We start from the raw sequence: 57,671 nt of genomic DNA, 5'->3' as shown, positions 1-57,671 counted from the left end.
CTGGCCTCAGTGACACTAGAGCTAGGGGGTAAATCGCCAACCATCGTTGATGAAACTGCCAGCATCAAAGATGCCGCTCAAAAAATTGCCTGGGGGAAGTGGCAAAATGCAGGACAGGTGTGCATCGCTCCGGACTACCTGTATGTACATGAAGATGTCAAGGAAAAACTTATTGAGGAATTAGTGATTCAATCTGAAAAACTATACGGCAACAAAAATACATATGGCGCGATCATCAGCCGCCATCATCATAATCGCATCAACGATCTGATGGCTGATGCAATAGATAAAGGTGCAAACATTGAGTTTGGAGGAAAGTCTGATCGCGAGCATTTGAGATTCACCCCTACACTGCTTTCAAACGTTTCAGCGAATTGTCGAATAATGGAAGAAGAGATTTTTGGACCCATCCTCCCTTTGGTTTCATTCAGGGAAATAGATGAGGTTATTTCATTTGTCAACCAAAAACCAAAACCACTGGCGCTTTATCTTTTTTCGAATAAGAAATCAATTATTCAACAAGTGAAGAAAGAAACGAGCGCCGGAATGATGGCTATAAATGATGTGGTGCTTCAGTTTGCTCACCCGAACCTTCCGATCGGAGGAGTGAACAATAGTGGAATCGGTAAAGCACACGGACATGCCGGGTTCATTGCATTTTCTAATGAAAAAGCCATCGTGAAGCAACGTAAAGGCTGGACGATGGCCAAAACTGTATATCCACCCTATTCGAAATTCAAAAAGTTTATGATTGACTTAATGGTTAAGTATTTTTGAGGCTGTTAAAACAGAGCATAAACCGGATGCTATTACCCGAATCCTAACCCATGAAAAAGCTATTTTTTATTCCTTTTATCGTTGTTATTGCGTGTGGTTCGCCTTCAAACGAAAAAACAGCAAATCGCCCTTCAGAATGGCACGGCGAGTGGCTCGCAGAATGGGAAACTCCCCCTGAATCATATCCCGGTATTGAAGACATGGAGTTCTACATGAATGGTAGCTTCAGATTTACCGCAGATAGTCTCACAGTAACTGCAAATGGATACCCTGATTGTATTTTTAATGTGGATACCTTATCGCATACTCAGTCATGGTATGTTTCCAGTGACTCGTTGTTTCTTGTAAATGAACCGGGCTCACCTGGTATGACCTATCGTGTTGCTTCCAAATCAGAAGACCGTATCAAGCTTCAATTGATGGATGATATATTCGTAACGCTCACAAAGTGATAGAATATTCATCTTTCCGTTAAAAATGCGTTACGTTTTATTAGAAGGAGTGCATTCTGCGTAAATTGGTGGTAAATAAAAAAGTGTCATGAAGAAGCTTCTTATCATCATAGGTATCATATTCATCATTCTAATTTCGGCAGTGATTGTATTGCCCATGATCTTCAAGGATGATATTCGCGAGGCGATGGACAGCACAATGGATGAAAGCCTCAATGCTACAGTATATTATGACATTGATGGGTTTAGTCTTTCACTTATTAAAAATTTTCCTGATATCACCGTTAGCATGAGTGATTTTGGAGTTGTAGGACAAGGCGTTTTTTCACAAGACACACTTACTTCAGTCAAAAATTTTCAGGTGACCGTTGACCTGATGTCCGTTATTACCGGAGGACAAATTGTGGTAGAAGAAATTTCACTGGATGAGCCTAAAATACTGATACTGGTCTTGCCTGATGGCTCTGCAAATTATGACATAGCTAAAGCTTCAGAAGAAGTTGTGGTTGAAGAAGAAACCGACACAGCTGATAGTGACGTAAGCGTTGGCATAGAAAAATGGCAAATTAATAACGCCAAGGTCGTTTACAGGGATCAGTCGATGAACTTTTACACTTCATTAGTTGGATTGAATCATGAAGGGTCCGGTGACTTTACTTTGGATGTTTTTGATCTCCAAACCAAAACAACTGTGGACAAAGCATCCCTTGGGTTTGAGGGTGTCGAGTATGTCAGCGACAAGCAGCTGGACCTGGATGTAACCCTCAATATGGATTTGAGTCAAATGAAGTTTACATTCAAAGACAACAGGATCGCCGTGAACCAGTTTGCGATGCAAGCGGATGGCTATCTGAGTATGCCCAATGAAGATATCGTTATGGACATCACATTTGGTGGGAAAGATATTAGCGTAAAAAGTATTTTATCATTGATCCCAGGAGTTTATCTGGAATATCTGAACGGAGTAAATGCAGAAGGTGAAGTGGGCTTTGATGGGTTTGTAAGAGGCACCTTCAATGAGACTTCCATGCCACAGGTTGCTGCAAATCTCTCTGTCGAAAACGGTAAAATAAGCTATGCAGATTTCAACATCCCGATTGAAAATCTAAATATTCAATCCAGTTTTGACTACCCATCAGCTGATCTAAGTGAGACCAGCTTTAACATTGACAATTTCTCGATGCTGGTTGACGGTGAAGCTGTTTCCTCTTACCTGAAATTCAAAAACCTTGAAAATTATCAGTGGGATTTTGGCTTTGAAGGGAATGCTGATTTAGAAAAAATTACGAAGATTGTTCCTCTTGAGGGTATAACACTTCTCGGTAGAATCAATGCGAAACTAAAGACCACAGGCCAAATGGCTGATGTGGAAGCTGAGCGATACGACAAGCTACCAACTTCCGGTAGTATGACCATAGATAATTTCCTATTCAAGAGCGATGAGTATCTCCCTCAGGGATTTGAAATTTCAAGGGCCAATCTCACCTTCGACCCAGCTGAAATAAACTTGAGTGAGTTTTCAGCTAAGTCAGGAAATTCGGATTTCAGCCTCAATGGTAAAGTCAGTAATTACCTCGGCTTTGCACTTTCGGAAAATGAAATACTATCCGGAAGATTAGACTTCAAATCATCATTAATTGACCTCAATGAGCTAATGCCGGAAAGTACTGAAGAAGTTGAGGAAGACACAACAGAAATGTCTTTAGAGGTCATCAGGATTCCGGAAAACATTGACTTCACCCTAGCCTCCTCAATTGACAAAATCGCATACTCAAACATGCCTATTACCAATTTTAAAGGTCAGGTTCTAATTAAGGATGGAGCTATTATTCTTGACCAAAACAGCTTCAACATGTTGGATGGAACATTTGAACTTACAGGATCATATGTTACCAAAGACGTTGAAAAACCTACCTACGATTTGGGATTCAAGGTGAAAGACCTGTCAATCGCGAGTGCCTTTGAAACATTCGAGACGGTGCAATCTTACGTGCCGATTGCGAAGCAAGTTGCCGGTAATTTTTCCACTGAATTTAGCGTCAATGGTATTTTGGGAGAAGACATGATGCCTATTATGGATTCGCTTTACCTAAATGGGCTCGTCAATGTGGTTCAGGCAACATTGGAAAAAGGGACATTCATGCAAAAGCTATCTTCTGTATCAGCTTTAAAAGCAGGTGCTTCGTCTCAACCTAATAAGAGCATCACTCTTAAGGATGTGCTGATTAAAACGGAAATAAAAAACGGCAGAATGTACATTGAGCCATTCAACCTGAACGTACAAGGGCAAAAAGCTGTATTGGGTGGAAATAATGGTCTTGATGGTACACTGGATTACTCGATGATACTAGAAGAAGTACCTACAGGACAAATTGGTTCTGCATTGAATAGTGCTATCAGTTCTCTGACAGGTGGTGAAAAATTAGTTGCGGATAAGATTAACGTAAACCTCGGTATTGGCGGAACATACGAAGATGTGAAGGTGAGGCTTTTAGGTACGAGTAATGCTTCTGACGCTTCGGATGCTTCGATTAAACAAAAGCTTTCTTCTCAAATAGATGCGCAAAAACAGAAACTGGAAGACGATTTAGCAGGAAAAAAGGAAGAACTAGAAGCAAAGAAAGAAGAACAACGGAAAAAAATAATTGCACAGGCTGAGGCTAAGGCCGAAGAAATCAGAGCACAAGGAAAAGCAAGTGCAGAAAAAGTAAGAAAAGAGGGGTATGAAGCTGCTGACAAACTAATTGCTGATGCTGGATCCAATCCCATAAAAAAGAAATTGGCCCAGGAAGCTGCAAAGAAACTCAGAGCTGAAACAGATAAAAAAGCAGAACAAATAGAGTCAGAAGCTAATACCAGAGCGGATAAATTAGTAGCAGAGGCAAAAGAGAAAGCCGCCAAGTTATAGGTTCAATCAATTGATATTTTTTACAGCCGTTGAAGCACTTGCATTCTATGTGCATCCATTTTTAGGAAACTAAAAAGCAAGATGGTAAAAGCCCATAGAGAAGAGCCTCCATAGCTAAAGAAAGGAAGGGGAATCCCAATTACCGGAAACAACCCAATGGTCATAGCTATGTTCACAGTGAAATGAAAAAATATTATACCCACAACGCCATAGCCAAATACTCTGGAAAACGTTGATTTTTGACGCTCTGCCAAAACCACTAACCTTAATAATAGTGCGGTAAACAATCCTAGCATGATGATGCTACCCAAATAACCATGTTCCTCACCAATGGTACAAAAAATGAAATCAGTCGTCTGCTCCGGCACAAAGTCAAACTTTGTTTGTGTTCCCTCCAGAAACCCCTTTCCTATCAATCCGCCGGAACCAATAGCAATTTTAGATTGAGTCACATTCCAACCAGCCCCAAGAGGGTCAATATTTGGATTAACCAATGACAAAACCCGTTTTTGCTGATGTGGTTTCAGTACATCGGTAAGAATAAAATCAACGCTTCGAACCGCAAACGTCACTATTATGCTTGAAACAATGATGTAAACGAGTTTTTTGGGATTTCTTGCGTTTAAGCCTAAAGCCAATAATGTTACAATCGCTATGCCGACAAGCAACACCGTCTGACTAATAAGAAGTGTAAGAAGGAAAACCAGCAGAATGGAGACAGCTATAATTAATAACAGAGGAGACATCCCTTCACGAAACATAGGTACTACCAGAGAGGTAAAAACCAGGGCAGTGCCTGTATCTCCCTGCAGAATGGTCATTGCCATAGGTAGCAAAATAATCAGAAAACAAACCCCCAGAGTATTAAGGTCAGTGAGCTTCCTGGTTGAATGGCTGAGATACTTTGCTAATGCTAATGCTGCAGCAAACTTGGCAAACTCTGAAGGTTGTAAACCAAATCCACCAATTCCTAACCATGATTTCGATCCAGCCACTTCCTTTCCTCCAATGAGAATGAATAGCAACATCGCCATGATTATCCCATAGATAACGTATGCGAACGAGTCAAAAAATTTATAATCGAAAAAGAAAATAGTGAATGCAATCACCACAGATGTCAATATCCAGATAAATTGCCTTCCCGCGCTTGTTCCAAAATCAAAGATGCTCTGATCTATTTCAGGATCATATTCAGCTGCATAGATATTCAGCCAGCCTGCGATTACAAGCGCCCCGAATAGTAGGACTGACGCCCAGTCAGTTTTCTGCGAGAGTGGGTCTTGGCGCATTTTCAGGTAAATATCTTTCTTCTAACACATAAGTCTCAAGCCATGGTCGGGAAATTTTCCCCAAAACATATTTCTCAGCTAATAAACTAGCTACAGATACGGCCGCTCTGCCTCCTTGTCCGGCATTTTCTACGTAAGCTGCTATGGAAATCTTCGGATTATCTAAAGGCGCAAATCCCATGAAGCCAGAATGATCCTCTCCATGAGGATTCTGAACTGTACTTGTTTTTCCAGCAAGTTTCAAGGTGTCCAAATAACCCCTGATACCAGATCCCCCTTTCACCACTTGTTCCATTCCAAATAAAACAGGCTCAAACAATTCAGGGTTAAAAGGAAGGACCTCCTTCTTAATGTTTGGATTGGGCCACCCTTCAATTTTATCAACCACATGAGGTGTTATAAAATACCCTTTGTTTGCCAGAATAGCGCCTAGATTGGCCATTTGCAAAGGGGTAACCAGTAGCTCGCCTTGTCCAATACTTAGTGAAGCAATATTGGAGTACTTCCATCTTTTGGCTCCATATACACGATCATAATACTCAAGACTTGGTACATTTCCTGTAATTTCATTGGGTAAATCCACACCGAGTTTTCTTCCCAGTCCAAATTGTTTCACATAATCCCTCCATTTTTCGAGCCCTATCCTGGCATCAAGAAACTGGCTTTCCTCAGCACCTTGTTCCACCATTCTTCTCATGATTAAGTAGAAGTAGTTATTAGAGGATTTAGTAATTGCCTTGACCATATCGTAAGGCCCGGGAGGAGCCAGATCACCAATATTACTGTGATCGACTCGTATGATCTCGTTGGCGCTTACCACTTCTTCGTGCATGGCAATTATTCCTTGTATGGTTTTAAACATTGAGCCAGGAGGATATCTGGCCTGAAGCGGACGATTAAAAAGTGGTTTGTCCTTATTGTTGTTTAGGTCAGGAAAGTTTTTGCTTAGATTTTTTCCACTTAGTAGCTGAGGGTCATAAGATGGAGCCGAAACAAGTGCAAGAATCCGACCGGTCTTAGGCTCAATCGCAACCACACTGCCTACCTTCCCCTCCATTAATTTTTCAGCATATTGCTGAAGCTCCAGATCTATGGTGAGATGGATATTTTCACCTGATTTCGGTAACGTATCATATTCACCATCACGATAGTCACCTTTAATCACACCCTGCACATTCACTACTTTATAGGATGAACCACGCCTTCCGCGAAGATATTCTTCATAAGATTTTTCAATCCCACCAATCCCGATATAATCACCAGATCGGTAATAGTTGGTAGTATCTCTATTTAGCTCTCTGCTACTTACTTCCCCTACATACCCAACTACATTAGCTAAAGACTCGGTATTGTACGAACGGATGGTACGAGGCAGCACATAAAACCCAGGGTAATTGATGAGCTGGTCCTGAAGTTTAGCAAAAAGGTCTTCTGATATTTGCTCAATAAGCTTTGAAGCCAGGATGGAGGAGTAGTTCTTCGCTTTATTTAGTTTTTCCTTCAACTGCTCTTTTTCAATTTCAAGCAAATCGCAAAAAGCAGTGGTATCACCAATTTCTGCCTCCTTAGGAACGATCATTAGGTCATAAACAGGGGAATTGTAGATGACCAGACTGTCGTTGCTATCATATACCAGTCCACGAAAAGGATATTGCACGATTTTCTGTACAACATTATTTTCTGCCGCTACCTTATAATCCTCCTCCAGAATTTGAATGTAGAAAAGCCTTGCTGCGAAAATGATCGCGGTGAAAAGTATAAACCCCCTAATTAGTAAGCTCCTCCCTCTCATGCTCTCCTTTTATTGGGTGCAATAGCTAAGTTGATCACAAAAATGATCACACCACTAAAGATAGTACTGAAAAAGACTTTACTCAAGACCATCCAGAACAAATGGAAACCCCCGTTTTCAATAAAGAATATTAATAGGTGATGAATAAAGATCAATGGAAGTGTAAAGTAAATGAAGCCGGTTTTTTTGAGTGTTTCGGTATTTAAGTTTGTGAGTTCCTGAAAGTCATCGTTAACAATGTTGAGCCAGAAGTTCCTGATGAACATGATAAAGACAGATGCTGATGCATGTATGCCCGGGGTGTTTGTGAAAACATCCACAAGAAGACCGGAGAAAAAGCCTATGACCATCAAGTACGAACGGTTCCAGGTACGGGGTAGAAGGAGCAGAAACCCCACATAAAAAAAGCCAAAAGATTTATCAAATAGTGTGATTCGATGTACGAGAGGTAACTGCACCAGCAAAAGCAGGATAAGGTTTAGAATTTGCTCTTTAATGCTGACACGATTCATAGTGCTTCCAGGGAGTCTTTTTCGTTTTTCATTACGTCTTTGATCACAAACACATGATACAAGCTGGTGAAGTCAGTGGCAAGTTTCACCTTGGCTTCATAAAATGTCATATGCTCTTCCAGGTGTAGTTCATCAACCACTCCTACGAGGATATTTTCAGGGAAAACAGAATTAAATCCCGAAGTGACTATGGAGTCTCCCACCTTCATTTTGATATGCCTTGGAATATACTTTAGCGCCGCTCTATCAAATGTTTCCTGATCCCATTGAACCGTACATTTGGTGTCCGTTCGTTTTACCTTTGCCGATAACAAAACCTTTGGATGAAGAAGTGAGTAAATGGTCGCAAAGTTGTCAGAAACAGACTTGACCTGACCCACTACACCAAATGATGAAATCACTCCCATTCCTACCTCAACGCTATCCATCACTCCAGCTGAAATAGTAACAAAGTTTTCTGCTCGCTCGAAGGTGTTGTTAATTACGCGAGCACCAATCACTCTGTATTGATCTACTGTATCAAGAAAATTCAATTTTTCAGAGCGCAACATTCTAAGCTCCTGTTGCAACTGTTCATTCTCAAGCATCAACTGCTCATTTATTTCAGATAGCTGAAAATAATCGTTGATGTCATTCGTAGTTTGAGTAATTGAAGCAGCAGCTTCATTGCTTGAGTTTAGAAACGAAGCATTGTATCGATTATTGAAATTGATAAGTAGCCATGCACTTAGGATTTCCAAGCCTAGAAAAACGGCTATTTCTCGTTGTTGATAAAGGAAATCTAAAAGCCTTTGCATTCACTCTTAGGTCATCAATACCGCTTTATACTGATTAATGTTTTTTAGAGCAGCCCCTGTTCCTCTCACCACCGCTCTCAATGGGTCTTCCGCGATGTGAATCGGAAGCTTTGTTTTCATGGCAAGACGCTTATCTAATCCTCTAAGCATAGCTCCTCCACCGGTCAGATAGATTCCATTATCATAAATATCCGCAGAAAGTTCTGGAGGTGATATCTCAAGTGCTTTTAGAACCGCCTCTTCAATTTTAGAAACTGATTTGTCTATCGCGAAAGCAATTTCAGAATAAGAAATCTTTATCACTTTTGGTATTCCGGTCATCAAGTCTCGCCCTCTGATCTCAAAATCCTCCGGAGCATCATCATCCAGCTCCGTGAGTGCTGACCCAACTTCAATTTTTACTTTTTCTGCTGTCCGCTCTCCAATCAGCAGATTGTGCTGTCGGCGCATGTAGTCCAGTATGTCTTTATTAAAGGAATCTCCGGCAACCCGAATAGATTGATCGCAAACAATGCCACTCAATGCAATTACGGCAATCTCCGTGGTGCCTCCTCCAATATCTACAACCATACTTCCTACCGGTTGATCTATGTCAATCCCTATACCAATCGCAGCAGCAATCGGCTCATGGATCATGTAGACTTCCTTCGCTCCTGCATGCTCCGCAGAGTCACGTACCGCTCTTTTTTCTACTTCGGTGATACCGGATGGAATACAGATGATCATTCTATGCGAGGCTGGCAGAAAGCTCTTCTTCCCTCTATCCATCATTTTGATCATCCCTCTAATCATGTGTTCGGCAGCATGGAAATCTGCAATTACACCATCTTTCAGTGGACGAATCGTCTTGATGTTTTCGTGCGTTTTTTCGTGCATCTGCATAGCTTCCCTACCGATGGCCAGCACTTTGTTTGTGTTTTTATCAATTGCAATGATGGAAGGCTCATCCACCACTACTTTATCCTTGCTGATAATTAGTGTGTTGGCTGTTCCTAAATCAATAGCTATGTCGCTCTGGAAAAAATCAAAAAGACCCATGAATGCTCACTCAGAATTTGTGCACGAATTTAGGTTCGTTTTTGCATAAATGCTAAAGCATCTGACATTACTGATAAAAGTTTCATTTTTAGCCACTTGTCTGCTGCTGCCTCATCTTGATGTTGCGCATTTTTGCACGCACCTCATTTATGGTTTCCTTGGATAACTCCATATAGATTCGAAAGCTGTCATTGGCAACCAGTTTTTCCTCTATCAACATCTGAAAAGCCTTATTCTGAGCAAATTGTATTCGTTTTACTTTTTCAATCCCTTCTGGAATTTGTTTAATGGTAGAAATTTTGTTCTTAATCTTAATCAGGTCTTCATAAAATTCATCGATCTTATCCTTCTTCTTTTGGGCTTGCCATTTGGTGAGTGAAACAAGTCCACTCCATATTGCGATGATGATCGAAAGAAGTACACCACCTAGCTCAGCGTATCTCTCGATGAAACTTGGCTCATCTCGATCCAGAAATATTCGTGCTCCCTCATGAAGTGGGATATTCAGTATTGATTGATCAAAATCCTCTCTCATACCGTTGAATAGTAATGGATCAATGGCGGTGAAGACTTGCCTGTTTCGAAGCATTGTTTTTGTAAAATCATTAACTGCTATTTCTCCCATTCCTGACCTTACCATCATCACTAAGTCCAAAGACAATGTGACCACCGGTTTGTCAGTAAAAGACCAGTATGACTTTTCAGGAATAACAAACGGGGATAACCTTGGATATTTAAGTGAGATTCCATCTACAGCAGAAGCATTCCCAACATTTTCAATGTCATCAAAAGAAAAGAGCTTAAATCCTTTATAGGCTTGAAGTTCATTTTTTCTAAATAGGTTAGTCAACTCTACCACCACATCAGCAGCGGCCATATCAAATGTTACCTGTATGCGATTAAGATCTAATCCATAGAAGTCGAATAAGTCCATTAAAAGATTGTAGGTAGGGGACTCTTCTCTTCCTATATATATTGGCTTGTCGTAGACCAGGTTTTCGAACGAGCTTCCGTCCACCTCCTCTTTGTAAAATATGTGCAACACTTCTGAATACACAGAAAATGCCGAATTGACGCCCTCCCGATAATTCACATAGTTTTCAACCAATGCAATATCGACTTTATCCTGCTCCAATGAATCTAAATTCGCATCTGTACCTACTCCTTCAATTAATTCAATTTCAACATTGAACTCGCTCTCCAATAAATTTTTCATCTTTTCAGCAATCTCTCTATTTGGGCCTTCATTGTTGTAGATATATGAAAAGTCATGGGTGGTCACATTGCATGAAACAACACTTAGCATGAATAGTAGGAGAGCAATTAAATTCTTCATAGCACCATATTACGCTTACTTTAAAAATAGTGCTAATTTTTAATGTCTTCTTATTGACACATTGCATTTTACACTGAAATGCCTCCCAGTCATTTTTTTGCATTATTTTAGGAGTACTTTTGCTGCCTGTACCGGGGGATGATTATTTTTTGAATGAAAGCAAGCCCGCGTTTGATACAATTTTAGCATCTGGCATACAAGGGAGGTAATGGCCGGAGGTTGCAAAAAAATAAACAGGATATGAAAAATATTTCCTTTAAGGATAGACTCAATTACCGATTTGACAGTTTTGTTTCGCAAGGAACTATGTCAATGATCAAGGGTTTGGGAGTGATCACTCTTGTTATCATCTTGATTTTTGGTGGATCCTTACTGGCATTGGGGCTTCACCCCGATCACGACACCAATTTCACTATTTTCGAATCCGTCTGGGTAAACCTAACCCACGCGCTTGATCCCGGAGTGCTTGGAAACCATGACGAGAATTGGCCCTTTAGGCTCTTTATGTTAATCACTACGGTCTTGGGTCTGGTTATTATCTCCACATTGATTGGTTTGGTATCAAATGGTATCCTTACAAAACTGGAAGTGCTAAGAAAAGGTCGTTCATTCGTAATTGAAAGTGATCATGTGCTTATCCTTGGTTGGTCTTCAAAAATATTTACCATCATCCCGGAGATTGTAGAGGCCAATGAAAATCAGAAACGCGGGGTTATTGTTATCCTGGCTGACATGGATAAGGTTCTGATGGAGGATGAGATAAAAGATAAGGTTGGCAACACAGGAAACACCCAGGTAATCTGCCGAACTGGTAATCCGATTGATGTACACGATTTGAAAATCGCCAATCCTTTTGAAACGAAATCAATCATTATCCTGGACAAGGAGAATGAAAACTCGGATAGCCAAATTATTAAGACTATTGTTGCAATAGTCACGGACCCAAAACGTGAAAAGCTCAGAGGAATTCCTGAAAAACGACCGTATCACATCACGGCTGAAATGGAAGATAAGCGAAACTTTGACGTTGCTAAAATGGTAGGGAAGGGTGAAGTAGAGCTTATCCTTTCGGATGAAATTATCTCCAAAATCATGGTTCAAACTAGTAGACAGTCTGGTTTGAGTGTGGTTTATCAGGATTTGATGGACTTTGACGGAGATGAAATTTATTTTGAGGAAGCTCCTTCGCTTATTGGAAAGACGTTCCGTGATGTACTCTTTGCTTTCGAAGATTCTGCGATAATGGGTATCCAATTTTCAGATGGAAGTGTGGCTATAAACCCACCAATGGAGACCATTTTCAAAGAAGGTGATAAAGTCATAGGAATCACCGAAGATGATGATACACTTATTGCAAATTCAACTCCGGTTGACCCACATGAAAGCAAAATCGTATACACCGAGCCTGAACCTCAAGATCCTGAAAAGCTATTGATTGTAGGGTGGAATAATAGAGCCAGGTACATTATTGGTGAATTAGATAACTACGTGCCACCTGGTTCTGAGGTACATGTGGTTTCAAAATTTGCAGATGCAGCGGAAACAGTTGAAAAACTGCAAGGTTCCACGCAAAATATCAGTATTGATTTTGAGGTGATAGACACTACGGGTAGAGAGACACTGGAGTCGATGGGCTTGGAAAATTACGATTACATTATTCTCCTATGCTACCAAAATTACTTCCCGATTCAGGAAGCGGATGCGCAGACCCTCATTACCCTATTACACCTTAGAAATTTCACTGAAATAAAGGGCAGTAAATACAAGATTGTGAGTGAGATGCTGGATATCAGAAACAGACAGCTGGCTGATATTACAAGCGCTGATGACTTTATTGTAAGTGATAAGCTGATCAGTTTATTGATGAGTCAGGTTTCTGAAAACAAAGATCTGATGCGTGTTTTTGAGGATCTTTTCGATGCTGATGGATCAGAGATTTATATCAAGCCGGCTAGAGAGTACGTACAGACCGGGATTTCGATGAACTTCTATACCGTGCTTGAATCTGCTGCACGAAAGAATGAAGTAGCGATTGGGTATCGAAATATTTCGAAAGCAAAGCTAGCGGATGAGCAATATGGAGTTGTGCTCAACCCTAAAAAATCCGATGAGTTTGTCCTGGAAGAAAACGATATGGTAATCGTTTTATCTGAGGACTAGGCGTTTTTCAACGCCTCTCTAATTTCTTTCATGGCCCTTCTTCTGTAAAGCCTCGAATTGTGATTCGTAGGCTTAATGTTATTGATGTAATCCAAAACATCATATTTCTGATGGCCATTTAAGGTTTGTACTGAGGAGATAATCTCATTTTCCAATCTTAAATAATTCATAATACATGTGGTTTATATCTAGACTAATTTACGTAGCTATTGTTAGTCAGGTTTTAGGCTAATATTGTATTTCGATTAAATTCAAATGTCTAATTATTAACCTTTCGTAATATTCCGTGATTTTACGGAGGTGTAAAAGATAAAAAACACCTAAATTCCACTCATTAAAAGAACTATTTCACATGTCTAATCACACAAAAGAAATTGCGCAGTTTGTTGAGAAAATTGCAAGCAAAAACCCTCACGAGACAGAGTTTTTACAAGCTGTAGAAGAGGTGGCTGAGACCATTATCCCTTTTATCGCTGATAAACCTAAATACAAAGATTCCAACCTGCTAGAAACTATGTGTGAGCCGGAGAGGGTCTTTATGTTTCGGGTTCCATGGTTAAATGACAAAGGGGAGGTACAGGTGAACAGGGGCTACCGCATTCAAATGAATTCGGCCATTGGTCCATACAAGGGTGGCTTGCGATTTCACCCTTCCGTGAATTTGAGTATCCTTAAATTTTTGGCCTTTGAGCAAACGTTCAAAAACAGCCTGACAACCCTGCCAATGGGTGGTGGAAAAGGAGGCTCTGATTTTAATCCGAAAGGAAAAAGTGACAATGAAGTGATGAAATTCTGTCAAAGCTTTATGACAGAGTTGAGTAAATATATCGGGCAATTCACCGATGTTCCGGCTGGGGATATTGGAGTGGGTGGTAGAGAGATTGGCTACATGTTTGGTCAATACAAAAGAGTTCAGGGAGAATTTACCGGCGTACTTACAGGCAAGGGCCTTCAATATGGGGGTTCGCTAATTCGTCCTGAAGCCACTGGATATGGATGCGTGTACTTCTCAAAAGAGGTTTTAAATCACATAAATGATGGGCTTGATGGTAAATCCGCAATCGTTTCCGGTTCCGGAAATGTAGCACAGTTTACTGTCGAGAAGCTTATCCAAAATGGAGCAAAGGTTCTTTCCATGTCAGATTCTGGAGGAACAGTCTATGATAAAGATGGTATAACCCAGGAAAAGCTGGAGTTCATCAAAGAGCTTAAGAATGTGAAGCGTGGTAGAATCAAAGAATATGCTGATAAGTACAAGGCAGAATTCCATGAAGGCAAAACGCCGTGGGATATCAAATGTGATATTGCATACCCGTGCGCTACCCAAAACGAACTGCAAGTTGAAGATGCTAAAACACTTCAGAAAAATGGGTGTATAGGGGTGTTTGAAGGTGCAAACATGCCATGTACAGCTGATGCTATTGAGGTATTCAAAGAGCATAAAATGATGTTTACTCCTGGCAAAGCTTCCAATGCCGGCGGAGTTGCTACATCAGGTCTGGAGATGTCTCAAAATTCCCTACGACTTTCCTGGACACGAGATGAAGTAGATGAAAGGCTTCAAGGCATTATGAAGGAAATTCACAGAAATTGTGTGCAGCATGGTAAAGTCACCAAAGACTATGTGGATTATGTGAAAGGAGCCAACATTGCCGGTTTTGTGAAAGTCGCAGATGCGATGCTGGCGCAAGGATGTGTTTAACTCCCCTATAGCCCCCTCAAGAGGGCAATTTTTTTAAAACAACAAAACTTTGAGCCCGCTCTTTGTGGTGGACCAACGTTCTCAAGGGTTCGATTTCTTCGAACCCTTTTTTCATTTCATTATATAGCTCAGTTGTTAATGCAAACCGAAGCTTTGAATCAGGAAATGAAAACATCCCTTCTCCTTCATTATTCCCGATCATGTTATCCACTACTGAGTCTAAACTGGCATAAATGATTCCTCCGTCAACTAGCAGCGATTTCAATTTTAGCCACATACTGAGAAATATTTCACTTGACTCGGCAAAATGAAGTACCCTGCTACAAATAATAAAATTGAATTTTTGAGTTGATTCAACCGTACGAAAATCCCCAATTCTAAAGTGTGAATTCGATGTTTCAAGTGAATGTGCGAGGTATGACAGTAGCTTGATCTTAGATTCGTCGGTATCCCATCCGTGATACTCAAATCTGTTTCTAAGGAAATAAACCCCATTTCTACCTTCCCCACACCCAACATCCAGTACTTTGGTCCCTTCTTTTACATGGCCTTTCAGAATGACGTCCATGAGAAAAAGGTCCATGTCACCAAAAAAATTATTAATGTCACGGGTGTTCACGCAGGCAATTTAATGCCTATAAATATCAATTTCTTTTTGAAAACCTCCGGACATTTCACTAAATGGCATGATCACAACCAATAAGTCATCCTCAAATTCTGCGTGAATGTTTTCAAGTTCAACATCAGCTGAAATCTTGATCATTCCCAGTACATTGGGTAAGGTGTAGGCATTAACATGCACGTTTTGATAGATCATCAAATCACTTCCGGTGACCTCCACCTTCAGGTCGTCCGGCTCAACCGTGGGTACACTCACCTCTAGTCGGTAATGATCTTTTTCTGTAGTTGTGTTAAATGTTGGGAAGATCGTTCCTCCGTTTATCGTATTGACAATGCCTGCTGCTTCTGCCAGTCTTCTCGTTGCGTCTTTATCTACTTTCATATCTCTCCAAATCTGATAATTGAACGGGACAAATCCCATTCCAACCCTCTTCTTTCATGGAAACGTGCCAGTATGGCCGATTAGTTTCTAAAACTCAGGCCATTTTGGCTGATTCTACAATTCATCCAACGAAAGAAACATTTCATCATTTTAAATGTCCTTGAGATAATCGGAAAAGATAATTTCAAACTCAAAACAAATAAACTCATGAAAAGGACTTTCATTTTATTGACCCTTCTGACAGTAATTAATGCATCCGCCCAGTCAGATAAACCAAAGACACTCATCGGAAATGATCCTGAGGATATCTCCGGATTTGGCGGAGTGCTATTTTCCTTTACTCCAATAGATGGGGCGCTCTCTACCCTTACCGGAGGTGGCGGAGCAGTGCTTTTTGACAATACCTTCTTTATCGGGGGATATGGGCTCGGATTAACCGGAAACAAAGAGTTTAGCCAAAACGCAGAGGACTTTACATCCAGTTATGGCCATGGTGGTTTTTGGATCGGGTATGTTATCAAGCCTGATGAGTTGCTACACCTTGGCATTGACACTAAGCTTGGATGGGGAGGTATAAGTACTAAATCCAAAACGACAAATGAAATAGTGAATGAAGATGATGTATTCATTTTTAATCCCCAGATATTTGGTGAAGCCAATATTGCATATTGGTTCAAAATCAATGCAACATTGGGCTTCCAAAAAACCATCGGTGTAGATGATTTTTATTTCAAATCGGGCGACTTTGATGGTCCGACGTTTGGGATCTCTTTGCTCTTCGGCTGGTTCAATTAACCAAAAAATCATTTAATTTCCCGTTAAGCTATCGCAAGCACATAGTTTAATTGGAATATCGTTCTTAAACTAAAAAATTAAAAACAATGGCGTCACCTAACCACAAAAAAGCAATTATTGGGATTATTTTGATCCTGATTGGCTCTGTTTTCCTATTAGATAACCTGGGGTATGATATCGACATCCCTTACTACCTATTTTCCTGGCCGGCAATTTTTGTTGTCATTGGAGTAATAAATCTACTTTCAGGGAACGGTAGAGCTTCTCTCATTTTCTTCGGTCTTGCCGGAGTTTTTTACTTGCATCATTACGACATTATTCGGATAGGAGAACTATGGCCGATTGTTCTTATTATCATCGGACTTTCTTTTATTTTCCGTAGAAAGGGTGTCCCAAGAAGCGGCTCAGAAAGTAGCGATGACTACTTTGATGAGATCGCCATCTTCGGAGGTTCAGAAAAGAAATTTGTATCCAAAAACCTGCAGGGAGGTAAAATCACAAATATTTTTGGAGGCTCAGATATTGACCTTAGAGGTTCCACTCCTGTTGATGGTGCGGTCATTGAAGTATTCACCATGTTTGGAGGTTGTGACTTAAAGTTGCCAGCCGAATGGAATGTAAAAGTTGACACTACTGCTATTTTTGGTGGATTCAGTGATGCCAGAACCAATGTCGATCCTGATGCCAAAGTAACAGTTCATCTCAAGGGGTTTACCATGTTTGGCGGTGGTGAGATTAAAAATTGACTGCCTCAGGAGATATTACGATTCGGCCATTGGCTAAAGAAGATGCCAGGCAAATCGCAGGGCTATTAAACAATAAAAATATTTGGAACAACCTCCGCGATTATATTCCTTCCCCGTATTCCAAAAAAGATGCTTTAGAATTCATCAATGGAATCTCAGAACAAGACCCACGGGTAACATTCGCTATTACTTATAAAAATGAGACTTGCGGAGTAATCGGGCTCATTCAGCAAACGGATATTTATCGTTTATCTGCTGAGATAGGTTATTGGGTTGGTGAACCATATTGGGGTAAGGGAATTGCTACATCTGCATTAAAACTTGCCACGGATTATGGATTTGAAAAGTTAAGCCTTGAACGAATCTTTGCTGGCACCTTTAGTCACAATGCGGCTTCCAGAAGAGTGCTGGAAAAATGCGGTTATAAAAAAGAAGGTGTAGCAAGAAGTGCTGTATTAAAAAACAATCAGATTTTAGATGAGCATAAATATGCCATTCTAAAATCTGATTGGATTAATTGAACTATTCGCCCTCAAGCAATTCATATCCCTGATTAATTCCAAGCTCGGTAGCCGGAACACCATCTCGCATCCATTTGGGCATTGGTGCCCCTTTTAAGTAATAGTCGAAAAACTGAGCCATTCGGATGTTGAAATCAATACGGTTCTGCACTTTTACAGGCCAGTGTGGTTCGCCTCTATAGTTTAGAAGCCACGCTGGTTTACCTAACCTCCTCAAAGCACCGAAGTATTCGATCCCCTGATACCATGGCACAGCACCATCTTCATCATTATGCATTATCAGTACCGGTGTTTGCACTTTGTCCACAAAGAAAATAGGAGAGTTTTCAATGTAGCGAAGAGGATACTCCCAAAGTGATCCACCAATTCTACTTTGTGTGCGCTCATACTGAAACATCCGACTCAAACCTGAACCCCATCGAATACCTCCATAGGCACTGATCATATTTACAACCGGCGCACCAGACTCTGCACACTTAAAAATATTGGTCTCATTAATTAAGTGGGCAATCTGGTAACCACCCCAGCTGTGCCCCTGAACACCAACGTTATCCTCATCCACAAATCCTTTTTCAATCAATGAAGTCACCCCCGGAATCACGCAGTTGTAAGCGTCCTCTCCAGGGTAACCTGTTTTATAATTCACGTTTGGATTAAATATCAGGTAGCCTCTGGAAGCATAGAAACTGTAGGTGATGGTAGATCGGCCTGGATATGGTTCTCTGTGACGGTTAAGTCCATTGGAGCTCTTCTCATAGAAATTAACAATCATTGGGTACTTTTTACTTGGATCAAAACCTTCCGGCTTCACCAACATACCTTCCATTTTCTGGCCATCCAGTGAAGTCCAATTCACCAGTTCAATCGTTCCCCATTTATATTCTTTCTGTTGCGGGTTTATGTCACTGACTTTCTTAATTGATCCGAAAGAGACCTCTGTAGCAAGAATATCCGGGAATGTTTGAAAGTTCTCCTGAGTGAAAATAAGATTTTTGCTATCTCGCGCTTTGGCAAAAGAGCTATACTGAAAGTCTCCCGAAATGAGTTTCGTAGGCTTATTTTTTCCATACGTAAATGAAAAGAGTGCCTCTCTTTTGTCTGTCTCATAAAATCCGGAAAGCAAAAGCTTTTGATTCTTTTTGATGAATCGCTCCTCCTTATCGAGTTTAACATATCTATAGGTTAACTTTTCTGCTCTTCCGTTCGGAGTGATTCGTTTCCCAGCCACTTTGCCTGAAGGATCTAATTCCCAAATATCATAACGATCATAAATCAGTACCCGCTCATCGTTTTCTGTCCAACTCATCAAACCATATGGCCATGGATCTGATGGAGTATCGTGAATTTCGTTGAAAAAAGGCACTTCTCTGTTTGTTGTAATTTGTCTTACCTGATCATCGCTAAAAGAATAAGTAAACCAAGACGAATCACTGTTATTATACCAATATCCGTATTTGCCTTTTGGAGAAAGTTGGACAAACCCACGAACACCATCAGCCACTTTGGTCTTTTCTCCGGTACTTAAATTGATCCGGTAAAGGTCATTTAAGGTATACCCTTCCCAGGTGATTAGCTTGCGATAATTGTAGTCGCTCATGGCGAGCGCGGTATTCCCATCACCCTCATCACTAACAATCACCCTTGAGTAATCAGGTCCACCCAGTTTTATTTGTTTGTTACTCTCAACATCATAATAGTTTAGATAACCAAACTTCAAGTCGTCCTTTTTTTCATTTTCCTGATGTGTAAAAAGTCGCTGATCCTGGTAGTTCCAAACCTCCACATTCACTATTTCCTCATCAAGCAAGGATGTGTCCTGTAAAACAGGAAATTCCTTTACCTCAAAGAACAATCGTTTACCTGACTCAGAGAAGTTGGGCTTAAAATCATTGTTGACGATCAGATTATCTAAAGTTTCATTCTTGGCTATAGTCTTGCTGCTGTCCCATTCTGTCTTATAATAATGGAGATGGTAATCCCTTTTTAATGCTTTAGTGGTATCTGTGTCAGAGATGAAAGAAAGCTGGTTACCCTTTTTATCCCAGGCGAGCTGACTGTATTCTCCTTTTGATCGGTAAATCGGTTTGAAGATTTTATCATCAAAATCGAATCGATATACACCTGCTGCAATCGTGCTGTCATTACCTGTTGTGGTTAATGCCAGTGCTGCGCCTTCTTCCGCTATTTCAAAATCCAGCACATAAGAAAATGTGAAATCCGAATTATCATTTAGGTTCTTTACAACCAGGTCATATCCATTCTTTTTGCTACGCTTTTTCTCTTTCTTTTTGGTGGTGTCAGGGGCAGGTTCGTACAGATACACCACATAGTTGTCCCATTCTTTCGGAACCTTGTACGACTTTAATCCGCTAATTTTTTCAATACTTCCTGAGGCAATGTTGTAAATCGCTAGGGTATCTCCCGGCAAATCTTTTTCCTTGGTTTTCTTTCTCTTCAAGTCCCTTAGTTCATCAAAATCCGGAGAAACCTTGAAGAGCAGAAACTGTGAGTTATTCGTGAAAGATGGACTGTAAGACCGATCATGCTCAAGCACTAGCGTGCCATCAAATTGATGAAGCATCAAGGATTCATTGCCATAGCCATTGGGCTTAAGTGTGTAAGCGATATGAGTCCCGTCGTTGCTAACGAGTTGTTTTTCTACACTTCGCCATTCGTTGTAGGCGCTGTGATCCAGTTCTTTTTTTATTTGTGAAAATCCTAGAAATGGAAGAATGGTAAGGAGTAAAATGAGCTTTTTCATCGTGTTAAATCTCTTCATGGAGTTTAATACTAATGAAATTGAATGAATGATACTATCAGAATAGTTATGAGCGGTGGAATGGTGATTTACATCAGCAACTTCAGCAAAAAGTAAACACCTAAACCCAGAAGCAGGAAGCCAGGTACTTTGTGAACCAGGAAAGGGTTGTCAGCGATTTTGGTGAATCGTTTGCCTGAAGCATTAACCGTAAGCAATAGACAAAATGTGCCGGTCGAAAGTCCGATCAAATACATCCAAAAACCATATTCGTCTACGTTGATCCAATCGTCGTTTTCAAGGTAAGTTGTTATCGCTAACCAAAAGGGGATCGTCATCGGGTTTAGCAATCCTAAAATGATTCCACGAGCAAATCCGTGTCTGCCGGTAAGTTTAGTATCTACTTTAACGGATGATGATGTGGATTTTGAAAAGATGTTGAACAAACCAAGCCCAATGAGTGCGATCGCGGTGATGATCTGAAAGTAGCTGGAAATCGTCTGATTATTGTTTAGGAAAATGTGAAACTGCACGGTAATGCCAGCATAAATAAACTCAATCGAAGATGCAGCAAAAGCAAAAAATATTGCGGCCCTTCTTTTCTTCAGAATCGCTAATTGCATCACAGAAACATTGATCGTTCCGGGAGGAATAGAACCTATGTAACTAACTATGAAAGCAACAATGAGCGTTTGTAAAATCATGATTTGCCAAGCAGGCGATTGTATTCCTGATGAGCCTTCCACTTTTTGAAGCCCTGCTTAAAACTCCAGTAGGAATGCCCCATTTTTCGATTGAGGCGGCAAATATCCGACAAAACTCTTAGATGCCAAAGGATGTCACGGTATGCCTGCATCAACGAATAACCCGGCTGATAAATATGACCCGGTTCAGCCCCGGCCCCATTCAACTCCAGAATTTTGAAGTTTTTGAGTTCCCTCAGGTCTTCATAAGATTTACACTTCAAATCATACCTTCCAAAATAGAAATCAGGAATCCGGTCTGAAATGTTATTAAAAACAGCATTTAAAGCCTCATCAATTTCATGATTGTCATTTAGAAATTTCGTGCCTCTACAGTGATTTCCAATTGGCTCGATAAGCACTTTTTCTCCCATTTTTGGAATGTTGGAGCCAATCAATTTCATGTGATCACTTTCCAAATCGGTGGTCATCAAAGCTCTCTCATCCTTCTCAAGAAGCACTCTGATCGTTGTTTTTCCATCACCAGTTACAGTCATAAAACTTTTTCTAACTATGGAGGATACCTGACCTTTTTCACCCGGATACTTTACAAAGAAAACGCCCAGTTCTAAGGGTAAATCAATGAGCTCTTGCAAGAGAAAATCTACCGGACAACCTCTTACATATTTTTGTAAGTCTTGCTGGTTATAAAGTTTAGATACCCAGATTCCTCGCTCACCAATGTCTGGCTTGGCTATTAATGGAAAGCCAATCTGTTCTCCCAGATAGGATGCTCGTTCTAGGTCTCCTTTTGAGACAAGTTTGGTTTCAGGAATCCACTCATCGGGAATCAATTCGAAGATATCCGACTTCTTTTCCCCGAACATGCCACCAAACTCGATGCTTGGATTTGACGCAGTGAAAAAGAAAAACGATCGATGCTTTAGTGCAAGCCACCCGAAATAAAAGAACACAGGAAAATACAGGATAGAGAACGGCCAGTACTCCCAATTTTTCAATCGAATCAAAAATTTCTTCAAGCTTATTGGTTTGCTTTTGTGCTTTCCCTGTAGCGAATGGTAGAGCTTGCTACGCCGAAATTTTCAGGAAGCGGAATATACTGAAGGGATTGTTTGATGGCCACCTTGAGTAGAGCCATGTGATGAATCGCATGCTCGATGTTATAAGCAAGCTCCCGATAAAAGCTACTTTGCATTTGAAGGTCATCCCCTTCTATTTCACTGTAATTAGCCTCAAAAGTCAATGTGAAATCCCGCGTATTTCTATCTAAAAACTCTTGGATGGATGCCACTACAGACCTGGCCAGTTTCCGATCTGTTTCTATCATTGTATCATGCTGGCGCTGGTCATAATTAACCAACCCATCATTTCTTGCATCATAAAGACAGATGAAAAACTCGAGCGTGTGTCGCACATGCTGACCAAATGTAGATCCACTCAGCTCCTCAAGTGGTTTTGAAAAATCTTCCTCACTACATGTGGCAATAATGGTATCGAGTTGTGACAGTAGTTCCTTAGCTGATGTACGAAGCATAAAATGTTGTTATGAAGAATAAACTTACGGATTTTCCAGCGTACAGATTTTAAAAAAACAGAAAAAGTAATATCAAAGACTTTCCGCTTCCAGCTTTTCAATGGCTGCCCATATTAAATCCTGCTCAAATCCCTTGTTGGCGAGGTATGAGACTGTCTTTTGCTTTCGTTTTAGCTTCTCTTCACTGGAAAGCCGCTCCCATTTTGTTTTCGCCAGATCAAATAATCTCTCAGCATATTTCTCCGGGTCGATTCGATCCAATGCTTCCTGCAGGGCAGTGCTAGAGAGTTTGTGGGAATAGATACTTGCTTTGATCTTGTTTTTCCCCCAGGAGTTAAACTCGAACTTATCGTTGCAATAGGCATTTGCAAACCGCTGCTCATCTACAAACCCTTCCTTAGTTAATTCGGCAACCAGCTTTGCCGCTGACTCTTCAGAAAGTCCCCAGCTTTGTATTTTTTCTAATAGCTCATTTGGCGATCGTTCACGAAAAGCGCAAAACCTTCCGGCCCGCTGTTTCGCTTCTTTGATGCCCAGGTTTCGAGCCATCCCTTATTTTTCTGCTATAAATCCTTTTCGCTTCAGTACCGTCTCAATGAAGCGAATCTCATTATCGTTGTTAAAGGTCTTAAAAGGTAAGTGTATCAATTGAGCTTTGCTCGCAAAGAATGTAAACCCATCCTTGCCTTTTTTGGCCCTTTTGATCTGGTCCCACTTCATTGGCATGCCTTGCTTGGCGTTCATTTTAATGAGAATCTGCTGAGACGAAATTTCATAAGAAAGTTTTTGAAACATAAACTTGCCCTGCTCAAGCTGGGTAATTCCTGCAAACTGAATCAACCAGAAAAGGAAATAAAGTGCCAAGGCAATGGTAGCTCCTGTGATCCACCAATGATTTGGTGCCAGAAAGTATCCCGAACAAATAGCTGCATATATTAAAAACACCCACCATTGTTGCTTTAATGTGGATTTAAGTGCTATTCCGATATATTTTTTGGTGGGAAGCTGGTATTTCTTTGTCCTAACTATCATGACTCAATCGCTCTTTTCTTCTGCTAAAATGATTCTACCGCGAATATAGAGTTAAATGGCCTTAAGACTCATATCTAAGCTCTTATATGAGTGTGTAAGAGCTCCAACAGAGATAAAATCTACCCCCGTTTCAGCGATCTCTGCGATGGTTTTTTCTGTGATCCCTCCGGACGCCTCCGTTTCAAATCGCCCACCTATCATTTTTATCGCTTGTCTAATGTCTGACGGAAGCATGTTATCAAGCATGACCCGGTGTACCTTTCCTACTGCCAATACCTCATCCAACTCTTTCAAGCTCCGCACCTCTACCTCAATATTGAGTTTCAAATCGTTTTTTTCCAGGTAATCGACCGTCTGATTAATGGCGTTTTTCACCCCACCTGCAAAATCAATATGGTTGTCCTTGAGCATCACCATGTCATAAAGACCAAACCGGTGATTGACTCCTCCGCCAATGACAACAGCCCACTTCTCTGCCATTCGAAAGAGTGGAGTTGTTTTCCTTGTATCAAGAAGACGAGCTTTTGTCCCTTTAATGAGTTGATTCATATGGTGGGTATAGGTAGCAATTCCGCTCATGCGTTGTAGGCAGTTTAGCACAAGTCTTTCGGATGAAAGTATTGATCTGGAGCTTCCCTCCACTGAAAACCCGATTTCACCATTTTCAATTGGATCACCGTCCTTTTTGTTGAATTCTATATTTAAGTTAGAATCGACATGATTAAAGATTTTTTCAGCCAGCTCCACACCGGCAATAATCCCATCGTCTTTAATAATCAGGTGTGCCTTGCTTCTGGCATCTTCCGTAATAGAACCCAAAGAAGAATGATCGCCATTGCCTATGTCTTCAGCGAGGGCATTCTTTATAAATGCATTGATATTTTTTGTGGTCAAATATGGTAAATTCATAAAGTGGCGGATTTAAAAAATTCAGGCGAAGAACGGCGAAATAAGCTACTCCTGACTGAAATTCAAAGTATCAATGAGGTAATTGTCGCCTATTTTCTTAATGAACATAACGACTCTATAGGCCCCATCGTTATGCGTATAACGACCAATCGTGTACTTTAATCCCTCCGGTGAAGAGCCCTGGTGGATATAGGTAAAGCTTTTTGGAGAGTTTTTATTGAAAAAGTCTCTCAAAATAACCTCCGCCTGTGACCTGCTATAGTTGGAGCTTTCACCATTAATCTTGATTTCTACCGTGTTGTTGCAAAACTTGATCAGCTCCTTTGAGCTCCCAGCCTTCATTGCCGTCCCGATATCTTTCATCGTCTCATCCTGAGTTGGATAAAGCAATAAAGTGAAAATAAGGATTAGCGTTTTCATACTTAGTTTTTTAATAGTCAAATGGAATGCCAAAGGCTTCCACTTAAATCTTCGTACATAATGTAGTAAAAACCATGCCCAATTTATTCATTAGATGAACGACATTCAAAAAATGACCCTTCTATATTTGCCAAATGAACAAGAAAGTCATTCTTCTAATTCTTGATGGCTGGGGCATTGCCAAGGATACATCTGTCTCCGCAATCGAAAAAGCTAAAACACCATTTATGGACCGAATGTTTCAGGAGTACCCAAACAGCACGCTTGAAGCATCCGGGTTGTCGGTCGGTTTGCCGGAAGGGCAAATGGGCAATTCTGAAGTTGGGCATATGAACATCGGTGCAGGGAGAGTGGTCTACCAGGATTTAGTGAAAATCAGTAATGCGGTAAACGATGGCTCCATTGCAGAAAATGAAACACTAAAGTCTGCTTTGGGATATGCCCGTGAAAATAAAAAGCCCATTCATTTGATTGGTCTTGTTTCAGATGGAGGGGTTCACTCACACATCAACCATCTGAAGGGGTTGCTTTCTTCATTTCATCAAGAAGATTTTGATGATGTTTATATACATGCATTTACGGATGGACGGGATACCGATCCGAAAGGCGGAGTTGGATACATTCGGGATTTGCAACATCACATGGCAGAAACTACCGGAACATTGGCAACAATAACAGGTCGGTACTTTGCGATGGACCGAGACAATCGTTGGGAACGTGTGAAGCTGGCCTATGATGCTATGGTACACGGGGAGGGAAAGAAAGTACAGGATCCACTTCGCGCAATGGAAGAATCATACATGGAAGGAGTGACAGATGAGTTTTTAAAGCCAATCATCTGCGCTAATGCCAAAATACAGGAGGGAGATGTGGTGCTTTGCTTCAACTTCCGTACAGACAGAGGAAGGCAAATCACTCAAGCGTTAACCCAAAAGGATTTTCCGGATCATGAAATGAAAAAAATGAATCTTCACTACGTCACAATGACAAATTATGATGCTTCATTTAAAGGTGTTCACGTGATGTATGGAAAAGAAAACCTAACCATGACAATGGGTGAGGTTTTGGAAAAAAATAAAAAGAAGCAAATACGTATTGCCGAAACAGAGAAGTACCCGCATGTGACTTTCTTCTTTTCCGGAGGCCGTGAGGAACCTTTTGACGGTGAAACCCGACTGTTATGCCCTTCACCAAAAGTGGCCACCTATGACTTGCAACCGGAAATGAGCGCCCATGATATTCGTGATAAAATTATTCCTGAATTAAAGAATCAATCTGCCGACTTTATCTGTCTCAATTTTGCTAATCCGGATATGGTGGGACATACGGGTGTTTTTGAAGCAGCAGTTAAAGCATGTGAAACAGTGGATAGCTGCACTGAGTCGGTGGTTAATTCTGCCCTGGAAAATGACTACCTATCCATTATAATCGCTGATCATGGCAACTCGGATATGATGATTAACCCAGATGGAACACCTAACACCGCACACACCACGAACCTTGTCCCATTTATTGTGGTTGACAAGGAGTTTAAAGGTGATCTCAAAAGTGGAAAACTGGGAGATTTGGCTCCTACCATGCTACAATTCATGGGTGTGGATGTTCCCAAAGAGATGACCGGAGAGGTTTTAATTTGAAGATGAGTCGATTAGTTGATTTGAAAATTTTAGTGCTGCTTTTAGTACTGGCAAGCTGTCAGAAACTGAAACCTGAATCAGTGGCTATTCCGGAGTATCCTGACTTTGAGCAGCTAATGACTCAGCAGGTGAAAATGTTGGGACAGACCAAAATCAAAAAAGAGGCCTGGCTCGAAGGAAAAAGCGAAGTGCATGCTATGAATATGGATTCAACAAAGTGGGCTGAGGAGCTCTCTTTCTTGAAAGAAATCAACCCCAATCAACCTGAATATGTGGGTGCGTTTGAAAAGAGTTCTGAAGGTGACCTCCAAATATTAACACTTGGTGCTGAAGAAAATGGTGCATTGAAAAAGGTGAAATACTCTAAGAGTGGTGAAAATTACAAACGTATCGCAGCAACCTTTCACGAAGACAAAGATGTCTACGTGCACCATCGTGAGATTGAAATGATTTTTGAAAACGGAATTCTCAACTCGCTGACCATTGATGGCTATCAGAAAATGATGTTTAAGGATACGGTGAGGTTTAGGATACTGCTAAGCACACCATGAAAAAAGCTTCTTATTTTTAAGCGGATTTTGGATAAGCCAATAACCCCATGTTTTTAAACGGCTGATTGATGCAATGAGGTTTTTACTGATTCTATTAGTTTCACTGACTTTCCTTACAACCAAATCGCAACATTACTCAACAGATGATGTCCAGTTAATAAATGCTGTAGATAAGCTTTTTAGTCAGAACCATGTTGAGTACAAAAGGCTCTTCCCAGAAATTAAAAACAGGTTTGCCACTCAATTGTTAAATCAAATTGATCCGGAAGAACGGTATTTAACAAAATGGGAAGCTGAAGAAATTCGAAAAAATCTAAGTGAATTTAATCTTAGCCAGAATTTTACAAGGACACAACTTGAGGAAATCCGAACATTGGTTGATTCTCGTTTAAAATCTACTTTAAAGGTTTTAGAGTCAATCGATGAGGTGGACTTTTATAAGGATGATTCAGTTTATTTTGATATTAATTACGATTCAGCCCAGTTTTCAGTAGATGACGAAGAGCTTAAAGATCGGTGGGTCAGGTATCTAAAATATGAAGTTCTACTAAGAAGTCAAGATGACTCTTTGCTAGAAGCGAATACAAAAGCCTACTTAAATTCAATTCTCAATCAGAAATTTTCAGATGAGTTAGCATCAAGTATTTGTTACTTAAATCAGCTCCTGAAAGATGAGACATTGACTAATTATGTGCTTCGAGCTTACTTGAGCGCTTACTGTAAAAGTTTTGATCCGCATTCTGAATTCCTGTCAAAACAGGAAAGTAATCTCTTCGTTGAAAGTTTATCCTCAGAATCATATGGCACTGGCATACGAATAAGCAAGGATGGAAATAAATTATTTATCTCTGACATCATGCCATTCAGTCAAGCCAGCTACAATGAGGATATAAGTGTTGGTGATGAAATAACAAAAATTCTAATCAATGATCAATTATTAGCTCCTGCATGCATTTCAGATGAAATGCTTAATGAGTTTTTCTATGGTGACAGAAATACTGAGATTGAGTTCGAATCAAAATCCAGTGAAGACTTCCAATTCCGAAGAGTTAAACTAACCAAGGGCATTGTAAACAATCATTTGAATCATACATACTTTTTCATTCTGTCTAATGAAAACATCAATGTTGGATATGTACAGTTTCCAAGCTTTTATAGTAAGTATACCCTGGATAGTAGAAGTGCAGCAGAAGATTTGGCATTGATATTATTGGAGCTGAAGAAAAAATCAGTAGATGGTTTAATTCTTGACCTAAGAAATAATGGTGGTGGATCCGTAAAAGAGGCTGCTGATTTACTAGGGTATTTTATTGATTACGGCCCCTTATTTACCATAGTAGATCAGGAAAACCCTGAGGGGAAACTCATAAAGGATACTAAACGAGGAAAAGTCATTGACAGCAAAATTATTTTTCTTGTTAACAGTTTATCTGCCTCAGCCTCAGAACTGGTTGCTTCAACAATGCAGAAATATCCCAATTCTCTGGTGGTAGGTTCTCCGACTTTCGGAAAAGCTACGGGCCAAACTCTCCTCCCGGTTAAAACTAAATACGCGCGAGATACTCAAGGAGTAGTTTCCATTACAAGCATTAAGACCTATCGATTCGATGGTTCCAGCTATCAAGGTGTTGGAGTCATTCCGGATATTTTGCTCCCTTCGGTATTAAGCAAAGCAATTGTTAGTGAAGAAAATTATCCCTTTGTATTGAATCATGGAAGGAGCCGAAAATTCCGTCAATTAAAATATAGAGTTGAGCCAATTGATAGCTTACGAACACTATCGAGTAAGAGAGATGAGCTTAAGCATATAAAAAGGGTAAGAGATGACTTGAAAATGAAGCTTACCAATAACTACGGAATCTCACTAAATTTTGAAAAATTTGAAAGCCCGTACCAAAAACTGCAATCATTTCAGCCTGAACCTCATTCTCATTTTGAAATAGAAACCACAGAAGAAAACGAAGCTTTTATTGAAGAAAGCAATCGCATTAGGAATAACAAGCAAAAAGATGTGCTTCTTAAAGAAGTATTTCAAATATTTGAGGATTGGATTAGACTAACTAAAACAACTAAATGAAGCCACTAAAACTATTCGCTTTACTTCTGATATCTATTACCACATTTGGCCAAAACTCTCCTGTAGAGCACCTGAACAGACTTTCTATAGATTATGATCAAATAAACAAGGATACCTGGGACTATATCAGGCAGGCGTCCAGAGGGAAAAATGCCAATAAACTTGAGAAACGAAGAAGTGAACTAGCAGCTACGCTAAGAAAAGCAAAGTACAATGTGAGTAAAGTTCCCGTCTATCAAGGAGATAACTCCCTTAAACAGGCTTATACAAATTACCTGAGCCTAACATACAACATGATCAATAATAATTATAAGAAAATAGTTGACATGGAGAAAGTTGCTGAAGATTCTTATGATGCAATGGAGGCCTATTTACTAACGAAAGAACGAACTAATAAAAAGATGGATTCTGCATCGGCTGCTTTGACCGCTGCTCAGGATGAATATGTTGCAAAGCATAATATTACCCTAAGAGAAAGTAGCTCCCGCATCTCAAAAAAACTGAACAATGCAGGGGAAGTAATAGAATACTACAATAAAATTTATCTCATATTTTTCAAAAGCAACTTCTATGAGGGTGAAATGATTAATGCCCTTTCTAATGGGAGTGTGGGTGATATGGAACAGTTTAGACAAACCTTAGAACTTGTGTCCAAAGAAGGAACAGAAGAATTAAAAAACATTGGGTCGTTTAAGAACGATAATTCTTTAAAAGATGCCTGCTTTAAGATGCTTGAATTTTATTATGGTGAGGCCGTCAGGTATATGCCAAAACAAATAGATTTTTATGCCAAAAAAGATCGATTTGAAACTTTGACTAAGAACATGGAATCTAAAAAACAGAGTCAGCTAACCCAAAAAGATGTAGACGAGTATAACAATGCTGTGCAGGAGTATAATGCTGCAATAAGCGAGTATAATGAGACCAACGAGTATCTAAATAAATTCCGAACTAAAAGACACGATGAATTCAGTAAAACTGTAGACAGCTTCTACAAAAAATTCATGTAAAAAGTTGGAATAATCAGCAGCTTTTAAGATGGCTTTACCCCAAGCATCTTTATTGCAGTTGCGGCCGCTTCATCTCCTTTGTTGCCGTGTTTCCCTCCGGCTCTATCTAGTGCTTGCTTCATGGTATCCGGAGTGAGTACTCCGAAAATGACCGGCTTATTGTATTTCAAAGAAACATTTGTAATGCCATTAGCCACTGCATCGCAGATGAAATCAAAGTGACGGGTTTCGCCCTGAATTACACAGCCTAAGCAAATCACTGCATCTATGTCTTTCCGCTCAGCCATCCATTGACCACCAATGCTTAGTTCAAAGGTACCCGGCACATTTATTCGTTCGATATTGTCACGAGTTGCTCCTGCGCCTGTCAGGGTTTGATAGGCTCCTGAGTAAAGCGATTCGGTCACTTGCTCATTCCATTCGGCTACTACAATACCAAATTTGAATTTGCTGACGTCTATCGATGTGCTGATTTTAACGTCGCTGAGGTTTTTATCTGCTGATGACATGGTGTAAAGAGAATGAAGTTTCTACAAATAAAAAAGATCCCTTAGTTAACACCCCTATAATCTCGAAGCGTCGAACCGCCTCAAGGGGATATTCCCCCTTTGAAGGGGTTAGGGGGATGTTTTAGCATTAGACCAAACAAAAAATGCCATCTCAAATGAGATGGCATCTTCTATAAATTTAAGTTCTTTTTATTGTGCTAAAGCCTCCAGTCTGGCTTTTTGCTTTTTCGCATCGTGGATCTGTGCAGAGTTTGGATAGTCCGATACGATCACTCCATATGTTCCGGCTGCTGCTGCCAAACTACCATTCTGCTCCTGCGCAATGGCTAGTTTCTTTAGGTAGATCGGAGTGAATGACTCATTCTTTTTGTAATCAACTGCCTGCTTGTAAGAAGAAATTGCATTTGAAAAATCATCCATTTCCATGTATGCATCACCAATCAATGAGTATGCTCTGCCCTGGAGCAGATAATCATCGCTGCTAAATTCTTTCAGCTGACGTACTGCTCCATCAAAATCACCCTGCTTAAGGAATGATGCTCCCGCATAAAATCTGGATAAGTTAGCTGCATTTGTCCCTGGGAACTCTTCAATGATTTCAAGGAAACCATAGCTGTTGCCATCTCCATTAAGCGCAAGTCCTAAGCTATCAGCATCAAAATAGAATTGCGCTTGAAACAACTCTTCCTGAGCGGTTTGGTTTTGGTTAGTGATGTAGTAGTTATAGCCTGCAAAGCCCACAATCAATAGCGCAATAACGCCACCGATACCAAAGACCATTGCCTTGTTTCGCTTGCTGCTAAAAAACTCATTGGCTTTTTCAACGATTGCATTTGGATCTTCCAGGATCTCAATACCATCGTCTTTCTTTTTTCCTTTTGCCATTTTATTCTAAAATCTTAATTTTTTTCTCCAGCATTTCAACATAATCCGGCATCATTCATAATTGCCGATAAAAAATGCGGTCGCAAAGATATATTTTTTGTTCAGATGTATAAGACTCTCAGCTAATTATGTGTTGACAAATGGGTAGTCATTCTCAACATAATTGTCTGTGTATGCTTCAGAGGCTTCCGGCCATGGTGATTCTTCTGCAAAATCAACTGCTTTCTGTACCTGTTCCTTAATTTCTTTATCAATTTCTTTAAGATCGTCTTCAGTGGCCCATTTGTTCTTGATGATTGTTTGTTTCACCTGCTCGATCGGATCCTGATTCTTGTATTCTTCAAGCTCCTCTTTGGTTCTGTATTTTGCCGGATCGGACATGGAGTGACCTTTAAATCGATACGTCCGAAATTCTAAGAATGTCGGTCCATCACCTTTTCGTGCTCTCGCCGCGGCTTTGGCCACCGAGTTATGAACATCCTCCACCTTCATAGCATCAACCGGCTCAGAAGGCATATCATAGGCTTCTGCCAACGTGTACAAATCCGTAACATTCGATGTTCGCTGTACGGAAGTTCCCATTGCATATCCATTGTTCTCAACTACAAAGATCACCGGCATTTTCATGGTCATAGCCATATTGAATGCCTCGTGCAAAGCTCCCTGACGAACTGCTCCATCCCCCATATAGCAGATACATAAGCTTTTTGTTCCTTTATATTGCTCGGCAAACCCAATTCCTGCTCCTAAAGGAATCTGAGCGCCAACAATTCCGTGACCGCCAATGAAGTTTACCTCCTTATCAAACATGTGCATGGATCCACCTTTTCCTTTGGAAACGCCAGTAGCTTTTCCATAAAGCTCTGCCATCACTCGCCCCGGATCGGTCCCCAATGCTAATGGATGACCATGGTCTCTATACGCCGTGATCCATTTGTCATCTTTTTCCAATGCTGAAACAGCTCCTGAAGCACATGCTTCTTGCCCGATATACAAGTGGCAAAATCCTCGAATTTTCTGCTGACCATATAGCTGACCTGCCTTTTCCTCAAACCTCCTCATGAGCTGCATTGAGCGAAACCACTCCATGTACTGCTCTTTCGAAAACTCACCTGATTTTTTTGTTGTCTTTTTAGCCGCCATAGGACCCAATTGTTTGATTTACTTTGCTAAACGGATAGCGAAATTAGCGTAAAACAGGGTGAGTTGAAAAGATTTGCCTTTATCTGCTTCCAGATATTCCGATATTCAAAAATGACACGATTAGTCTCCTCCTCGGAGGAGAAAGAGCCGACGTGGAACGGTGGGTAACTTTAAAGCTGTCATTTTTGAATAAAATGTGTTGTAAAAACCCACCCCAACCCCTCCCGGGAGGGGATTTAATTTGTTAGAAATGATCCTAAAGGGCTTAAAACTTACTTCCTTCAAAAACCACCCCGAATCCTCTTTCGAGTTTGGAGAAAGGATCAATTGTGTGTTGGGTAAAAATGGGGTAGGCAAAACCAATCTGCTTGACGCCATTTACTATTTATCCTTTACAAAGAGTGCAGTTGGTTCTCAGGACCGACTCGCAATCACCCACGATGAACGGGCATTTACGCTTTTTGGCACATATGAAGAATTGACAATCGCAATTCAGTTTGAAAAAGGAAAAGTAAAAACGCTCAAAATAGATGGGCAAGAACCGGAGCGATTAAGTGATGTAATAGGAAAAGTACCGCTTGTTATTGTGCTTCCGGATGACACTTCCATGATTAAAGAGGGTAGCGAGGAAAGGCGAAAGTTTTTTGATGGGGCGCTTTCTCAGTTTGACGGGGAATACTTGAAATCACTTCTCAAGTACAACAAAGTACTGAAACAACGAAACAGCCTGCTTAAAATCGAGGACGGAAGAAGTCTCAATAAAAAGCTGCTTGAAACGTACGATGACCAGTTAATTCCGCTGGCAGTCGACATTTCCAACAAGCGGCAGGAAATGAAGGAGGTGTTTCTTCCATTTCTTCAAAAAAACTACGCAGATCTTCATGAAGGTGGTGAAGTGCCGGGATTGAATTTTAAAACACACGTTACAGAGGGTTTTGAGGGTCGATTCAAAGCCAATGCTCAAAAGGATCAGATCATGCAGCGTACCCTGATGGGTAGCCATAAAGATGATTTTGAGTTTTTACTGGATGGGGAACTGATTAAAAAGTTTGGCTCTCAGGGGCAGCAAAAAACGTTCATCATTGCACTCAAACTTGCTCTTTATGATTTCTTAAAAGAAAAAACCGGCAAAAAGCCACTTCTCTTGCTTGATGATATTTTTGATAAACTGGATGACTCTAGAATCGAGCTGCTGGTTTCTCTCTTGTTGGACCATGACCGGTTTCAGCAAATTTTTATCACGGATGCGAGGAAGGATCGAAGTAAGGTGCTTTTTAAAAAGGAGAAAGAGGTGAATTTTATTGAATTATAAATGTCCCCTTGAGGCGGTCCGTCGTTACGGGACTACAGGGGTGTTTTAGCCGATCAGCAAAAAACACCCTCCTAACCTCCCTCAAGGGAGGAATTGTTTACTAATATTGGATGTAGAATGAAGGAAGACCCAATCAAAAGTTTCCGTAATGCCTTTCAGGGATTTCTCAAAGAAGAAAACCTGGAGCATACCTATAAACAAAAGCAAGTCATTGCTGATTGGGAAAAAATCATGGGCAAGACCATCGCCTCACGTACAACTAAAATGTTCTTTAATCAAAAAACGCTCTTTGTGAAGCTCTCTTCAGCCCCATTAAAAAGCGAAATGCAAAACTCCAAAGCTCAAATCATTGAGTTAATTGAAAAAGAGATTGGGAAAGGGGAGGTTGAGGATGTGAGGTTTTTGTAAGGAGCTTTATGGAATTTCATGACCACCTGCATCTCAATGCAAAAAGGTTATGAAAAAAATTATGTTCTTGGTGTTGATTATTACTGTAGAAGTTAGTCAGTGCCAGTCAGTCACAAAAAAAGTGCTGCCTACAAAAATTGAAGAGGTCACAGTATATATTAATGGGGCTCAAATCATCCGAAAGGGCTCAATTAGTATTCCACAAGGTGAAACCTTGATTAAGGTGAAGGGGTTATCGCCATTTGTCAATCCCAAAAGTATCAGTGTTAAAGCAACTGGGATGTTTGTTATTCTCTCAGTAAATCATAAGTTGAATTATTTGAATGAATTAAGGAAAAACAAACAGGTTGATAGCTTAATCTTAGTCATTGAAAAACTAGAATTTAAAATTTCTACCATTCAGAATAGTCAAGAAGTACTAAGAGAAAAACATAGCCTGCTAAACGCCAACAAGGATTTAAGCGGTGATAATGGTGTGTCGATTAGTGAGCTAAGCGAAGCTGTTAAGTTCTATGAAAATCAAATCTTAGACATTAAGAAAAAGTCATTAGAAAATTCGCTAGATATGAAGCAGCTGAAGGAGGAAAAGCAAGCTCTTGAAAATCAAATAAATATGATTTCATCAAGAAAAGAACAGCCAACTTCTGAGATTTTCATTAAGGTTAAATCTGCAAAAAACACCTCTGGTGAATTTGAAATATCATATCCAGTCAAGAATGCGGGTTGGTTTCCGAAATATGATATACGAGTCGAAAATGTAGAATCTCCATTATTGTTAGAATATAAAGCTGATGTATATCAGAATACAGGAGTGGATTGGGACAATATAACCCTTCAATTATCTACCGCTGATCCAAATCAAAGTGGAGTTCTTCCAAATTTGAAACCATGGTATCTCAATTACGAAAGAAATACCGTTTTTCGAGATCGGGATTACAGCAATCCTAATGCTCTTTATTATGACAACAATGCCTATCGTGTAGTTTCCGGTGTTTTAACAGATGATTCAGGGGAGCCTCTTCCTGGTGTAAATGTGGTTATTAAAGGAACAACTAGGGGAACTACAACGGATTTAGAAGGACGGTACCAACTCACTGTTTCGGGAGATGATATTTTAGTGATCTCTTACGTAGGATTCGAAACACAAGAAGTGAAGGTTGGTAACAGATCAAATATTGATGCTGTTTTAGGAGGTGTTACAGAACTTCAAGAGGTTGTGGTAAGCGGTTATGGCTATGGAGGTGCTAGATCTTTTAGCAAACCCAAAGCAGAAACCATTACCACCTCTACTATTCAAAAAACAACATCATTTGTTTTCAAGGTAGATGATCCTTATTCAGTAAAAACGACTGGAGAAAAACTTACTGTGGATATTAAAAACCATCAATTAGAAGCAAAATATCAGTATTATGCTATACCCAAAATTGATCCTGATGCGTTTTTGATTTCACAACTAACAGATTGGGGTCAATTCAATTTGTTGGAAGGAGAAGCCAACTTATTCTTCGAAGGGACTTTTGTTGGAACCACCATTCTCGATCCAAAGGCATTTAGTGATACTTTGGATATCTCTCTTGGTAGAGATAAGTCAATAACTATAGAAAGAGAGGCAATCCAGGAATTCACCAAAATGAGGTCATTTGGTAGTAATAAAGCCGAAACCCGATCATTCAAGATTAAAATCAGAAATGAAAAAGATTATGGAATTAACCTAACCATTTTTGATCAGATTCCCATTCCTGCAATTAATCAGATCACTGTTTCCACAGAAGAAATATCTGATGGTATTTTGGAAGAGCGAACAGGGATAATAAGTTGGGAAATGGACCTCATGTCCAGACAACAAACTGAAAAAATACTAACCTATGAGGTAAAATATCCTAAATACGAAAAGGTAGTGTTGGAGTAGCCCCAGGCTACTCCTACTTATCTCCAAACGGAATCCTCCACATCAAATAATAATCAAAAGCGGTAGAATTCTGCCGCTTTGTTTTTCCGAAACCAGGAACATCATACGTTTTAAGATCTCCCTCTCCATTGATCTTACGAGCAAACTGCCAGCGCATGGAAAAACCCATGTAAAGGTTTGAAACCACCTTTCCTCTCAATCCGAACACTACCTCCAGCCAGCGTGCTTTCAAATCTTCATTCGTAAAAACATAAGTTTGCTCACCGAATCCCTGATCAGATGTAAATGAAAGCTGATCTTCAAAGCTGGATCGTGCATACCTTAACCCCAGCGAAAGCACATTACCACTTTCTTTGTCCTTTGCAAAGTTTCGGTCAAACCCTACCCGATAGTAGGAACCCTTGTTTATGTAGTCTACGGAATCTCCTCTTTTACGATCCTCCATTCCATAATTCATTACCAGCACAAAACGATCCAGAGCCAATGCTGCTTCTAATTCGTTAGAGCTAAAGTCCGCATCTACAAAAGTTTTAGTACTTCGAATGGCATTAACGCCAAGCTTGAGCTCGTAAGGCTTATAGCTCCTTGGCTCCTTGTTCTTTGCTGGTGCCTCCTGTCCAGAAACACCCAGACACAACGCAAACAATAGTATGCTAAAAGTATACTTCAACATTGGTGCTTATTTGTCGGTTAGTCACTGTGCCTGGTATAGACAATGAATCGAACGTATATCGGACGGTATCAAGATTCAGAAAGGTAATTGATGGATCACATGATGGGTCGAAAATAGAAAGTTCAGGATCATAGCGCATCTCCACCTCAAAATGCGAGGTATCAGAATCAAACAAGAAAGTTGTAATTGTGTCTTCCGGATTTAAAGGTAGAGCAACAAAAGTGGAGTCCTCTGAAAGAGAAAACCGATACGGAGAACCTTCTGCAGTTACGACAAACCCTACTTTTCTGGTTGATTGAGACTCCAGGTCATGAAACTCCAAAATCATAAAATCCAGATTGTCATCTGTGCCACAGTTTTCTATGTCCTGGCAGGAGATGACCGCTAATCCGATTAATATAATACTGAGTTTTTTCACTGGCTGGCAAAATTAAGCTTTAAAGGTTTCTAACTAAGTGTATGCCTAAGATTTCAATTAGCTTTGCGCCTGAGAACGAAAGTCTATGAAAACGAAGGGGTTAAAGAAAACAAAAGTCAACATCGTCACACTTGGGTGCTCCAAAAACCTGGTGGATTCTGAAGTGATGCTGACACAGCTGAGGGGAAACAACATTGATGCCACACACGAGTCTACCAAAGACGATGCGAACGTGGTAGTGGTAAATACCTGTGGCTTTATCGACAATGCGAAGCAGGAGTCGATCGATACCATTCTTAGATATGTAGATGCAAAGCAGGAAGGGTTAGTAGAGAAAGTGTATGTTTCGGGCTGCCTGTCTCAGCGGTATAAGGACGAACTAAAGGATGAAATCCCGGATGTAGATGCCTGGTTTGGTACTGGAGACCTTCCAGCATTATTAAAAAAATTCAAAGCCGACTATAAAAAAGAATTACTGGGGGAAAGAATCATAACCACATCCAATCATTACGCATATCTCAAAATCGCTGAAGGTTGTGATCGCCCTTGTAGTTTTTGTGCAATTCCGCTCATGCGAGGCAAGCACGTTTCCAAGCCCATGGAGCAGGTGGTGGCAGAAGCAGAATCTCTGGTCCGCCAGGGCACCAAAGAAGTTTTATTGATCGCACAAGATTCGACCTATTACGGATTAGATCTTTACAAAAAAAGAAATTTAGCAGAGCTAATGGATCGGTTGGCTGATGTAGAAGGACTGGATTGGATTCGTTTGCACTATGCATTCCCTACCGGTTTCCCTGAAGATGTGCTTGATGTCATGGCGAAGCGATCGAACATTTGCAATTACCTGGACATCCCATTACAGCATGCCTCCACCAACATGCTGAAAATGATGCGAAGAGGAACAACAAGAGAAAAGACAGAAGCCTTGTTGGATAAGATGCGATCCAAAGTTCCGGATATTGCGATCCGAACAACACTAATTGCAGGACATCCGGGCGAAACACAAGAAGATTTTGAAGAGATGTTGGACTTTGTTGAGAAAAATCGTTTTGAACGATTGGGAATCTTCACTTACTCACATGAAGAAAACACCCATTCATACAATTTTGAAGATGATGTACCGGATGAAACCAAACAAGAGCGCGCAAATGCCGTAATGGATTTGCAGGAAGAAATTTCCATGAGCATCAATGAGGGGAAAATCGGGAAAGAATATAAGGTTTTGATTGACCGAATGGAGAGCGGGACATTCATCGGAAGAACAGAGTATGATTCCCCTGAAGTTGATAATGAAGTGATCATTCCGGCCGACCACTCATACTTGCGAATTGGAGATTTTGCCCAGGTAAAAATTACCGACGCTACAGCCTTTGATCTGTACGGCGAACCAATTAAGCCATAATTCACTTTACTAAAGCGTGCGAACCGAAACCATTCCTTTAGACGAGACCGACTGTTTTTCACCTTTTTTCATTGACTACATCAACAAAAAGGAAGAGCTCGCTCCATTCTACAATGCTTTCCCAACGATTGAGAACTTTGAGAATGCAATAGAAAACCGTCAGTTCAAAGATGAAACCCGGAGCGTTTTGGTAGAGGTACTTAAGGAACAATATCAGGGGCTCGATATAAATAGTGCTGTTTCACAAAACATTGAATCGCTAGCAGACTCCAAAACTTTCACTGTCACTACCGGTCATCAGCTCAATATTTTTACCGGCCCACTCTATTTCATTTACAAGATCGTAACCGTTATCAACGCTTGTAAGAACTTAAAGCAGACCTACCCGGATTACAACTTTGTGCCTGTTTATTGGATGGCCAGTGAGGATCACGATTTTGAAGAAATCAACCACTTCTTTTTTGAAGGAAAAAAATATGAGTGGGAGACGGCTCAAACTGGGGCCGTGGGTCATTTTGACCCTTCAGGACTAAAGGAAATAGCAGACAAGCTTCCCTCGGGAGCTGAGTTTTTCAAAGACGCATATTCACACAAGACATTGGCAGATGCTGCCAGAGCTTATGTCAATCACTTATTTGGTGATAGAGGGCTGGTTGTAGTTGATGCAGATCATGCCAAACTAAAAACATTATTCAGCCATGTAATTGAGGACGACCTGTTCAAACATGCTCCGGAAAAACTAGTTAGCAAAACCTCCTCCTCGCTAAATGATCTTGGCTATAAAACACAGGTTCATGCCCGCCAGGTCAATTTCTTCTACTTAGATAGCGGAATTCGGGAACGGATCGAAAAAACAGAAAGCGGATTTCAGGTGGTGGATGCCGATATCACTTTTAGTGATAGTGAGATACGAAAGCTGATACAGGATTATCCAGAGCGATTTAGTCCCAATGTCATTCTTCGTCCACTATATCAGGAGACTATTCTTCCCAATCTGGCATATGTTGGAGGTCCGTCTGAGGCGGTATACTGGCTTCAACTAAAAGGTGTTTTCGATCACTTCAAAACAGACTTTCCATTATTGATGCCTAGAAATTTTGCACTTGTTGTCCCAGAAACAGCTGCAACCAAATGGGGAAAAACAGGGCTTTTACAAAATGACCTATTTCTTACTAGCGAAAAGGCGTTTGAGAAATGGGTGAAGGCAAATTGCGACCATGAGATTTCCTATGAAGTGGAACTCAAAAAGTTGAAGGAACTAGAAGATTCACTCAAGTGTAAAGCCGGAGAAATAGACCCTACACTAACTCAGCACATTGAAGCACTTCATGCCTCATTTTCTAAGCGAATCGGAAAAGCTGAGAAAAAATTAGTGCGAGCAGAAAAGCGACTACACGCAGATCGTAAAAGGCAAATTGAATCCGTGAAAGAAGTACTCTTTCCTGGAGGAAGTCTTCAGGAGCGAAAAGACAGTTTCCTCAATTTCTACCTCCATGATCCAGAGTTCGTTAATAAGCTACTAAACACATTTGACGCTTTTGATTATCGGATGTATTTGATGTATCTGTAGTAGTTTCAATGATTTGAGCTTTAATTTTCAGGTATCAAACACTACAGCTATGGAAATTAAAACACCCACCTTAATTATTGACAAAGGCAAGGCTTTAAAAAACATCCAAAAGATGTCTGATAAAGCTAAAAAGTCTAAGGCCGAACTAAGACCTCATTTCAAAACGCATTTTTCAGCAGAGATTGGAAACTTGTTCAAAGCAGAAGGCATCAGTAAGTGCACGGTAAGTTCTGTTTCCATGGCCAAATATTTTGCCGCTCATGGGTGGACAGATATTACAATCGCCTTTCCATACAATCTTCTTGAGGTTGGTGACATAAATGCATTAGCTGGAAAAATCAACTTGAATATTTTACTCGAATCGGAAGAGAGCCTAGAGCATGCTCAAAAGAACATTAAAAATCCATTTGGTTATTTTATCAAAATCGATGTTGGAACGCACCGAACAGGCATAGATCCAAGAAATGGTTCACTAATTGAAAGACTCGTAAAAGGTGCGTCTGGCAAGAGTGCATTTATAGGATTCCTTGCACATGCAGGACACACTTATGGTTGTCGCGATTTTGAAAGCATTAAGTGGATTTTTGACGGGTCAGTAAAGGTTTTGAGTGAGCTGAAAAATAAATTTGGTGGTATCATTTCTTATGGTGATACTCCTTCATGCTCCATCATGGATGACTTTTCATTTGCTGATGAGCTTCGTCCCGGGAATTTCGTTTTTTATGACTTCATGCAACATCGAATCGGTTCATGTTCAATTGATGAAATCGCACTCTGTCTGGCCTCCCCCGTTGTTGCCATACATAAGGAGCGAAATGAGGTGGTTGTTTATGGCGGAGCTGTTCATCTTTCAAAAGAGATGATAAAAGAAAAAAACATTTTTGGGAAAGAGCATAGTTGCTATGGCAAAATGGTAACCCTATCTGGAGATGGTTGGGAAACAACTGTGTTAGGGAACGTAGAAAGACTTTCTCAAGAGCATGGAATCATAAAATTGTCGGACGAAGAAATCGCTCGTGTAAAAGTTGGCGATGTAATTGGCATTCTTCCTGTACATTCGTGTCTTACTGCTGATTTACAAGGACATTACCTCTCCACTAAAGGAGAGCGAATAGAAAAGATGACGAAATAATAAATGCAAAAAACACTTTCACTGCTTCTTATAATTCTCGCCATTTCAGGTTTTGCCAAAACCGATCCACCTAAGGACACCATCGATGTGATGATCGGTCAGATGATCATGATCGGTATTGGTGATTTTGATATTGTAGATGAAAATGAACCAATTTTCAAAGAAATAAGAAATGGCAAAGTTGGTGGGGTGGTATTGTATGAAAAAAACATCCTGTTTGAAAGTCCAAAACCAGAATTAGCACTTTTAGTAGAAACACTTCAAAAAAATGCTTCAATCCCTCTTTTTGTAAGCATTGATGAGGAAGGTGGAAGGGTCTCAAGAATGAAAACGAGATATGGCTTCCCAAAAAATGTTTCGGCGCAGTACCTGGGAGACATGGACAATATTGATTCTACAAGGTATTATGCCAATCAAACTGCTTCCATTCTAAGCAGTTTTGGAATCAACATGAATTATGCTCCGGTGGTGGATGTCAACCTCAACCCACGCAACCCGGTAATTGGAAAAATCGAAAGAAGTTATTCCAGTGAGTATGGGGGAGTCATTGAACAGGCACACATGGTCATTGATCAGCACAATAAGCGAGGAGTTATCCCGGTGTTGAAACATTTTCCCGGACATGGTAGCAGCCGTAACGATACCCATCTTGGTTTAACTGACGTGACCGAAACCTGGCAAATCGAAGAAATGTACCCATACTCGGCACTTATTGATAGTGGAGTAGTCAAGGCAGTGATGACCGCTCACATTGTAAACCAAACGTTGGACAACACCAAAAATCCAGCAACGCTTTCAAAAAAGATTGTAACAGGAATGTTGCGGGATTTCCTTGGGTTTGATGGAGTCGTAATTTCTGATGACATGCAAATGGGAGCCATTAACAATGAATATGGTCTGAGAGAAGCGATCAAGCTCTCCATCCTTGCCGGTGTGGATATGCTCATGTTCGCCAACAATGTGAAAGATTACAATATGATTTCGGCGAGCACTGTACATGCCATCATCAAAGACTTACTATTTGAAGGAATAATTACCAGAGATCGCATCGCTCAGTCTTATAATAGAATAATGAAACTTAAGGCCGAGGCTGGATTATGCGATGAAAATTATTACCGCTCATTGAAAAATAAGCTTCGAGTTTACAACTAGATTCCGAATAAAAACTGATTTTACTATCTTCACCAATCCATGATCCAATACAACCCAAAATCGTGGTTTTCACTCATCTTTGACGTATACAGTAGATACGTCATACGAGCATTGTTCCCTTTGATCATGTTCGCTGGAGTGCTGACCACTGTGCTTTGTTTTTTATTCATTGATGTTCTGCATATTGTCATTGTAGACACTAAGGCTTTTCACTCCATTTTAGGGGTAATTCTTGGTCTATTTCTGGTGCTACGAACCAATACCGCCTATGACAGATGGTGGGAAGGTCGTAAACTATGGGGGCAGCTAGTGAATGATTGCCGACAACTAGCAATCAAGATTTCCACTTTTGTGCCAGAAGACGCCAAGGAAGACAGACTCTTCTTCAAGAAAATGATCCCAAATGTCACTTTTGCTATGAAACACCACCTACGTAATAGTAGAATGGTGGGTGAAATGGACTTTTACGATGAGAAGTGCAAAGACCGAATAATTAGTAGCACGCACAGGCCTAATATCATTAACAAGATTTTAATGGAGCGTGTCATGGATATGAACAAAAGAGGTTTGATTACTGCCGATAAGCTTTTCATATTGGATAAGGAGATCAAAGGCTTTACAGACATCATTGGAGCTTGTGAGCGAATCAAGTCTACACCGATTCCTTACTCATATAGCATGTTCATTAAGAAATTCCTTTTCATCTATTGTATAACACTACCAATGACTTTCATTGGTGAGTTTGGGTACTGGTCTATCATTTTGGTAGTGGTCGCCTTTTACTTTTTGATGAGTGTAGAGTTGATATCTGAGGAAATAGAAGATCCATTTGGCAGAGACATAAATGATCTTCCGCTCGATGAGCTTTGCGTAAAGATCAAAAAGAACATCATAGAAATTTTCAACAATAACTAACTTGGCAATCTAAATCGCTAATAAAACCTGATATTATGAAATTCAATCAACTAAAACTATCCTCTATGGCATTGGCAATAGCTGTGCTTGTATCATCTTGCGGAGGCGGGAGCAGCAAAGAGGAGTCTTCATCAGATGCTTCATCTGAGTTCGACGCAGCTAAAGAGCAAGTAGCTGCTGATGTGGCAAAAGTTTTGAAAGATCTACCACCTCCATCAGAGGTGCCATATTTATTGATGAATGCCGGTGCTGAATTTGATCAAAGCATTATCAACGCTATTGATAAAGTAGAATCTTATCAAAATGATGAAGCGAAAGCTGCATTAAACCTTGGTGTTTATGCAACAGATATCGGGTATCTCTCTTCGTATGAAAAATCTGAACTGGCGTTGGAATACATGGGTCAATGCCAAAAGCTGGCGGCTCCAGTAGGTGTAGCTGAAGCAATTGATTACGGAATGATTTCCCGCTTTGAATCAAACATGGAGAATAAAGACTCTCTTGCTACAGTAATCAATGAAGTGATGCAAAAGTCTGGTGAGCGCCTGAGCGAACTTGATGAGCTAAACAGTGCAGCATTATTACTTGCAGGAAGCTGGATAGAGGGAGTATATATCTCAACTACCATCGTTAATAACTATCCTGATGATCTGCCTGAAGAATCAAGAACATTGATCCTTGAGCCATTGGTAAAAATTGTCATTGACCAAAAGGTTTCCCTAAATGACCTAATGGACGTAATGAACGACGTGCCAGAGTCTGAAGAGGTAAATAAAATGAAAGCTGAGCTTGAAAAAGTAAAAGCTATCTATGATGGAGAGCTGGCAGAAGTTGAAAAGCAGATTGCTGAGAATACCGGTGGATTTGTGCTTAAACCAAGCACCCTGGATAATTTGGCAGCAGAAGTTGGCCGAATCCGTGCTTCAATTGTAGAATAAAATCGAGTTTAAAAAACTTTACAGCCGTTGGTTTATCGCTGACGGCTTTTTTTGATTATAGATAGGATTATGTCCTAACTTTAGCACCACCTACTAACCTAACTAACCGCAAAATGAGTGAAGAATTGCTGAAAGCCATTATCCGCCTCCTGGTGATTGTAGCCAAAGAGGAGGGAGAAGTGGATGATAGTGAAAAAGAAAGTGTTCGGGATTTTCTATATGAAAATGTCAGCCGTGACGACACCAAGCACTACCTACAAATACTTGATGAATACGTTAATGAAATTGAGACTGGTGGTAAAGACGATCACCACCAGATTGAGGAAATCACCACCAATATCAATAATGAGCTAACACAACAGCAAAAGCTGGTCGTAATGGTCAGGCTCATGGAGTTGATCATAGCAGATGAAAAAATCACAGAGCGAGAAGAAGAGCTACTTCATTTAATTGGTCGTCGATTTAAGTTTGATGATGAGACTGTAGATGCCATCAAGCATTTTGTGGTGAACCGGAATCCTGATGAATATTCTGAACTCTATTCAGTAGTTGTTTCCGGGGCTGACGAACCTGATCGTCCACGGCAGGTTCTTCTTGAAAACCTAAAGGGACACATAGCCTTCTTCAAACTCCCCAAAATTGAAACCTGCTTTTTTAAATATTATGGAGGTGATATCCTTCAACTAAACGGGCTGATGGTTTCACCCAATAAGATCAAGGTCTTTTCTACCGGGAGTGCCATCAAAGGCAAAAAAACCGAGCGATTATACTACAGCGATGTTATCGGCATCTTCAGAGATGAGGTAAGTGAGACTGATGTTTCATTTGTCGCAGAAAACATTTCTTACAAGTTTCCTAAAGGAAACATGGGACTGGTTGATATCAATATCTCCGAGCCTACAGGAAAACTGTTTGCCATCATGGGTGGTAGTGGGGCTGGTAAGTCCACCCTTTTCAATGTGCTTAACGGAACATCGAAACCCTACAAAGGATCAGTTCGAATCAATGGGATTGATATCTACAAAAATCCCAAAGATGTAGAAGGGATTATAGGGAATGTACCACAAGATGACCTCCTCATTGAAGACCTGAGCGTCTCACAAAACCTGTTTTATGCTGCTAAGCTCTGCTTTGACAATGCGTCAAAAGAAGAGTTGAATGAGTTGGTTGCTAGGACATTAGATTCATTGGGACTTACCGAAGCAAAAGATCTGAAAGTGGGTAACCCACTTCAAAAAACCATAAGTGGAGGTCAAAGAAAACGACTAAACATCGGGCTTGAGTTGTTACGGGAGCCCTCTGTGCTTTTTGTGGATGAGCCAACAAGCGGGCTGTCTTCAAGGGATTCAGAAAACATCATGGATTTGCTCAAGGAATTATCCCTTAGAGGCAAGATGATCTTTGTCGTAATTCATCAGCCTTCGTCTGAAATCTTTAAGATGTTTGACCGGCTCTTGATCCTGGACACAGGAGGTCACCAGATTTACTACGGCAACCCTGTGAAGGCTGTCACCTACTTCAAGAACATTGTAGAAATGATCGATAAAGATCAGAGTGCCTGTATTGAATGTGGAAATGTGAACCCTGAGCAGATATTCAATATCATCGAGATGAAGGTGGTAGATGAATACGGCCGATTTACAAGTAAACGAAAATATTCTCCAGAACAGTGGCATGAGCAGTTTCAAAGCAACATTGAAATTGAGACTGCTAATGAGGTTCAAAGCAAACCGGAAAGATCACTTGACCTTCCAAACAAGATTAAACAAGCCAGAATATTTCTGGAACGTGATGTGTTGGCTAAGATCAGCAATCGCCAGTATGTGTTAATTAACCTGTTGGAAGCTCCGGCGCTAGCCCTGCTCTTGGCATTGATCACAAAGTACGCTCCGCTCGGAGCTGAATACACTTTTTACAAGAATGAAAACATCCCTGTTTTCTTCTTTATGAGTATCATAGTGGCCTTGTTTATGGGACTCACGGTAAGCGCAGAGGAAATCATTAAAGACAGGAAAATACTGAAGCGTGAGGCATTCCTTCACCTCAGCAAAATGAGCTACCTGTCTTCCAAGACATTTATCCTTTTCAGCCTGTCAGCGGTTCAAACATTACTATTTGTGCTGGTTGGGTCTTTGATATTGGAAATCCATGGGATGACGCTATGGTATTGGATCATATTGTTTTCGGTTTCATGCTTCGCCAATATTCTCGGACTGAACATTTCAGCTGGATTCAACTCGGTGATCACGGTCTACATACTAATCCCTCTTCTTATCATCCCTCAGCTCATCCTTAGCGGTGTTGTTGTTGATTTTGATAAGCTAAATTCATCCTTTGCGAATAAGGAAAAGGTTCCGTGGATCGGAGAAATGATGGCATCTCGCTGGGCATATGAAGCGATTGCCGTGACGCAGTTTCGGGACAACCCGTCTAACAAAAACATATATCCCATTGAAAGAGAAGTTGCGATTAATACTTATAAGGCCATTTATTATACCAAGCAGCTTCAGGAGCAGTTAGATTATTGTTTTACAAAGAAGGAATTCAACGGTCGGGATAAGTCCCTGGCTCTTATTCAGAATGAGGTTCGAAGGCAGCTCGGCATTTTCGGAGAGGATAAGTTGCCGGTAGTCGATCAAATCACTCCAGAAGGGTTAAACCAACAGGTATATGATGAAACCACTGAGTTCCTGACCGCTATTCAATCGGTTTACAACACACGGAGGAAGAAAGCTAAAGATCGGCTCGACAAAATGATCGAAGATCAAACAGCTACCTCAGAACAGGAAGCAGCATTTTATGCACTACGGGATACCTACGAAAACGAACGTATCAGCTTAATGGCAAAAAACATTCAGACCAAACGTAGGGTGGTGACATCTGGAAATGAGTTGGTTCAAAAGATTTATCCTGTTTATGCAAAAAATGAGCATCCGGATAATGCACTGGACTTTAGAACAAACTTCTACTACCCGGAAAAATACTTTGCTGGGCAGTATATAGACACAAAGATCTTTAACGTCATCATTATCTGGATTATGACGATCGTGCTATTTATAGCGGTCTATTATGATTGGCTGAGGAAAGTTTTAAAAACAGGAAAAGCTTAAATCGGAACATTCACATGCCTTTCCGCATGATATGAGGATCTTACCAACGGACCTGACTCAACATACTTGAGTCCTCTTTTCAATCCTTCTTCACGGAAGTGATCAAACTTGTCAGGGTGTACAAATTCTGCAACTTCAATATGCCTTTTGGTTGGTTGAAGGTATTGACCCAGCGTTAGAATGTGTAGCCCATGTTCTACCAGGTCGTCCATTGCTTTGTAAACCTGATCGTCTGTTTCTCCTAACCCCAACATAATCCCCGACTTAGTTCGCTTTCCAGCTTCGTATGTCAGTTTTATTTGCTCCAGACTTCTGTAGTATTTAGCCTGAGGCCTTACTCTACGATAGAGTTCTTCTACCGTTTCCATGTTGTGAGAAACTACTTCCTGCCCTGCCTCAATCATTCGATATAATGCATCCCAGTTGCCTTTTACATCCGGAATCAAGGTTTCTATAGTTGTCTCCGGGGAGGCTTTCTTTGTTTCCACCACTGTCTGATACCAAATCTCAGCTCCTCTGTCCTTTAGTTCATCGCGGTTCACTGAGGTGAGTACAGCATGTTTTACACCCATCAACTTAATCGCCTCAGCAACACGTTTCGGTTCTTCTTCGTCATACTCCGGAGGCCTGCCTGTTGCTACTGCACAAAATGTACAGCTACGGGTACATACATTTCCCAGGATCATAAATGTAGCAGTGCCTTCTCCCCAGCATTCCCCCATATTCGGGCAGTTCCCGCTTTCACAAATGGTGTGAAGCTTATGCTGATCTACAAGCTTACGAACCTTCGCATAGTTTTCGCCCACCGGCAACTTCACTCTTAACCAATCCGGTTTCTTTTTTCGCTCTGGCTTTTCTACTACAGGTAAATCAATCATACGCTTCAATTCAGAATTATGAATGCAAATCTAATTCAGGATGGATAGAATCCCGTTATTTTCGGGTCCCCCAGAATAGTGTGAAGAAAACAGAAGTAAACACTGTTTTGTTCGGCTGGCTTGGCACCAGTACAATTTCTTTTGTGAAAGCTTCCGCTAGCACTCCTACCTCAACGCCAGCTACATTACTACGGTAGGTTCCAAATTCAAAAAATACGGATCCTTTGGCGTTCAGACCGGGAGCAAAATCAGATTCGTTTAAGCCCTGAAATATCTTTCCGGGCCCGGCAATACTTTGTGGAGATGGATGTTTGATTAAGCTGAACTGGTCATATTGCTGATCGGCACTTAGCACATAATAGGGCGTTACTAAACCAAATGTAGGACCAGCAGCCCCAGCGAAACTAATTTGGACACCTTGCTGATTTGCTTTTCTATACATCAGCTTTTCCAAGCCATATGTGGTACGGATAGCATACAGGTAGTTTGATTTTCCATATATAAACCCTGCTCCGCTCAATCCGATATACCGAGACTCGCTAGGGTGTTTTACGTTGGAGAGCTCCAGTCCAAAGGTGTGATACACATCATCCGCTTTTTTGCGGCTATGCCTGATCATCACCCCGCCAATTAATCCGCCATTGGTGTTTTTATTGAAACCCCAAATCCACTCACGGGTATACTCAAACTCTTCTCCTTCGAAAAGCTGTGCACTTCCGAGAAGAGGCAGGAGGATTAAAGCGAGTACACCAAGTTTTTTCATATGTGTTATTCAATAACAAAAATAATGCGGAAGCCCCTAAAGTTTTTTGGCTTCATCACATAACTCCTGATAGCTGATTCCCATGTGGGACGCATCTACTATTGCCTTGGCATCCTTTATTAGTATCGTTTGAGGTGATTCGTGCTGAACACCATACCTGCTGGCCACCTCATTCGAAATCTCGCGAAAAGCAATCAGATCCAGAAAGTACATTTCAAATGGTGTTTCTCCATCATAAGCTCTTTCAAATCTCGAAAGGGCCATTGCGCTTATCGAACACCTGGTACTGTGTTTGAAAATTACGACAGGCTTCTCTTTTGAGATCTCATCAAGTTGCTCCAGCTGTGAAACATCATTTAAATGATTCCACGGTAGAGATACTTTCTCGGTTTTTGAAAACAAGTTTGATAACATAAATATTTACTTAAAGCAAGCCTAATTAGTTATTCCAGATCACACGTTCTTTTTTATCAAATTTCGGCTCTTTCACTGGTTCATTAACCCCATTTGAGTTGTGCTTGTTCCCGTTCATACGCGTCCAGAAAATATTCCACTTTCTAAACATCTTTCGAACCTTGGGATTGCTGAACTTCATAGCCATGTGGTAATTGCTACTGGGGTGCTGATCACCAATCCGTTTGTGCTTTATTTTTAAATCCCCCTCCCACATTGATGTTTCACGATAATATTGTGCTTCGCTCCATTCTTTACCGTTTCCAAACCAGCGAATTTTTGTTCCTGAATACCTTGGGTTCACCTTAAAGTCAACCCCTCGGAATGGCGAGCCAGCTGAATACCTCGGCTTCACATTATAGTCTTTGCCCCTGAAAGGCATTCCCGGAGAGTACCTTGGATTTACATTGTATTTCTGACCCTTAAAAGGACTACCAACTGAATAGCGGGGGCTAACTTTATAGTCTTTGCCCCTGAAAGGCATCCCTTGGGAGTACCGTGGACTTACACCATATTTTTGACCTCTGAAGGGATTGCCTGGAGAGTAGCGAGGCGAAACCCGATAATCTTTGCCCCTAAAGGGCATCCCCTGAGAATAACGTGGACTTACACCATATTTTTGACCTCTGAAGGGATTGCCTGGAGAATAGCGAGGCGAAACCCGATAATCTTTGCCTTTGAAAGGACTCCCTAAAGAATAGCGAGGTGATACTTTATAGTCTTGGTTTCTAAATGGGTTTCCGCCTGAGTACCGAGGTGATACTTTAAACTGACTTCCTCTGAAGGGGTTGCCAAAGGAGTAACGTGGAGTCACCTTATAATCTCGTCCCTTAAATGGACTTCCCCCGGAATATCGAGGGCTTGTAGAATATCTCCTGGTTCTTTCTCTTGAAGGAGAATATCGTGGAGATGTTGATCCGGATAGCTTAAATGGAGATGATGCGGATGAATATCTCGGAGATCTGCTTCCATCAGCACCGGGAATGCCATCACTGTTTTTCGATTTCTTTTTGCTTCTGAAAAACAGAAAGCCTTTTCGCTCAACTTTCTTGGTTTTGAGTCTCCGATCAGAGTCCTCAAGTAATTGAGCGTCGGCAGTATAAACTGCCGCGCCAATTAATAATGTTATGATTAGAAGCCTTTTCATTCAGTGGTTCTCACCCAAAGGTTCACAATTTAGGTGATAATCTCAACGATTTTGGTCGAATCGACACCAACTGTGAGACTACACTAAATTTGAATTGGCTCTCCCTGTGAGTTGAGTACTTCAAATTCGGTGAGTGCCTTTGAACTGTCCTCGACCATGTTAACCCAACGAAAATATTTGAAAAACCATTTCACTCGTCTGGAAAAAACACCCGCTGTAAAGTAGGTATACAGATATGGATGCAAAGCCACCGTGATCCTCTTCTCGTTTTGTGACTCAAAGAAGTACTTAATGGTATTCTCCACCTGGTCCGCCACCTGGATAGATGCTGAAATTTTTCCTGTTCCACTACAGGTGGGGCAAACCTCCTTTGTAGTAATGGAAAGTTCAGGTCTCACACGCTGACGGGTTATTTCCATCAACCCAAACTTTGAAAGTGGAAGGATTGTGTGCTTTGAGCGGTCATCCTTCATAGCTTCCTTCATCTTTGCGTAGAGCTTTTTCTTGTTCTCTATTCGTCGCATATCGATGAAATCAACCACAATGATTCCTCCCATATCTCTTAACCGAAGCTGACGCGCGATTTCTTCCGCTGCATCCAGATTTACCTTAAGTGCCGTGTCCTCCTGATTGTCTTCTTTGTTGGATTTGTTTCCGCTGTTGACATCAATCACATGAAGTGCCTCTGTATGCTCAATGATGATATATCCTCCATTGAGCATACTTACAGATTGACCAAATGAGGTCTTCATCTGCTTTTCAACACCTGTAGCTTCAAAGATTTTAGCCTTTCCTGTATAGTGCTTCAGGATTTTTTCCTTATCCGGGGCAATATTCTTTACGAAGGTTTTAATCTCCTGAAAGAGGTCTTTATCATCTACCTGAATACTATCAAAGCTTTCGTTAAGTACATCCCGGAGTATAGAGTTTGCTCGGTTCATTTCACCGATAACCTTATCCCGCACTTTGGCTTTTGGAAGCATCTTCATTCCTTCGTCCCATCTTTCTACAAGATTGCGAAGGTCTGTGTCAAGCTCTTTTACATCTTTTCCCGTAGCAACTGTACGGATAATCACACCAAAGCCTTCAGGCTTGATGGAGCTGATAAGTCTTTGAAGACGCTTACGTTCGTTTGCGTCAGTTATTTTTTTTGATACGTTTACCGTATTTGAAAACGGCACCATTACCAGGTATCTACCTGCCAATGACAACTCGCATGAAAGTCGTGGACCTTTTGTAGAAATAGGTTCCTTTACTACCTGCACCAGAATCTTTTGTCCTTTGGTAAGGACCTGACTCATTTTTCCAAGCTTATTGATATCCGGCTCTGTTTTGAAACCTGCCAGCCTTGTGCTGTTTAGTTTCTTAGCCAGTGTCAGCTTGGTAAACTTATTAAGTGATTGGACCTGTGGTCCTAAATCCAAGTAGTGTAAAAAGGCATCTTTTTCGTATCCTAAATCAATGAAAGCAGCGTTCAGTCCCTGAACAACTTTCTTAACCGATCCAAGATAAATGTCACCAACGTTGAAGGTTTGTCCTCCTCCATCCTGGTGAAATTCTACCAGCCTTTTATCCTTAAGTAAAGCAATACGACTTCCCTCGCGAGTTGAGTTAATGATTAGTTCATTACTCATAGCGATTGTTTAATGGGTGCCTATTACTTCTTCTTATGTCTGTTTTTTCTAAGTCTCTTTTTTCTCTTGTGAGTTGAGATCTTATGTCTCTTTCTTTTTTTACCGCAAGGCATAATTTCTGTTTTTTAAAATTTTTAAAAATGTTTTAGAGCCCTTTCAAGTAATCATTCGCCATCATTTTGATGGCAGGAATGGAATCCTGAGTGGCTAAAATTTCCTCCAAAAGCAGGCGTGCCTGCGATTGTTGATTTATTTCCATCATTGATACCGCTAGATAAAGCTTCGCTTCATGATCGCCGGCATTCAGTGATATCAAATTTTCAAAGCGTTCCTTAGCTCTCTCAAACTGTCCGCTTTGAATAGCTAAAAGTCCAAGGTTCAAAATGGCCTGTCTGTTGGTTTCATCTGTTGCTAAAATTTCTCTTAGCATAGCTACCCCTGCCATGGGGTTTTCAGAAACAACAAGCGTCATCGCCAATCTGTTCTTAATAAAAAGGTTTGTTGGATCTTTATCCAACAGGCGCTGTAAAATTTCTCTGGCTTTAACCGCAAATGCTTTAGCCTGCTCCGGGCCCGAAGACCTTTCATATGCCGTAAAATAAATATCCGCTACAAGCTCAGAAGGGCTATTACTCCCTTGCTCAATAAACTCAGCATACCTCGCAGCACTGTCTAATACCCCATAATCGAGATACTGTCTCGCCAAAGAGTGCGCAAAGTTAGCTTTTTTATCAAAATTTCCTTCCTCTTGAAGCAATCTTCTTAACTCATTGATCTGAGTTTCAACTTCTTGAGGAATCTCCATGGAGTGACTTTTGGTTTCTGTCACCTCCTGAAGCTGCTCGTTTTCAACGACACTCCTTGGTAATTGAAATAAAATCACTGCAAGTGCAATCGCTCCAAGTACAAGAATTAGTTGTGCTCTTGTCACTTGATTTTTGGCGAGTTTTTAATTTTCTCAACAAAAATTTTAGATGGTTTGAAAGACGGAATGTAATGTTCGTCAATCACAATGGCGGTGTTCTTAGAGATATTTCTGGCGATCTTTTTTGCTCGCTTCTTATTCACAAAGCTGCCAAACCCTCTCACATACACATTTTCTCCATTGGCCATATTGTTCTTTACCACAGTAAAGAAAGCCTCAACAGAAGCTTGCACATCTGCCTTATCAATTCCTGTTTTATCGGATATCTCGTTAATCACATCAGCTTTTGTCACAACTGTCTGGTTTATAGGTGGGTGTTAAAATTGGGAGGCCAAAATTAAATTTGCACCTTCACATAAAAAAAGGATTTCTAAATTATTAAGTCATCGAAGTGAAAACATTTGCCGAAAGGCTAATTAATTGGTATACAGAGAGAAAGCGTGATCTTCCTTGGCGCAAAACGAAAGACCCTTATCCGGTTTGGTTGTCTGAAATTATCCTTCAGCAAACAAGAGTTGACCAGGGATTGCCATATTGGCTCAACTTTATGGAAACATTCCCAACAATTAATGACCTGGCAAATGCCCCTGAAGAAAAAGTGTTGAGATTGTGGCAGGGACTTGGTTACTATTCAAGGGCTAGAAATCTTCACTTTACAGCAAAATACATTTCAAAAGATTTGAAAGGTGTTTTTCCATCTTCATACAATGAGATACTTAAACTAAAAGGAATCGGCCCTTATACTGCTGCAGCCATTGCTTCAATTTGTTTTGATGAACCAAGACCTGTAGTAGATGGGAATGTGTTCAGGTTTGCTTCAAGGTATTTTGGAATAAAAAGTGATATATCTAAGGCCTCCACTCGAAGAGTGTTTGAAAAAATACTAGAAGAAGAAATTTCATTAAGCCGCCCGGGGATTTTCAATCAGGCAATGATGGAGTTTGGAGCAACTGTCTGTTCGCCAAGTCCCCAGTGTGATCAGTGTGAATTTCAATTCGACTGTTTTGCGTTTAAAAACAAAAGTCAAAAATCACTCCCTGTTAAAACAGCAAAAACAAAAGTTCGTGATCGACATTTTCATTATGTCGTTTTCAAAAATCATGAATGTTTGTTTTTAAATGAAAGACGGGAAAAGGATGTATGGACCGGCCTCTTTGATTTCTACCTTCTTGAAGGCAAGAAAAATGAAGTCGAAGTGATGGAAGAAACAAACAAAAAACTGAATATTGAAAAGTTGTTATTGGAAGACGTTTCAACCCCATTCGTACATATACTCAGTCATCAAAAAATATTTGCGAGGTTCTACCTGGTAGATATTTCAGATCATTCAGCAAATACTCTAATGCAAAACAGTGCTTTAAAGTCATATTCCGTTGAGGAAGTGCTAAATTTGCCAAAACCTAAACTAATCGTAAATTACCTACAACGAATAGGTATTGAATAATCATTAAGAATTATGTCTGGAGTAAACAAAGTAATCTTAGTCGGTCGTCTGGGTAAAGATCCTGAAGTGCGACACCTTGAAAATGGAGCAACAGTGGCCAACTTTTCTATGGCCACTTCTGAAACATATAAGGACCGTCAAACAGGTGAAAAAAGGGAACAAACTGAGTGGCACAACGTTGTGCTATGGAGAGGTTTGGCTGAAGTAGCTGAGAAGTACGTGAAAAAAGGCGACATGATTTATGTAGAAGGTAAGCTCCGAACCAGATCCTGGGAAAAGGATGGAGTAACCAGGTATACCACAGAAGTAGTTGGCGACAATATGACCATGCTAGGCGGGAGTGGTGGTGGTTCTTCACAACAAGGCGGAGATTATTCCCAGAGTCAAAGCCAACCTGTGCAACAGGAGTCAGCCCCATCTCAAGATACGACTAGTGACGCGACGGATGACCTCCCATTTTAACCAAAAAAATTAGTAGTTGGAAACATCTTTAGACGATCCATTCCCCACGATTTTATTAAGTATGATGGCAGAAATGCCATTTTCATTTTACCTGATCAACGGGTTGGTGGTGCTGGTGCTATTAGGCTTGTCAGGGCTGGTTTCTGGATCAGAGGTGGCATTCTTTTCTTTTTCTCACAATCAGATTAAAGAATTTACTGCCTCCGCTGACCTAAAAGAACAACGGATCAGTCGGCTGCTGCATCATCCTAAGAGGTTATTGGCTACCATTCTTATTCTTAATAACCTTATCAATATTTTTATCGTCACTATCTCAACTTTTGCCACCTGGCAAATAGTTGGTCCTCAAGGAAAGCAAGGATTAACCATTGTAATTCTAACTTCAGCAATTACCATCCTGATCATCTTTTTTGGAGAGATTATTCCTAAGGTTTATGCCAATCACAATGGGACGGCATTTGCAAAGCTTACTTCCAGTTTACTTCTCATTTCATACAAGTTTTTTAAGCCTATCTCATGGTTCTTGATGAGTGTGACTGGGCTAATTGAAAGGAGAATGGAAAAGAAGGGATATAACCTATCGGTCGAAGAGATCAATCAGGCTTTAGAAATTTCAGTGGAAAAGGAAGAGGTCAGCGAAGAAGAAAAGGGAATTTTAAAAGGGATTGTAAACTTTGGCACCCTCTCTGTGAAGCAGGTTATGAAGTCCAGAATCGACATTACAGCTATTGATCGGGAGACCCACTTTCATGAATTGATGAATCAGGTCAATAAGACCGGCTACTCACGTATTCCTATTTTCACAGAAACCGTTGATAAAGTAGATGGCATTCTATACATCAAAGACCTCCTTCCTCATATTGGTGAAGAAGAAGACTTTGCGTGGCAAGAGCTACTTCGTCCTGCATTCTTTGTTCCGGAGAGTAAAAAGATCGATGATCTGTTTAAGGATTTTCAAGAGAAGCAGGTGCACATTGCCGTGGTGATCGATGAATACGGAGGTACTTCCGGGCTGATAACCATGGAAGATGTGATTGAAGAAATTGTAGGCGAAATCAACGATGAGTTTGACGATGATAGTGATGTTGCCTACAATAAGCTTGATAATCAAACCTTTATTTTTGAAGGCAAAACATCACTCAACGATTTTTGCAAAATCACCGATTCAGACATTACACTTTTTGATACCGTCAAAGGAGAAAGTGAATCACTGGGAGGGCTTGTATTGGAGATGAATACCAAGCTGCCAAGTGCCGGAGAAAAAATACGTTTCTTACATTTTGTGTTCACTGTAGTTGCAGTAGACCAAAGAAGAATCAAGCGCCTGCGTGTTTATATTAATTCAGATAAAAGTAACGTTGCAGGGTTTGAAGATTAACCCAAGCTTTGCAAGCTTATGAAATACCTCCTGATCCTTTTTGTTTTTCTTTCTGTAGCCTGTGGAGCTGACTATCTGCCAAAGCCTAAAGGATTCAATCGTATTGATTTACCACAAGCTTCCTATCGCTCTTTGCCTGACACCCTGCCATATCAATTTGAGTATTCAAAACATGCGACTCTGCTCAGGGATTCCAGTTGGATAACGGAGCGATACTGGATCAACCTTCATTATCAAGATATGGGTGCAACAATCCAGATCACATACAAGCCGGTAACCGACTCCATAATTCGCGAATACCTTAGCGATTCCTACAAGCTTACTTCGCAGCATAATGTGAAGGCGTATGCTATCGAGGAAAGTATCCTTGAATTGCCCAGTGGTTTATATGCCTCTTTTACCGAGCTGGAAGGAGAAGTTCCGACCCAGGCACAGTTTCATGTTTCAGATAGTACCAATCATTTTCTGAGGGGAGCACTTTATTTCAGAACTGCCACTAAAAACGATTCTTTAGCTCCTGTTATTCATTACCTCAAACAGGACATCATTCACCTTCTCACCAGTCTTGAGTGGCGAGATTAACCTACAATAATACATATTATTTTTACTTGTAGTAGAGTATTTTATTTTTATTCGTTCAATTTTCTCAAT

General features: G+C 40.6%; 55 protein-coding genes (1 of these 55 cut by a window edge). 26 read left to right on the top strand and 29 right to left on the bottom strand.

Annotation, left to right across the window (positions count from 1 at the left end):
* The 3 genes from CHB71_RS01495 to CHB71_RS01485 form a co-directional block, all read left to right on the top strand.
* Positions 1–777, top strand: partial view of an aldehyde dehydrogenase family protein gene (locus CHB71_RS01495; protein WP_089355109.1) — the 3' portion only. It extends 624 nt beyond the left edge of the window; the window shows 777 of its 1,401 coding nt (coding positions 625–1,401); the start codon falls outside the window, past its left edge; it ends in the stop codon at positions 775–777.
* Between the two features lie 50 nt (positions 778–827).
* Entirely contained in the window at positions 828–1,229 is a 402-nt protein-coding gene (locus CHB71_RS01490; protein ID WP_089355108.1) for a hypothetical protein, read from the top strand.
* Positions 1,230–1,317: 88 nt separating this feature from the next.
* A complete protein-coding gene (locus CHB71_RS01485; RefSeq protein WP_089355107.1) occupies positions 1,318–4,137 on the top strand; it encodes an AsmA-like C-terminal region-containing protein in 2,820 nt (939 codons plus the stop codon).
* Between the two features lie 20 nt (positions 4,138–4,157).
* On the opposite strand, the gene rodA is transcribed toward CHB71_RS01485, so the two are convergent.
* From rodA to CHB71_RS01455, 6 genes are all read right to left on the bottom strand, one after another.
* Positions 4,158–5,426 carry a rod shape-determining protein RodA gene (gene rodA / locus CHB71_RS01480; RefSeq protein ID WP_089355106.1) on the bottom strand — a complete coding sequence of 423 codons (1,269 nt, stop codon included), beginning with the start codon at positions 5,424–5,426 and terminating at the stop codon, positions 4,158–4,160.
* Entirely contained in the window at positions 5,395–7,218 is a 1,824-nt protein-coding gene (locus CHB71_RS01475; protein WP_089355105.1) for a penicillin-binding transpeptidase domain-containing protein, read from the bottom strand. The genes rodA and CHB71_RS01475 overlap by 32 nt, the downstream gene beginning before the upstream one ends.
* Positions 7,215–7,730 carry a hypothetical protein gene (locus CHB71_RS01470; RefSeq protein WP_089355104.1) on the bottom strand — a complete coding sequence of 172 codons (516 nt, stop codon included), beginning with the start codon at positions 7,728–7,730 and terminating at the stop codon, positions 7,215–7,217. The genes CHB71_RS01475 and CHB71_RS01470 overlap by 4 nt, the downstream gene beginning before the upstream one ends.
* Positions 7,727–8,527: a rod shape-determining protein MreC gene (gene mreC, locus CHB71_RS01465; RefSeq protein WP_089355103.1), complete on the bottom strand. Its 801-nt coding sequence runs from the start codon at positions 8,525–8,527 to the stop codon at positions 7,727–7,729. The genes CHB71_RS01470 and mreC overlap by 4 nt, the downstream gene beginning before the upstream one ends.
* A 6-nt stretch (positions 8,528–8,533) precedes the next feature.
* The gene (locus tag CHB71_RS01460; protein WP_089355102.1) at positions 8,534–9,565 is read right to left on the bottom strand and encodes a rod shape-determining protein; all 1,032 of its coding nucleotides are present in this window, start codon (positions 9,563–9,565) and stop codon (positions 8,534–8,536) included.
* Positions 9,566–9,653: 88 nt separating this feature from the next.
* Positions 9,654–10,901, bottom strand: a complete 1,248-nt coding sequence (locus CHB71_RS01455) for a TAXI family TRAP transporter solute-binding subunit (RefSeq protein WP_089355101.1) — start codon at positions 10,899–10,901, stop codon at positions 9,654–9,656.
* Between the two features lie 240 nt (positions 10,902–11,141).
* On the opposite strand from CHB71_RS01455, the gene CHB71_RS01450 reads away from it, so the two are divergent.
* Entirely contained in the window at positions 11,142–13,061 is a 1,920-nt protein-coding gene (locus CHB71_RS01450) for a CASTOR/POLLUX-related putative ion channel (RefSeq protein ID WP_144017292.1), read from the top strand.
* Here CHB71_RS01450 and CHB71_RS18770 read toward each other — a convergent pair.
* On the bottom strand, positions 13,058–13,231 hold the full coding sequence (locus CHB71_RS18770) for a hypothetical protein (protein WP_179213276.1): 174 nt from the start codon (positions 13,229–13,231) through the stop codon (positions 13,058–13,060). The genes CHB71_RS01450 and CHB71_RS18770 overlap by 4 nt on opposite strands.
* Positions 13,232–13,413: 182 nt before the next feature.
* Between CHB71_RS18770 and gdhA the strand changes: the two genes are divergently transcribed.
* On the top strand, positions 13,414–14,763 hold the full coding sequence (gdhA, locus tag CHB71_RS01445; protein WP_089355099.1) for an NADP-specific glutamate dehydrogenase: 1,350 nt from the start codon (positions 13,414–13,416) through the stop codon (positions 14,761–14,763).
* 16 nt (positions 14,764–14,779) lie between these two features.
* Here gdhA and CHB71_RS01440 read toward each other — a convergent pair whose 3' ends face one another.
* Positions 14,780–15,346 (bottom strand): class I SAM-dependent methyltransferase, encoded by a 567-nt coding sequence (locus tag CHB71_RS01440; RefSeq protein ID WP_144017291.1) that lies wholly within the window; start codon positions 15,344–15,346, stop codon positions 14,780–14,782.
* Positions 15,347–15,391: 45 nt separating this feature from the next.
* Complete coding sequence (locus CHB71_RS01435) at positions 15,392–15,766, bottom strand: Hsp20/alpha crystallin family protein (RefSeq protein ID WP_179213275.1); 375 nt, start codon at positions 15,764–15,766, stop codon at positions 15,392–15,394.
* A gap of 207 nt (positions 15,767–15,973) precedes the next feature.
* Here CHB71_RS01435 and CHB71_RS01430 point away from each other — a divergent pair, with 207 nt between their 5' ends.
* The 3 genes from CHB71_RS01430 (at position 15,974) to CHB71_RS01420 (ending at position 17,828) form a co-directional block, all read left to right on the top strand.
* A complete protein-coding gene (locus CHB71_RS01430) occupies positions 15,974–16,561 on the top strand; it encodes a hypothetical protein (protein ID WP_089355096.1) in 588 nt (195 codons plus the stop codon).
* A gap of 86 nt (positions 16,562–16,647) precedes the next feature.
* Entirely contained in the window at positions 16,648–17,307 is a 660-nt protein-coding gene (locus CHB71_RS01425) for a LiaF transmembrane domain-containing protein (RefSeq protein WP_089355095.1), read from the top strand.
* The gene (locus CHB71_RS01420; RefSeq protein WP_089355094.1) at positions 17,304–17,828 is read left to right on the top strand and encodes a GNAT family N-acetyltransferase; all 525 of its coding nucleotides are present in this window, start codon (positions 17,304–17,306) and stop codon (positions 17,826–17,828) included. The genes CHB71_RS01425 and CHB71_RS01420 overlap by 4 nt, the downstream gene beginning before the upstream one ends.
* 1 nt (position 17,829) lies before the next feature.
* On the opposite strand, the gene CHB71_RS01415 is transcribed toward CHB71_RS01420, so the two are convergent.
* The 8 genes from CHB71_RS01415 to CHB71_RS01380 form a co-directional block, all read right to left on the bottom strand.
* A complete protein-coding gene (locus CHB71_RS01415) occupies positions 17,830–20,607 on the bottom strand; it encodes an alpha/beta hydrolase family protein (protein WP_089355093.1) in 2,778 nt (925 codons plus the stop codon).
* Between the two features lie 68 nt (positions 20,608–20,675).
* Entirely contained in the window at positions 20,676–21,290 is a 615-nt protein-coding gene (locus CHB71_RS01410; RefSeq protein ID WP_089355092.1) for a LysE family translocator, read from the bottom strand.
* Positions 21,287–22,309 (bottom strand): ATP-grasp domain-containing protein, encoded by a 1,023-nt coding sequence (locus CHB71_RS01405; RefSeq protein ID WP_089355091.1) that lies wholly within the window; start codon positions 22,307–22,309, stop codon positions 21,287–21,289. Before CHB71_RS01405 ends, CHB71_RS01410 begins: the two co-directional genes overlap by 4 nt.
* A gap of 2 nt (positions 22,310–22,311) precedes the next feature.
* On the bottom strand, positions 22,312–22,824 hold the full coding sequence (locus tag CHB71_RS01400; protein ID WP_089355090.1) for a DinB family protein: 513 nt from the start codon (positions 22,822–22,824) through the stop codon (positions 22,312–22,314).
* A gap of 72 nt (positions 22,825–22,896) precedes the next feature.
* Positions 22,897–23,373 carry a regulatory protein RecX gene (locus tag CHB71_RS01395; protein WP_089355089.1) on the bottom strand — a complete coding sequence of 159 codons (477 nt, stop codon included), beginning with the start codon at positions 23,371–23,373 and terminating at the stop codon, positions 22,897–22,899.
* A 3-nt stretch (positions 23,374–23,376) separates the two neighbouring features.
* Positions 23,377–23,856: a YcxB family protein gene (locus tag CHB71_RS01390; RefSeq protein WP_089355088.1), complete on the bottom strand. Its 480-nt coding sequence runs from the start codon at positions 23,854–23,856 to the stop codon at positions 23,377–23,379.
* A gap of 51 nt (positions 23,857–23,907) precedes the next feature.
* The gene (gene nadC, locus CHB71_RS01385; protein WP_089355087.1) at positions 23,908–24,765 is read right to left on the bottom strand and encodes a carboxylating nicotinate-nucleotide diphosphorylase; all 858 of its coding nucleotides are present in this window, start codon (positions 24,763–24,765) and stop codon (positions 23,908–23,910) included.
* Between the two features lie 45 nt (positions 24,766–24,810).
* The gene (locus CHB71_RS01380; RefSeq protein WP_089355086.1) at positions 24,811–25,185 is read right to left on the bottom strand and encodes a DUF4783 domain-containing protein; all 375 of its coding nucleotides are present in this window, start codon (positions 25,183–25,185) and stop codon (positions 24,811–24,813) included.
* A 134-nt stretch (positions 25,186–25,319) separates the two neighbouring features.
* Between CHB71_RS01380 and gpmI the strand changes: the two genes are divergently transcribed.
* The 4 genes from gpmI to CHB71_RS01360 all read left to right on the top strand — a co-directional run bounded on the left by gpmI (position 25,320) and on the right by CHB71_RS01360 (position 30,460).
* Positions 25,320–26,822: a 2,3-bisphosphoglycerate-independent phosphoglycerate mutase gene (gpmI, locus tag CHB71_RS01375; RefSeq protein WP_089355085.1), complete on the top strand. Its 1,503-nt coding sequence runs from the start codon at positions 25,320–25,322 to the stop codon at positions 26,820–26,822.
* 2 nt (positions 26,823–26,824) lie between these two features.
* On the top strand, positions 26,825–27,373 hold the full coding sequence (locus CHB71_RS01370) for a hypothetical protein (protein WP_089355084.1): 549 nt from the start codon (positions 26,825–26,827) through the stop codon (positions 27,371–27,373).
* Between the two features lie 73 nt (positions 27,374–27,446).
* Positions 27,447–29,450 (top strand): S41 family peptidase, encoded by a 2,004-nt coding sequence (locus CHB71_RS01365; RefSeq protein WP_089355083.1) that lies wholly within the window; start codon positions 27,447–27,449, stop codon positions 29,448–29,450.
* The gene (locus CHB71_RS01360; RefSeq protein ID WP_089355082.1) at positions 29,447–30,460 is read left to right on the top strand and encodes an LIC11966 family surface protein; all 1,014 of its coding nucleotides are present in this window, start codon (positions 29,447–29,449) and stop codon (positions 30,458–30,460) included. Before CHB71_RS01365 ends, CHB71_RS01360 begins: the two co-directional genes overlap by 4 nt.
* A 23-nt stretch (positions 30,461–30,483) precedes the next feature.
* Here CHB71_RS01360 and ribH read toward each other — a convergent pair whose 3' ends face one another.
* The 3 genes from ribH to pdhA all read right to left on the bottom strand — a co-directional run bounded on the left by ribH (position 30,484) and on the right by pdhA (position 32,997).
* A complete protein-coding gene (gene ribH / locus CHB71_RS01355; RefSeq protein WP_089355081.1) occupies positions 30,484–30,969 on the bottom strand; it encodes a 6,7-dimethyl-8-ribityllumazine synthase in 486 nt (161 codons plus the stop codon).
* Positions 30,970–31,158: 189 nt separating this feature from the next.
* Complete coding sequence (locus CHB71_RS01350; RefSeq protein ID WP_089355080.1) at positions 31,159–31,854, bottom strand: tetratricopeptide repeat protein; 696 nt, start codon at positions 31,852–31,854, stop codon at positions 31,159–31,161.
* Positions 31,855–31,980: 126 nt separating this feature from the next.
* A complete protein-coding gene (gene pdhA / locus CHB71_RS01345; protein ID WP_089355079.1) occupies positions 31,981–32,997 on the bottom strand; it encodes a pyruvate dehydrogenase (acetyl-transferring) E1 component subunit alpha in 1,017 nt (338 codons plus the stop codon).
* 250 nt (positions 32,998–33,247) lie between these two features.
* Between pdhA and recF the strand changes: the two genes are divergently transcribed.
* From recF to CHB71_RS01330, 3 genes are all read left to right on the top strand, one after another.
* The gene (recF, locus tag CHB71_RS01340; protein ID WP_245811195.1) at positions 33,248–34,309 is read left to right on the top strand and encodes a DNA replication/repair protein RecF; all 1,062 of its coding nucleotides are present in this window, start codon (positions 33,248–33,250) and stop codon (positions 34,307–34,309) included.
* A gap of 117 nt (positions 34,310–34,426) precedes the next feature.
* Positions 34,427–34,717, top strand: a complete 291-nt coding sequence (locus tag CHB71_RS01335; protein WP_089355077.1) for a DUF721 domain-containing protein — start codon at positions 34,427–34,429, stop codon at positions 34,715–34,717.
* A 49-nt stretch (positions 34,718–34,766) separates the two neighbouring features.
* Positions 34,767–36,626 (top strand): mucoidy inhibitor MuiA family protein, encoded by a 1,860-nt coding sequence (locus CHB71_RS01330; RefSeq protein WP_089355076.1) that lies wholly within the window; start codon positions 34,767–34,769, stop codon positions 36,624–36,626.
* Between the two features lie 13 nt (positions 36,627–36,639).
* Here the strand turns inward: CHB71_RS01330 and CHB71_RS01325 are convergent, their stop codons facing one another.
* Both CHB71_RS01325 and CHB71_RS01320 read right to left on the bottom strand, forming a co-directional pair.
* Positions 36,640–37,299: a DUF6048 family protein gene (locus CHB71_RS01325; RefSeq protein ID WP_144017290.1), complete on the bottom strand. Its 660-nt coding sequence runs from the start codon at positions 37,297–37,299 to the stop codon at positions 36,640–36,642.
* Complete coding sequence (locus tag CHB71_RS01320) at positions 37,280–37,717, bottom strand: hypothetical protein (protein ID WP_089355074.1); 438 nt, start codon at positions 37,715–37,717, stop codon at positions 37,280–37,282. The genes CHB71_RS01325 and CHB71_RS01320 overlap by 20 nt, the downstream gene beginning before the upstream one ends.
* Positions 37,718–37,802: 85 nt before the next feature.
* Here CHB71_RS01320 and rimO point away from each other — a divergent pair, with 85 nt between their 5' ends.
* From rimO to CHB71_RS01285, 7 genes are all read left to right on the top strand, one after another.
* The gene (gene rimO / locus CHB71_RS01315) at positions 37,803–39,119 is read left to right on the top strand and encodes a 30S ribosomal protein S12 methylthiotransferase RimO (protein ID WP_089355073.1); all 1,317 of its coding nucleotides are present in this window, start codon (positions 37,803–37,805) and stop codon (positions 39,117–39,119) included.
* A 16-nt stretch (positions 39,120–39,135) separates the two neighbouring features.
* A complete protein-coding gene (gene bshC / locus CHB71_RS01310; RefSeq protein ID WP_089355072.1) occupies positions 39,136–40,689 on the top strand; it encodes a bacillithiol biosynthesis cysteine-adding enzyme BshC in 1,554 nt (517 codons plus the stop codon).
* Positions 40,690–40,738: 49 nt separating this feature from the next.
* Complete coding sequence (locus tag CHB71_RS01305) at positions 40,739–41,821, top strand: alanine racemase (RefSeq protein WP_089355071.1); 1,083 nt, start codon at positions 40,739–40,741, stop codon at positions 41,819–41,821.
* Between the two features lie 3 nt (positions 41,822–41,824).
* Entirely contained in the window at positions 41,825–42,973 is a 1,149-nt protein-coding gene (locus tag CHB71_RS01300) for a glycoside hydrolase family 3 protein (RefSeq protein ID WP_089355070.1), read from the top strand.
* Positions 42,974–43,012: 39 nt separating this feature from the next.
* Entirely contained in the window at positions 43,013–43,888 is an 876-nt protein-coding gene (locus CHB71_RS01295) for a bestrophin family protein (protein ID WP_089355069.1), read from the top strand.
* A gap of 35 nt (positions 43,889–43,923) precedes the next feature.
* Complete coding sequence (locus CHB71_RS01290) at positions 43,924–44,826, top strand: hypothetical protein (RefSeq protein ID WP_089355068.1); 903 nt, start codon at positions 43,924–43,926, stop codon at positions 44,824–44,826.
* Positions 44,827–44,939: 113 nt separating this feature from the next.
* Positions 44,940–47,936 (top strand): ATP-binding cassette domain-containing protein, encoded by a 2,997-nt coding sequence (locus CHB71_RS01285; protein WP_089355067.1) that lies wholly within the window; start codon positions 44,940–44,942, stop codon positions 47,934–47,936.
* Here the strand turns inward: CHB71_RS01285 and lipA are convergent.
* From lipA to CHB71_RS01250, 7 genes are all read right to left on the bottom strand, one after another.
* Positions 47,933–48,814 carry a lipoyl synthase gene (gene lipA / locus CHB71_RS01280; protein WP_089355066.1) on the bottom strand — a complete coding sequence of 294 codons (882 nt, stop codon included), beginning with the start codon at positions 48,812–48,814 and terminating at the stop codon, positions 47,933–47,935. The two genes, CHB71_RS01285 and lipA, sit on opposite strands and share 4 nt — an antisense overlap.
* Before the next feature lie 55 nt (positions 48,815–48,869).
* Complete coding sequence (locus CHB71_RS01275; protein WP_245811194.1) at positions 48,870–49,577, bottom strand: hypothetical protein; 708 nt, start codon at positions 49,575–49,577, stop codon at positions 48,870–48,872.
* 36 nt (positions 49,578–49,613) lie between these two features.
* Positions 49,614–49,991, bottom strand: coding sequence for a bacillithiol system redox-active protein YtxJ (ytxJ, locus tag CHB71_RS01270; RefSeq protein ID WP_089355065.1), 378 nt, complete (start codon positions 49,989–49,991; stop codon positions 49,614–49,616).
* 25 nt (positions 49,992–50,016) lie between these two features.
* Positions 50,017–51,177 carry a hypothetical protein gene (locus CHB71_RS01265; RefSeq protein ID WP_089355064.1) on the bottom strand — a complete coding sequence of 387 codons (1,161 nt, stop codon included), beginning with the start codon at positions 51,175–51,177 and terminating at the stop codon, positions 50,017–50,019.
* Between the two features lie 83 nt (positions 51,178–51,260).
* Positions 51,261–52,811 carry an Rne/Rng family ribonuclease gene (locus CHB71_RS01260; protein ID WP_089355063.1) on the bottom strand — a complete coding sequence of 517 codons (1,551 nt, stop codon included), beginning with the start codon at positions 52,809–52,811 and terminating at the stop codon, positions 51,261–51,263.
* Positions 52,812–52,956: 145 nt separating this feature from the next.
* The gene (locus CHB71_RS01255) at positions 52,957–53,742 is read right to left on the bottom strand and encodes a tetratricopeptide repeat protein (RefSeq protein WP_089355062.1); all 786 of its coding nucleotides are present in this window, start codon (positions 53,740–53,742) and stop codon (positions 52,957–52,959) included.
* Entirely contained in the window at positions 53,739–54,029 is a 291-nt protein-coding gene (locus CHB71_RS01250; RefSeq protein WP_089355061.1) for an HU family DNA-binding protein, read from the bottom strand. The genes CHB71_RS01255 and CHB71_RS01250 overlap by 4 nt, the downstream gene beginning before the upstream one ends.
* 98 nt (positions 54,030–54,127) lie before the next feature.
* Between CHB71_RS01250 and mutY the strand changes: the two genes are divergently transcribed.
* From mutY to gldD, 4 genes are all read left to right on the top strand, one after another.
* The gene (mutY, locus tag CHB71_RS01245; RefSeq protein WP_245811193.1) at positions 54,128–55,180 is read left to right on the top strand and encodes an A/G-specific adenine glycosylase; all 1,053 of its coding nucleotides are present in this window, start codon (positions 54,128–54,130) and stop codon (positions 55,178–55,180) included.
* A gap of 12 nt (positions 55,181–55,192) precedes the next feature.
* Positions 55,193–55,642: a single-stranded DNA-binding protein gene (locus CHB71_RS01240; RefSeq protein WP_089355059.1), complete on the top strand. Its 450-nt coding sequence runs from the start codon at positions 55,193–55,195 to the stop codon at positions 55,640–55,642.
* Positions 55,643–55,703: 61 nt separating this feature from the next.
* Complete coding sequence (gene gldE, locus CHB71_RS01235) at positions 55,704–57,020, top strand: gliding motility-associated protein GldE (RefSeq protein WP_089355058.1); 1,317 nt, start codon at positions 55,704–55,706, stop codon at positions 57,018–57,020.
* Between the two features lie 18 nt (positions 57,021–57,038).
* The gene (gene gldD / locus CHB71_RS01230) at positions 57,039–57,602 is read left to right on the top strand and encodes a gliding motility lipoprotein GldD (protein WP_089355057.1); all 564 of its coding nucleotides are present in this window, start codon (positions 57,039–57,041) and stop codon (positions 57,600–57,602) included.
* Positions 57,603–57,671: the final 69 nt, after the last annotated feature.

The sequence above is a fragment of the Ekhidna lutea genome, assembly GCF_900188325.1.
Lineage (GTDB): Bacteria > Bacteroidota > Bacteroidia > Cytophagales > Cyclobacteriaceae > Ekhidna > Ekhidna lutea.
Note: the sequence above shows the minus strand (reverse complement) of the source record. Positions and strands in the feature narration are given on the sequence as shown.

What these genes read in the sequence shown, in the direction of transcription:
- CHB71_RS01490 (WP_089355108.1), top strand. Translation starts at nt 828, where the DNA reads ATGAAAAAGCTATTTTTTATTCCTTTTATCGTTGTTATTGCGTGTGGT.
- CHB71_RS01485 (WP_089355107.1), top strand. Translation starts at nt 1,318, where the DNA reads ATGAAGAAGCTTCTTATCATCATAGGTATCATATTCATCATTCTAATT.
- rodA (WP_089355106.1), bottom strand. Translation starts at nt 5,426, where the DNA reads ATGCGCCAAGACCCACTCTCGCAGAAAACTGACTGGGCGTCAGTCCTA.
- CHB71_RS01475 (WP_089355105.1), bottom strand. Translation starts at nt 7,218, where the DNA reads ATGAGAGGGAGGAGCTTACTAATTAGGGGGTTTATACTTTTCACCGCG.
- CHB71_RS01470 (WP_089355104.1), bottom strand. Translation starts at nt 7,730, where the DNA reads ATGAATCGTGTCAGCATTAAAGAGCAAATTCTAAACCTTATCCTGCTT.
- mreC (WP_089355103.1), bottom strand. Translation starts at nt 8,527, where the DNA reads ATGCAAAGGCTTTTAGATTTCCTTTATCAACAACGAGAAATAGCCGTT.
- CHB71_RS01460 (WP_089355102.1), bottom strand. Translation starts at nt 9,565, where the DNA reads ATGGGTCTTTTTGATTTTTTCCAGAGCGACATAGCTATTGATTTAGGA.
- CHB71_RS01455 (WP_089355101.1), bottom strand. Translation starts at nt 10,901, where the DNA reads ATGAAGAATTTAATTGCTCTCCTACTATTCATGCTAAGTGTTGTTTCA.
- CHB71_RS01450 (WP_144017292.1), top strand. Translation starts at nt 11,142, where the DNA reads ATGAAAAATATTTCCTTTAAGGATAGACTCAATTACCGATTTGACAGT.
- CHB71_RS18770 (WP_179213276.1), bottom strand. Translation starts at nt 13,231, where the DNA reads ATGAATTATTTAAGATTGGAAAATGAGATTATCTCCTCAGTACAAACC.
- gdhA (WP_089355099.1), top strand. Translation starts at nt 13,414, where the DNA reads ATGTCTAATCACACAAAAGAAATTGCGCAGTTTGTTGAGAAAATTGCA.
- CHB71_RS01440 (WP_144017291.1), bottom strand. Translation starts at nt 15,346, where the DNA reads ATGGACCTTTTTCTCATGGACGTCATTCTGAAAGGCCATGTAAAAGAA.
- CHB71_RS01435 (WP_179213275.1), bottom strand. Translation starts at nt 15,766, where the DNA reads ATGAAAGTAGATAAAGACGCAACGAGAAGACTGGCAGAAGCAGCAGGC.
- CHB71_RS01430 (WP_089355096.1), top strand. Translation starts at nt 15,974, where the DNA reads ATGAAAAGGACTTTCATTTTATTGACCCTTCTGACAGTAATTAATGCA.
- CHB71_RS01425 (WP_089355095.1), top strand. Translation starts at nt 16,648, where the DNA reads ATGGCGTCACCTAACCACAAAAAAGCAATTATTGGGATTATTTTGATC.
- CHB71_RS01415 (WP_089355093.1), bottom strand. Translation starts at nt 20,607, where the DNA reads ATGAAGAGATTTAACACGATGAAAAAGCTCATTTTACTCCTTACCATT.
- CHB71_RS01410 (WP_089355092.1), bottom strand. Translation starts at nt 21,290, where the DNA reads ATGATTTTACAAACGCTCATTGTTGCTTTCATAGTTAGTTACATAGGT.
- CHB71_RS01400 (WP_089355090.1), bottom strand. Translation starts at nt 22,824, where the DNA reads ATGCTTCGTACATCAGCTAAGGAACTACTGTCACAACTCGATACCATT.
- CHB71_RS01395 (WP_089355089.1), bottom strand. Translation starts at nt 23,373, where the DNA reads ATGGCTCGAAACCTGGGCATCAAAGAAGCGAAACAGCGGGCCGGAAGG.
- CHB71_RS01390 (WP_089355088.1), bottom strand. Translation starts at nt 23,856, where the DNA reads ATGATAGTTAGGACAAAGAAATACCAGCTTCCCACCAAAAAATATATC.
- nadC (WP_089355087.1), bottom strand. Translation starts at nt 24,765, where the DNA reads ATGAATTTACCATATTTGACCACAAAAAATATCAATGCATTTATAAAG.
- CHB71_RS01380 (WP_089355086.1), bottom strand. Translation starts at nt 25,185, where the DNA reads ATGAAAACGCTAATCCTTATTTTCACTTTATTGCTTTATCCAACTCAG.
- gpmI (WP_089355085.1), top strand. Translation starts at nt 25,320, where the DNA reads ATGAACAAGAAAGTCATTCTTCTAATTCTTGATGGCTGGGGCATTGCC.
- CHB71_RS01370 (WP_089355084.1), top strand. Translation starts at nt 26,825, where the DNA reads ATGAGTCGATTAGTTGATTTGAAAATTTTAGTGCTGCTTTTAGTACTG.
- CHB71_RS01365 (WP_089355083.1), top strand. Translation starts at nt 27,447, where the DNA reads ATGAGGTTTTTACTGATTCTATTAGTTTCACTGACTTTCCTTACAACC.
- CHB71_RS01360 (WP_089355082.1), top strand. Translation starts at nt 29,447, where the DNA reads ATGAAGCCACTAAAACTATTCGCTTTACTTCTGATATCTATTACCACA.
- ribH (WP_089355081.1), bottom strand. Translation starts at nt 30,969, where the DNA reads ATGTCATCAGCAGATAAAAACCTCAGCGACGTTAAAATCAGCACATCG.
- CHB71_RS01350 (WP_089355080.1), bottom strand. Translation starts at nt 31,854, where the DNA reads ATGGCAAAAGGAAAAAAGAAAGACGATGGTATTGAGATCCTGGAAGAT.
- pdhA (WP_089355079.1), bottom strand. Translation starts at nt 32,997, where the DNA reads ATGGCGGCTAAAAAGACAACAAAAAAATCAGGTGAGTTTTCGAAAGAG.
- recF (WP_245811195.1), top strand. Translation starts at nt 33,248, where the DNA reads ATGATCCTAAAGGGCTTAAAACTTACTTCCTTCAAAAACCACCCCGAA.
- CHB71_RS01335 (WP_089355077.1), top strand. Translation starts at nt 34,427, where the DNA reads ATGAAGGAAGACCCAATCAAAAGTTTCCGTAATGCCTTTCAGGGATTT.
- CHB71_RS01330 (WP_089355076.1), top strand. Translation starts at nt 34,767, where the DNA reads ATGAAAAAAATTATGTTCTTGGTGTTGATTATTACTGTAGAAGTTAGT.
- CHB71_RS01325 (WP_144017290.1), bottom strand. Translation starts at nt 37,299, where the DNA reads ATGTTGAAGTATACTTTTAGCATACTATTGTTTGCGTTGTGTCTGGGT.
- rimO (WP_089355073.1), top strand. Translation starts at nt 37,803, where the DNA reads ATGAAAACGAAGGGGTTAAAGAAAACAAAAGTCAACATCGTCACACTT.
- CHB71_RS01305 (WP_089355071.1), top strand. Translation starts at nt 40,739, where the DNA reads ATGGAAATTAAAACACCCACCTTAATTATTGACAAAGGCAAGGCTTTA.
- CHB71_RS01300 (WP_089355070.1), top strand. Translation starts at nt 41,825, where the DNA reads ATGCAAAAAACACTTTCACTGCTTCTTATAATTCTCGCCATTTCAGGT.
- CHB71_RS01295 (WP_089355069.1), top strand. Translation starts at nt 43,013, where the DNA reads ATGATCCAATACAACCCAAAATCGTGGTTTTCACTCATCTTTGACGTA.
- CHB71_RS01290 (WP_089355068.1), top strand. Translation starts at nt 43,924, where the DNA reads ATGAAATTCAATCAACTAAAACTATCCTCTATGGCATTGGCAATAGCT.
- CHB71_RS01285 (WP_089355067.1), top strand. Translation starts at nt 44,940, where the DNA reads ATGAGTGAAGAATTGCTGAAAGCCATTATCCGCCTCCTGGTGATTGTA.
- lipA (WP_089355066.1), bottom strand. Translation starts at nt 48,814, where the DNA reads ATGATTGATTTACCTGTAGTAGAAAAGCCAGAGCGAAAAAAGAAACCG.
- CHB71_RS01275 (WP_245811194.1), bottom strand. Translation starts at nt 49,577, where the DNA reads ATGAAAAAACTTGGTGTACTCGCTTTAATCCTCCTGCCTCTTCTCGGA.
- ytxJ (WP_089355065.1), bottom strand. Translation starts at nt 49,991, where the DNA reads ATGTTATCAAACTTGTTTTCAAAAACCGAGAAAGTATCTCTACCGTGG.
- CHB71_RS01265 (WP_089355064.1), bottom strand. Translation starts at nt 51,177, where the DNA reads ATGAAAAGGCTTCTAATCATAACATTATTAATTGGCGCGGCAGTTTAT.
- CHB71_RS01260 (WP_089355063.1), bottom strand. Translation starts at nt 52,811, where the DNA reads ATGAGTAATGAACTAATCATTAACTCAACTCGCGAGGGAAGTCGTATT.
- CHB71_RS01240 (WP_089355059.1), top strand. Translation starts at nt 55,193, where the DNA reads ATGTCTGGAGTAAACAAAGTAATCTTAGTCGGTCGTCTGGGTAAAGAT.
- gldE (WP_089355058.1), top strand. Translation starts at nt 55,704, where the DNA reads ATGATGGCAGAAATGCCATTTTCATTTTACCTGATCAACGGGTTGGTG.
- gldD (WP_089355057.1), top strand. Translation starts at nt 57,039, where the DNA reads ATGAAATACCTCCTGATCCTTTTTGTTTTTCTTTCTGTAGCCTGTGGA.